At 33.8% G+C, this 57,328-nt stretch carries 62 protein-coding genes and 1 other annotated feature; of the genes, 52 read left to right on the forward strand and 10 right to left on the reverse strand.

Annotated elements, in window-relative coordinates; translation table 11 throughout:
• Positions 1–88 precede the first annotated feature (88 nt).
• Positions 89–307: a sulfurtransferase TusA family protein gene (locus I4N53_RS04455; RefSeq protein WP_013149586.1), complete on the reverse strand. Its 219-nt coding sequence runs from the start codon at positions 305–307 to the stop codon at positions 89–91.
• Positions 308–319: 12 nt separating this feature from the next.
• Complete coding sequence (locus I4N53_RS04460; protein WP_214495699.1) at positions 320–1,213, reverse strand: LysR family transcriptional regulator; 894 nt, start codon at positions 1,211–1,213, stop codon at positions 320–322.
• Between the two features lie 198 nt (positions 1,214–1,411).
• Between I4N53_RS04460 and I4N53_RS04465 the strand changes: the two genes are divergently transcribed.
• The 13 genes from I4N53_RS04465 (at position 1,412) to I4N53_RS04525 (ending at position 11,162) form a co-directional block, all read left to right on the forward strand.
• Positions 1,412–2,065: a YeeE/YedE thiosulfate transporter family protein gene (locus tag I4N53_RS04465; protein WP_214495700.1), complete on the forward strand. Its 654-nt coding sequence runs from the start codon at positions 1,412–1,414 to the stop codon at positions 2,063–2,065.
• Positions 2,066–2,085: 20 nt separating this feature from the next.
• Complete coding sequence (locus tag I4N53_RS04470; RefSeq protein WP_003867363.1) at positions 2,086–2,313, forward strand: sulfurtransferase TusA family protein; 228 nt, start codon at positions 2,086–2,088, stop codon at positions 2,311–2,313.
• A gap of 16 nt (positions 2,314–2,329) precedes the next feature.
• Positions 2,330–2,863: a YeeE/YedE thiosulfate transporter family protein gene (locus I4N53_RS04475; protein ID WP_012994254.1), complete on the forward strand. Its 534-nt coding sequence runs from the start codon at positions 2,330–2,332 to the stop codon at positions 2,861–2,863.
• 46 nt (positions 2,864–2,909) lie between these two features.
• Entirely contained in the window at positions 2,910–4,133 is a 1,224-nt protein-coding gene (locus I4N53_RS04480) for an NAD(P)/FAD-dependent oxidoreductase (RefSeq protein ID WP_028992548.1), read from the forward strand.
• Between the two features lie 382 nt (positions 4,134–4,515).
• Entirely contained in the window at positions 4,516–5,463 is a 948-nt protein-coding gene (locus I4N53_RS04485; RefSeq protein WP_028992547.1) for an ROK family protein, read from the forward strand.
• 10 nt (positions 5,464–5,473) lie between these two features.
• Positions 5,474–6,046, forward strand: coding sequence for a DNA-3-methyladenine glycosylase I (locus tag I4N53_RS04490; RefSeq protein ID WP_013149591.1), 573 nt, complete (start codon positions 5,474–5,476; stop codon positions 6,044–6,046).
• Between the two features lie 135 nt (positions 6,047–6,181).
• Positions 6,182–6,406: a sigma factor G inhibitor Gin gene (locus tag I4N53_RS04495; protein WP_013149592.1), complete on the forward strand. Its 225-nt coding sequence runs from the start codon at positions 6,182–6,184 to the stop codon at positions 6,404–6,406.
• 66 nt (positions 6,407–6,472) lie between these two features.
• Positions 6,473–7,897, forward strand: coding sequence for an aminotransferase class I/II-fold pyridoxal phosphate-dependent enzyme (locus tag I4N53_RS04500; protein ID WP_013149593.1), 1,425 nt, complete (start codon positions 6,473–6,475; stop codon positions 7,895–7,897).
• Entirely contained in the window at positions 7,894–8,508 is a 615-nt protein-coding gene (gene tmk / locus I4N53_RS04505; RefSeq protein WP_214495701.1) for a dTMP kinase, read from the forward strand. Before I4N53_RS04500 ends, tmk begins: the two co-directional genes overlap by 4 nt.
• A 12-nt stretch (positions 8,509–8,520) precedes the next feature.
• Positions 8,521–8,850 carry a cyclic-di-AMP receptor gene (locus I4N53_RS04510; RefSeq protein ID WP_012994262.1) on the forward strand — a complete coding sequence of 110 codons (330 nt, stop codon included), beginning with the start codon at positions 8,521–8,523 and terminating at the stop codon, positions 8,848–8,850.
• Between the two features lie 10 nt (positions 8,851–8,860).
• Positions 8,861–9,298, forward strand: a complete 438-nt coding sequence (locus I4N53_RS04515) for a YaaR family protein (RefSeq protein WP_012994263.1) — start codon at positions 8,861–8,863, stop codon at positions 9,296–9,298.
• A gap of 8 nt (positions 9,299–9,306) precedes the next feature.
• The gene (gene holB, locus I4N53_RS04520) at positions 9,307–10,281 is read left to right on the forward strand and encodes a DNA polymerase III subunit delta' (protein ID WP_214495702.1); all 975 of its coding nucleotides are present in this window, start codon (positions 9,307–9,309) and stop codon (positions 10,279–10,281) included.
• Positions 10,282–10,283: 2 nt separating this feature from the next.
• Complete coding sequence (locus I4N53_RS04525) at positions 10,284–11,162, forward strand: stage 0 sporulation family protein (RefSeq protein ID WP_013149596.1); 879 nt, start codon at positions 10,284–10,286, stop codon at positions 11,160–11,162.
• A 120-nt stretch (positions 11,163–11,282) separates the two neighbouring features.
• On the opposite strand, the gene arcA is transcribed toward I4N53_RS04525, so the two are convergent.
• Entirely contained in the window at positions 11,283–12,506 is a 1,224-nt protein-coding gene (arcA, locus tag I4N53_RS04530) for an arginine deiminase (protein WP_012994266.1), read from the reverse strand.
• A gap of 138 nt (positions 12,507–12,644) precedes the next feature.
• Here arcA and I4N53_RS04535 point away from each other — a divergent pair, with 138 nt between their 5' ends.
• From I4N53_RS04535 to I4N53_RS04545, 3 genes are all read left to right on the forward strand, one after another.
• Complete coding sequence (locus I4N53_RS04535) at positions 12,645–13,391, forward strand: tRNA1(Val) (adenine(37)-N6)-methyltransferase (protein ID WP_012994267.1); 747 nt, start codon at positions 12,645–12,647, stop codon at positions 13,389–13,391.
• Positions 13,392–13,393: 2 nt separating this feature from the next.
• Entirely contained in the window at positions 13,394–14,212 is an 819-nt protein-coding gene (gene rsmI, locus I4N53_RS04540; protein ID WP_214495703.1) for a 16S rRNA (cytidine(1402)-2'-O)-methyltransferase, read from the forward strand.
• A gap of 136 nt (positions 14,213–14,348) precedes the next feature.
• The gene (locus I4N53_RS04545) at positions 14,349–15,218 is read left to right on the forward strand and encodes a cation diffusion facilitator family transporter (RefSeq protein ID WP_012994269.1); all 870 of its coding nucleotides are present in this window, start codon (positions 14,349–14,351) and stop codon (positions 15,216–15,218) included.
• A gap of 35 nt (positions 15,219–15,253) precedes the next feature.
• Here I4N53_RS04545 and I4N53_RS04550 read toward each other — a convergent pair whose 3' ends face one another.
• On the reverse strand, positions 15,254–15,505 hold the full coding sequence (locus I4N53_RS04550; protein WP_012994270.1) for an AbrB/MazE/SpoVT family DNA-binding domain-containing protein: 252 nt from the start codon (positions 15,503–15,505) through the stop codon (positions 15,254–15,256).
• Between the two features lie 178 nt (positions 15,506–15,683).
• Between I4N53_RS04550 and I4N53_RS04555 the strand changes: the two genes are divergently transcribed.
• From I4N53_RS04555 to I4N53_RS04590, 8 genes are all read left to right on the forward strand, one after another.
• Complete coding sequence (locus I4N53_RS04555; protein ID WP_214495704.1) at positions 15,684–16,268, forward strand: nucleoside recognition domain-containing protein; 585 nt, start codon at positions 15,684–15,686, stop codon at positions 16,266–16,268.
• Between the two features lie 5 nt (positions 16,269–16,273).
• The gene (locus I4N53_RS04560) at positions 16,274–16,795 is read left to right on the forward strand and encodes a spore maturation protein (RefSeq protein WP_012994272.1); all 522 of its coding nucleotides are present in this window, start codon (positions 16,274–16,276) and stop codon (positions 16,793–16,795) included.
• 80 nt (positions 16,796–16,875) lie between these two features.
• Positions 16,876–18,279, forward strand: coding sequence for an HD domain-containing protein (locus tag I4N53_RS04565; protein ID WP_214495705.1), 1,404 nt, complete (start codon positions 16,876–16,878; stop codon positions 18,277–18,279).
• A gap of 60 nt (positions 18,280–18,339) precedes the next feature.
• Positions 18,340–18,571 (forward strand) — a binding site (T-box leader).
• 27 nt (positions 18,572–18,598) lie between these two features.
• On the forward strand, positions 18,599–20,512 hold the full coding sequence (gene metG / locus I4N53_RS04570) for a methionine--tRNA ligase (RefSeq protein WP_214495706.1): 1,914 nt from the start codon (positions 18,599–18,601) through the stop codon (positions 20,510–20,512).
• A 12-nt stretch (positions 20,513–20,524) separates the two neighbouring features.
• Positions 20,525–21,292, forward strand: coding sequence for a TatD family hydrolase (locus tag I4N53_RS04575; protein WP_013149604.1), 768 nt, complete (start codon positions 20,525–20,527; stop codon positions 21,290–21,292).
• A gap of 187 nt (positions 21,293–21,479) precedes the next feature.
• Positions 21,480–22,511 (forward strand): ubiquitin-like domain-containing protein, encoded by a 1,032-nt coding sequence (locus I4N53_RS04580; protein ID WP_214495707.1) that lies wholly within the window; start codon positions 21,480–21,482, stop codon positions 22,509–22,511.
• A 36-nt stretch (positions 22,512–22,547) separates the two neighbouring features.
• Positions 22,548–23,369, forward strand: a complete 822-nt coding sequence (rsmA, locus tag I4N53_RS04585; RefSeq protein WP_214495708.1) for a 16S rRNA (adenine(1518)-N(6)/adenine(1519)-N(6))-dimethyltransferase RsmA — start codon at positions 22,548–22,550, stop codon at positions 23,367–23,369.
• A 69-nt stretch (positions 23,370–23,438) separates the two neighbouring features.
• Positions 23,439–24,497 carry a hypothetical protein gene (locus I4N53_RS04590; RefSeq protein ID WP_013149607.1) on the forward strand — a complete coding sequence of 353 codons (1,059 nt, stop codon included), beginning with the start codon at positions 23,439–23,441 and terminating at the stop codon, positions 24,495–24,497.
• Positions 24,498–24,537: 40 nt separating this feature from the next.
• On the opposite strand, the gene I4N53_RS04595 is transcribed toward I4N53_RS04590, so the two are convergent.
• The 4 genes from I4N53_RS04595 to sigI all read right to left on the reverse strand — a co-directional run bounded on the left by I4N53_RS04595 (position 24,538) and on the right by sigI (position 27,985).
• The gene (locus I4N53_RS04595) at positions 24,538–24,774 is read right to left on the reverse strand and encodes an HPr family phosphocarrier protein (RefSeq protein ID WP_013149608.1); all 237 of its coding nucleotides are present in this window, start codon (positions 24,772–24,774) and stop codon (positions 24,538–24,540) included.
• A gap of 146 nt (positions 24,775–24,920) precedes the next feature.
• Positions 24,921–26,177 (reverse strand): S-layer homology domain-containing protein, encoded by a 1,257-nt coding sequence (locus tag I4N53_RS04600; protein ID WP_028991773.1) that lies wholly within the window; start codon positions 26,175–26,177, stop codon positions 24,921–24,923.
• Positions 26,178–27,332, reverse strand: coding sequence for an anti-sigma factor domain-containing protein (locus I4N53_RS04605; protein WP_214495709.1), 1,155 nt, complete (start codon positions 27,330–27,332; stop codon positions 26,178–26,180).
• The gene (sigI, locus tag I4N53_RS04610) at positions 27,329–27,985 is read right to left on the reverse strand and encodes an RNA polymerase sigma factor SigI (protein WP_012994282.1); all 657 of its coding nucleotides are present in this window, start codon (positions 27,983–27,985) and stop codon (positions 27,329–27,331) included. Before sigI ends, I4N53_RS04605 begins: the two co-directional genes overlap by 4 nt.
• A gap of 122 nt (positions 27,986–28,107) precedes the next feature.
• Here sigI and I4N53_RS04615 point away from each other — a divergent pair, with 122 nt between their 5' ends.
• Entirely contained in the window at positions 28,108–29,163 is a 1,056-nt protein-coding gene (locus I4N53_RS04615) for an Mrp/NBP35 family ATP-binding protein (RefSeq protein ID WP_214495710.1), read from the forward strand.
• 23 nt (positions 29,164–29,186) lie between these two features.
• Here I4N53_RS04615 and I4N53_RS04620 read toward each other — a convergent pair whose 3' ends face one another.
• Positions 29,187–29,543: a hypothetical protein gene (locus I4N53_RS04620; protein ID WP_012994284.1), complete on the reverse strand. Its 357-nt coding sequence runs from the start codon at positions 29,541–29,543 to the stop codon at positions 29,187–29,189.
• A 292-nt stretch (positions 29,544–29,835) separates the two neighbouring features.
• On the opposite strand from I4N53_RS04620, the gene I4N53_RS04625 reads away from it, so the two are divergent.
• The 23 genes from I4N53_RS04625 to wecB all read left to right on the forward strand — a co-directional run bounded on the left by I4N53_RS04625 (position 29,836) and on the right by wecB (position 51,009).
• Positions 29,836–30,354 carry a hypothetical protein gene (locus I4N53_RS04625; RefSeq protein WP_214495711.1) on the forward strand — a complete coding sequence of 173 codons (519 nt, stop codon included), beginning with the start codon at positions 29,836–29,838 and terminating at the stop codon, positions 30,352–30,354.
• A complete protein-coding gene (locus I4N53_RS04630) occupies positions 30,355–31,851 on the forward strand; it encodes an AAA family ATPase (RefSeq protein WP_214495712.1) in 1,497 nt (498 codons plus the stop codon).
• A gap of 440 nt (positions 31,852–32,291) precedes the next feature.
• Positions 32,292–33,626, forward strand: a complete 1,335-nt coding sequence (gene rsxC, locus I4N53_RS04635; protein ID WP_012994287.1) for an electron transport complex subunit RsxC — start codon at positions 32,292–32,294, stop codon at positions 33,624–33,626.
• 14 nt (positions 33,627–33,640) lie between these two features.
• On the forward strand, positions 33,641–34,600 hold the full coding sequence (locus I4N53_RS04640; RefSeq protein WP_013149612.1) for an RnfABCDGE type electron transport complex subunit D: 960 nt from the start codon (positions 33,641–33,643) through the stop codon (positions 34,598–34,600).
• The gene (locus I4N53_RS04645) at positions 34,601–35,182 is read left to right on the forward strand and encodes an RnfABCDGE type electron transport complex subunit G (RefSeq protein WP_013149613.1); all 582 of its coding nucleotides are present in this window, start codon (positions 34,601–34,603) and stop codon (positions 35,180–35,182) included.
• Between the two features lie 22 nt (positions 35,183–35,204).
• Positions 35,205–35,855: an electron transport complex subunit RsxE gene (gene rsxE, locus I4N53_RS04650; protein ID WP_214495713.1), complete on the forward strand. Its 651-nt coding sequence runs from the start codon at positions 35,205–35,207 to the stop codon at positions 35,853–35,855.
• A complete protein-coding gene (gene rsxA, locus I4N53_RS04655; RefSeq protein ID WP_013149614.1) occupies positions 35,830–36,402 on the forward strand; it encodes an electron transport complex subunit RsxA in 573 nt (190 codons plus the stop codon). The genes rsxE and rsxA overlap by 26 nt, the downstream gene beginning before the upstream one ends.
• Before the next feature lie 11 nt (positions 36,403–36,413).
• Positions 36,414–37,229 carry an RnfABCDGE type electron transport complex subunit B gene (locus I4N53_RS04660; protein ID WP_013149615.1) on the forward strand — a complete coding sequence of 272 codons (816 nt, stop codon included), beginning with the start codon at positions 36,414–36,416 and terminating at the stop codon, positions 37,227–37,229.
• A 317-nt stretch (positions 37,230–37,546) separates the two neighbouring features.
• Positions 37,547–37,897, forward strand: a complete 351-nt coding sequence (locus tag I4N53_RS04665; RefSeq protein ID WP_012994293.1) for a response regulator — start codon at positions 37,547–37,549, stop codon at positions 37,895–37,897.
• A gap of 136 nt (positions 37,898–38,033) precedes the next feature.
• A complete protein-coding gene (locus I4N53_RS04670; protein ID WP_012994295.1) occupies positions 38,034–38,885 on the forward strand; it encodes a class II fructose-1,6-bisphosphate aldolase in 852 nt (283 codons plus the stop codon).
• A 309-nt stretch (positions 38,886–39,194) separates the two neighbouring features.
• Positions 39,195–40,721, forward strand: a complete 1,527-nt coding sequence (gene rho / locus I4N53_RS04675; protein ID WP_013149616.1) for a transcription termination factor Rho — start codon at positions 39,195–39,197, stop codon at positions 40,719–40,721.
• Positions 40,722–40,783: 62 nt separating this feature from the next.
• Positions 40,784–40,993: a 50S ribosomal protein L31 gene (gene rpmE, locus I4N53_RS04680; protein WP_003867319.1), complete on the forward strand. Its 210-nt coding sequence runs from the start codon at positions 40,784–40,786 to the stop codon at positions 40,991–40,993.
• Between the two features lie 71 nt (positions 40,994–41,064).
• On the forward strand, positions 41,065–41,643 hold the full coding sequence (locus tag I4N53_RS04685; RefSeq protein WP_342897072.1) for a thymidine kinase: 579 nt from the start codon (positions 41,065–41,067) through the stop codon (positions 41,641–41,643).
• 15 nt (positions 41,644–41,658) lie between these two features.
• Entirely contained in the window at positions 41,659–42,585 is a 927-nt protein-coding gene (locus I4N53_RS04690; protein ID WP_214495714.1) for a DUF1385 domain-containing protein, read from the forward strand.
• On the forward strand, positions 42,572–43,411 hold the full coding sequence (prmC, locus tag I4N53_RS04695; protein ID WP_214495715.1) for a peptide chain release factor N(5)-glutamine methyltransferase: 840 nt from the start codon (positions 42,572–42,574) through the stop codon (positions 43,409–43,411). The genes I4N53_RS04690 and prmC overlap by 14 nt, the downstream gene beginning before the upstream one ends.
• A gap of 48 nt (positions 43,412–43,459) precedes the next feature.
• A complete protein-coding gene (gene prfA / locus I4N53_RS04700) occupies positions 43,460–44,530 on the forward strand; it encodes a peptide chain release factor 1 (protein WP_012994300.1) in 1,071 nt (356 codons plus the stop codon).
• A gap of 329 nt (positions 44,531–44,859) precedes the next feature.
• Complete coding sequence (locus I4N53_RS04705) at positions 44,860–45,579, forward strand: ZIP family metal transporter (RefSeq protein ID WP_013149622.1); 720 nt, start codon at positions 44,860–44,862, stop codon at positions 45,577–45,579.
• A 27-nt stretch (positions 45,580–45,606) separates the two neighbouring features.
• On the forward strand, positions 45,607–46,671 hold the full coding sequence (locus tag I4N53_RS04710) for an L-threonylcarbamoyladenylate synthase (RefSeq protein WP_013149623.1): 1,065 nt from the start codon (positions 45,607–45,609) through the stop codon (positions 46,669–46,671).
• A complete protein-coding gene (rpiB, locus tag I4N53_RS12540; protein WP_214495716.1) occupies positions 46,668–47,576 on the forward strand; it encodes a ribose 5-phosphate isomerase B in 909 nt (302 codons plus the stop codon). Before I4N53_RS04710 ends, rpiB begins: the two co-directional genes overlap by 4 nt.
• 48 nt (positions 47,577–47,624) lie before the next feature.
• Complete coding sequence (upp, locus tag I4N53_RS04720; RefSeq protein ID WP_012994304.1) at positions 47,625–48,257, forward strand: uracil phosphoribosyltransferase; 633 nt, start codon at positions 47,625–47,627, stop codon at positions 48,255–48,257.
• Positions 48,258–48,288: 31 nt separating this feature from the next.
• Entirely contained in the window at positions 48,289–48,732 is a 444-nt protein-coding gene (locus I4N53_RS04725; protein ID WP_012994305.1) for a dCMP deaminase family protein, read from the forward strand.
• Positions 48,733–48,789: 57 nt separating this feature from the next.
• Entirely contained in the window at positions 48,790–49,830 is a 1,041-nt protein-coding gene (locus I4N53_RS04730; protein WP_013149626.1) for a glycosyltransferase family 4 protein, read from the forward strand.
• A gap of 21 nt (positions 49,831–49,851) precedes the next feature.
• The gene (gene wecB / locus I4N53_RS04735) at positions 49,852–51,009 is read left to right on the forward strand and encodes a non-hydrolyzing UDP-N-acetylglucosamine 2-epimerase (RefSeq protein WP_028991759.1); all 1,158 of its coding nucleotides are present in this window, start codon (positions 49,852–49,854) and stop codon (positions 51,007–51,009) included.
• 18 nt (positions 51,010–51,027) lie between these two features.
• Here the strand turns inward: wecB and I4N53_RS04740 are convergent, their stop codons facing one another.
• Positions 51,028–51,324 (reverse strand): hypothetical protein, encoded by a 297-nt coding sequence (locus tag I4N53_RS04740; RefSeq protein WP_012994308.1) that lies wholly within the window; start codon positions 51,322–51,324, stop codon positions 51,028–51,030.
• A 360-nt stretch (positions 51,325–51,684) separates the two neighbouring features.
• On the opposite strand from I4N53_RS04740, the gene I4N53_RS04745 reads away from it, so the two are divergent.
• From I4N53_RS04745 to I4N53_RS04760, 4 genes are all read left to right on the forward strand, one after another.
• A complete protein-coding gene (locus tag I4N53_RS04745; RefSeq protein ID WP_013149628.1) occupies positions 51,685–52,434 on the forward strand; it encodes a YwmB family TATA-box binding protein in 750 nt (249 codons plus the stop codon).
• A gap of 6 nt (positions 52,435–52,440) precedes the next feature.
• Positions 52,441–53,691: a UDP-N-acetylglucosamine 1-carboxyvinyltransferase gene (gene murA / locus I4N53_RS04750; RefSeq protein ID WP_214495717.1), complete on the forward strand. Its 1,251-nt coding sequence runs from the start codon at positions 52,441–52,443 to the stop codon at positions 53,689–53,691.
• A 170-nt stretch (positions 53,692–53,861) separates the two neighbouring features.
• On the forward strand, positions 53,862–54,986 hold the full coding sequence (gene ald, locus I4N53_RS04755) for an alanine dehydrogenase (protein ID WP_214495718.1): 1,125 nt from the start codon (positions 53,862–53,864) through the stop codon (positions 54,984–54,986).
• Positions 54,987–55,171: 185 nt separating this feature from the next.
• Positions 55,172–56,875: a PEP/pyruvate-binding domain-containing protein gene (locus I4N53_RS04760; RefSeq protein WP_214495719.1), complete on the forward strand. Its 1,704-nt coding sequence runs from the start codon at positions 55,172–55,174 to the stop codon at positions 56,873–56,875.
• Positions 56,876–57,328 lie beyond the last annotated feature (453 nt).

The following is a 57,328-nucleotide window of genomic DNA, read 5'->3' on the forward strand; positions in this document are numbered from 1 at the left end:
AGCGCCGATGGTACTGCTTTCGCGGGAGAGTAGGTCGCTGCCGGTAAAATTTTACAAAAGCCCCCTTTATAAACTCCTGAAAAGGAGTTTATTTTTTTATATATATTTCCCATACTCCATTTAGAACTTCATCTATTTCCACTGAACAATTAAGCTTTAAAAAATATTCCTGTATGTTTTTTAAAGAACAGCTATGGTCCACCACGATTTTTAACATATCACCTTTTTCCATCTTTTTGTATTTTTCAATAGCCTTTAAAAGAGGTAATGGGCATATTTCTCCAAAAGTCATAAGTTCATGCATCATATTTTATCACCCTTAACAGAAGAAAGTTTTACCTGAGTTTTTGAAAAAATCAATAAAATCAGACTTAATTTTTTTATGAATTTTTTTGTCATAGATAAGTGAATAGGTGTAATTAAACTCGATGTTATCTACTTCTACAATAGTGAGGGTTTTTGTATACAACTCTTTTTTTATGGAAATATAAGGCAGAATAGATAGACCGTGCCCTGCAGCAATTGAAGATTTTATTGATTCGATAGAAGGTGATTCCATTTCAATTTTTAATTTGTTTATGTCAATACCATATTCAAGAAGTGTCTCTTCGATTATTTTTCGCGAGGCACAGTTTTTATGAATGATAAAGAAATTATAATAGAATAATTTATTTTTTGGCAAATTTTTCAATTCCCAATTGCCACTAGCGACAAAATGCATTTTAAATTCTCCTAGAGGAATGCAATTTATATTTTCATCAGAATAACAGCCTTCAATAAATCCTATATCAGTGCCTCCTTCTTTTATGTGATGGATTACTTCATTGCTAAAATTGTGCTCTACGTGGAGTGTAATGTTTTTATTTTTCTTTTTAAATTCATGAAGAGCGCAAGGCAAAGCGTATTGGCCGATGGTAGGACAGCAAGATATTGTTAGTCTGTTTATACGGTCATTTTCACAACATTGTAGGTCTTGTATCATATTGTCATATAAATTTAAAATCCGTTCTGCATAATGATAAACTAATTCTCCTGCCGGTGTTGGAATTACACCTCTATTGCTTCTCTTTAAAAGAGTAGTTTTTAAATCTTTTTCAAGGGCTTTTATTTGCTGACTTATGGCAGGCTGAGATAGATACAATTCTTTTGCAGAAGATGAAATGCTTTTATAATAAACTGTTTTATAGAAGGCTCTCAAATTATTGATATTCATATGTCTCCCCCTTTTTTGATAAAAACTTGTCGAATATTGTTAAAGACATGACTTAATACAACGTTTAATTTAATTATACTACAAGTTTGATATAAAGAAAACTTATATTGTATAAGATTTTTAAATGATAAAAGGACAAAAAGTTATAGTATAATACAATTGGAACGTTAAAATAATAACAAAGTGGGAGGGATATAAATGGAGGCGGTGAAAAAAAGTAAAAAGAAAAAGGCAAATCAGTTCCCTTATGGAGTTGCACTTTTAGTTGTAATTGTCATTATAGGCATAATTTTATCAAAGCAATCGCCTAAGTTAGGGCTCTATTGGGCTTTTGGAATTGCCTTTGGCTTCGTTCTTCAAAAAGCTAGATTTTGCTTTACTGCATCTTTGAGAGACCCGGTTTTAACGGGTAGTACTTCACTTACCAGAGCTGTGATTGTAGCATTTATGATTGCCACAATAGGATTTGCCGCAATTCAATACAATGCTTATTTAAGAGGAGAAGCCATTCCTGGTAATATTGCACCTGTTGGAATACACACAGTAATAGGAGCTACAATGTTTGGGATAGGAATGGTCATAGCTGGAGGTTGTGCTTCAGGAACTTTGATGAGAGTTGGAGAAGGGTTTATGATGCAGTGGTTGTCAATAATATTCTTTATCATAGGTTCTTTATGGGGTGCAAGGGACTTTGGATGGTGGACCAAAGTCTCTATAGCTAAATCACCTAAAGTGTTTTTACCAGATGTATTTGGCTGGGGAGTTGCATTCTTTGGACAACTAATATTGTTAGGTCTACTTTTCATACTTGCAGAATGGTATGAGTATAAAAGATTTAATGCAAAAAATTAATTTTTAAGGAGGAGATTTGTATGGCAGAATACAGACTTGATTGTTTAGGAGAGGCTTGCCCAGTACCACTTTTGAAAACTCAAAAGGAAATGGAGAAATTAAAAGTTGGAGATGTATTGATTGTAGAGATAGACCATAGTTGTGCTATGAAAAATGTGCCAGAATGGGCAAGAAACATGGGATACAATGTAGAAATTGAAGAAGTTGATGATGGCCAGTGGGAGGTTTATATTGAAAAAACTAAGTAAAGGGAGGTGAAAGTAAATGAATTTCCAGGAGCATCCCTTTTTTAAGAAAATAATAAAAGATGCATGGAGTTATTGGACAGGAGCAGTCCTTTTAGGACTTTTAAATATAGCTTTATTCGCATTTTCTGGGCATCCATGGGGTATTACGACGACTTTTTCCTACTGGGGTGCGTGGATATTTAGAGCTTTAGGAGGACATCCAGAGACTTGGACTTATTTCCAAAACCCATCTCATGCAAAAGCACTCACTCAAAGTGTTTTCACAAATACAGGTTCAGTTCAGGATATAGGGATTATTTTAGGAGCTTTTTTGGCTACTCTTTTAGCTTCGCAGTTTAAAATTAAAAAGATAAAATCTCATAAACAAGTTGTTGCGGCTATACTTGGAGGTCTTTTAATGGGATATGGTGCAAGAATAGCTTTTGGATGTAATATTGGAGCATTTTTCAGTGGCGTATCATCCATGTCTCTCCATGGTTGGGTATATACAGTATTTATACTAATTGGAGCGTGGATTGGCAGTAAACTGTTAGTCAAATATTTTATGTAAATAATTAGGTGGCTTATAGCCACCTAAATTTTAGGAGGGGGTTTATATGGAAAAGAAAAAAGAATATTATGATGTAGTAGTTATTGGCGGTGGACCTGCTGGAATGACAGCAGCTATATATTGTGGACGTGCGAGACTTAAAACTCTTTTAATTGAAAAGTCTCTCGTTGGTGGCCTTGCCACATATACCAGTGAAATTGAGAATTATCCGGGATTTCCTGAACCAATTGCTGGACTTGAGTTGATGAAATTATTTGAGCAACAGACTAAAAGGTTTGGTGTTCAAATAAAGCTTACCGATGTAAAAGGCTTGAGAATAGAAGAAGACTATAAAGTAGTTTCTACTTTCCGGGTTGATTATTATGCTAAGGCTGTTATTATTGCGACAGGAGGCAAGCCAAGGCTTACAGGTGCTAAAGGGGAAGAGAACTTTTTATACGATAAAGGAATATCTTTTTGTGCCACGTGTGATGCGGCTTACTATACAGATAAAAAGGTTATGATAATTGGAAGTGGAGATGCAGCTATTGAAGAGGGAATATTCTTGACCAAGTTTGCGAGAGAAGTACACGTCTCCGTTATCCACGATGAAGGCATAATGGATGCAAACAAGGTGGCTCAAGAAAAAGCACTAAAAAATGAAAAAATGATATTCCATTGGAATACAATGGTTGAAGCTTTTGAAGGGAATGAAAGATTAGAAAGAGTTGTTCTTAAGAATTTGAAGACAGGAGAATTAATTCCTGTAGATGTAGATGGTTGTTTTCTGTTTATAGGTTATGTTCCTAATACAGAGATATTCAAAGGTCTAATAAACATGACACCTAAAGGTTATATTATAACTAACGAGAATATGGAAACTAATATTGACGGAGTATATGCTGTTGGAGATGTAAGAGATAAGTTTTTAAGGCAAGTTGCTACAGCGGTAGGAGATGGTGCAATAGCGGGTGTTATGGCAGAAAAATATATTGAGGAAACGGATTACTTTACGAATGAAATTTTGAAAGCTAAAGAGACAGTATTAGCATATGTTTACAATGCTGTTGAGGCAAAAGACAGAGAATATCTTTTGAAGGTTGAGGAATTCCATAAAAAATATGCTGATAAACTGAAAATGTGTAGGATAGATATTTATAAGTCTGACAGACTTGCTAAGAGGCTGTATTGTGAAAAAGTACCTTGCATTGCTGTTGTAAAAGAAGGCAAGGTGGCAAAGCATATTTATGACTTAGAGGATTTTGAAAAAGAATTGCTTAGCTGTATATAAGAAAATGCCCTTTTGGGCATTTCAGCTTTGTTAACAAAGAACCAAAAATTATTTAAAGTAGATATTTTGCATCGTTGCTCCGAAGTTCCAAAGCGACAAAGCTAAAGCGCGACTTTCGGATTACGGCGGGGTACCGGGCACATTCGACGTCCTGTCTCAAGTGCCCGCCTCCGCCCTCCTTGGCTTCGGCCCCGCCTCCATCCTCAGTCTTGCTAAGTTTTGTTAGCGCTTTGTCACAAGTCGCAACTTATGTAAAATATCTACTTTGCGAAAGTTTGTCATCAGTCTGAAATGCCCTTTTGGGCATTTCTTTATTATATTGACTTTAATAGCAAAATGGAGGATACTATATTTAAAAACAGTGAAGAATGGAGGGATAAAAATGGGGAGAATCCTATGCGGTGTTGACTTAGGAGGGACAAAGATAAGTACAGGCCTTGTAGATGAGAAGGGCACTATTATAAAAAGCATAAAAATACCTACTATGGCTGAAAAAGGGCCAGAAGAAGTGATTAATCGAATAGAACGAAGTATCTATGATGTTTTAAAGGAAACAGGGTTGAAATTATCTGATTTAAAAGGGGTTGGTATTGGGTCTCCAGGGCCCCTTGATGCTAAAAGGGGGGTAGTTGTAAGTCCACCTAATCTTCCGGGTTGGGACAATGTTCCCATTGTGGATATTTTATCTCGTAAACTTGAACTTGAAGTAAAATTAGAAAATGATGCAAATGCTGCAGCTATTGGAGAACATTTGTTTGGCGCGGGAAGAGGTATAGACAATTTTGTGTACATCACTGTAAGCACTGGAATTGGTGGTGGCGTGATAATAGAAGGAAAACTTTATAGCGGAGAAAATTCAAATGCAGCTGAAATTGGGCATCATACTATAAATTTCAATGGACCTCGATGCAACTGTGGAAATTATGGCTGCTTTGAAGCCTTTGCTTCTGGCACAGCTATTGCAAGATTTGCACAACAAGGAATTCAAGACGGAGAGAATACAATGATAAAGGATTTAGCCAAAGATGGAGTGGTAAAATCAGAACATGTATTTGAAGCGGCAAAATTAGGAGACGAGTTTGCAAAAGTATTGGTAGACAAGGAAGCTTTTTATCTTGGAGTGGGAATATCAAATATCATGGCTTTTTATAATCCAAAAAGAGTTGCCATAGGTGGTGGCGTATCTACTCAATGGGAGATGCTTTATGATAAAATGATGGAAACAATAAAGGAAAAAGCTTTAAAGCCAAACGCTGCGGTGTGTGAAATAGTAAAAGCAGAGCTTGGAGAAAACGTGGGTGTTTTAGGAGCGGCAGCATTACTTTTATAAGAGGTGGAATATGAATAGGTGTCCTTGGTGTTTGGGTGATGACCTTTACATAAAATATCACGATGAAGAATGGGGAGTGCCTGTTCATGAGGATAAAAAACATTTTGAGTTTTTGGTTTTAGAATCGGCACAAGCAGGTCTTAGTTGGATTACTATTTTAAAAAAAAGAGAAAATTACAGAAAGGCCTATGCTGACTTTGACCCTATAAAAGTGTCACAATATGATGAAAAGAAAATAGAAGAGCTTATAAAAAATAGTGGAATTATAAAAAACAGAAAGAAAATAGAGGCTTCAGTGCACAATGCAAAAAGGTTTATAGAAATACAACAAGAATTTGGGAGTTTTGATAAGTACATTTGGAGCTTTGTAGATTATAAACCTATAATAAATAAATGGGAAAGAATTGAAGATATACCTTCTAAAACTGAATTGTCGGATAAAATAAGCCGAGAGCTTAAAAAAAGAGGATTTATTTTTATAGGTTCTACTATTATATATTCATATATGCAGGCGGTAGGTATAGTAAATGACCATTTAATTAGTTGTTTTAGATATAAGGAATTAATTGAGACTTTTAAATAATACAGGCAGAGCCTGGTGCAATTTGATTAAGACTTGCTTTTTTTCTTTTAACAAAAAATATAATGAAATTGAAATATAAAAAGGTGAATATATTTTTGCACAAAAGGGAATAATTACATTAGAAAATTTTGAAAGATGGTGTTGACTATGGAAAGCATAGCAACAAGAAAGAAATGCTTTATATGCGAACAGCAATCAGAAGATGGAATAGAAGTATTAGGGAAATTTCTCTGTACAAATTGCCAAGAAAAATTAATAGATTTATCTCCTTTTGATGAAAGTTATGATTTTTACAAGCAAAAAATGATAGACATATGGGAAGGTTATATGAAGGGTATAAGGTATGAAAACCGGATGTAGGTCCGGTTTTCATATTTTTATGGTATAATCAAAGTAACAAGAAATTATGATTATACGGAGGATTGTATGACAGCTCCATTATATGAAGCCCTTATGGATTATGTAAAAAAACAGATTATACCCTTTCACATGCCAGGTCATAAACAGGGAAGGATTTTTCCAGAAGAATATCTTGTCAATTTAACAAAGATTGATCTAACAGAGGTACCAGGACTTGACAACCTTCACAATCCCGAAGGTCCCATACTTGAGGCACAAAAACTTGCAGCAAGAGCTTTTGGGGCGAAAGAATCTTTTTTTCTTGTAAATGGGACGACCTCGGGGATATATGCAGCGATGTACGCAGTTTTAGATCCCGATGATAAAGTGCTTATAATGAGAAATTCTCATAAATCTGTATATAACGGCCTTGTACTAACAGGAGCAGTACCTTTCTACATAAACCCGGAAATTGATTACGAAAGTGGCATCCCAATGGGAGTTAATATAGACAAACTAGAAGAATGTTTAAAGAAAAATGAGTCTATAAAAGCAGTTGTGATAACTTATCCAAATTATTATGGATTTTGTAGTGATATCGAAAAAATTTCCGATATCGTTCATAAATACCATAAAATTTTAATTGTGGATGAGGCTCATGGAGCTCACTTTCCTTTTTCTGGTAATTTACCTCTTTCATCTTTACAGGTAGGTGCAGACATTGTAGTACAAAGTATCCATAAAACTTTGTCTTCTTTTACTCAAAGTTCTATACTTCATTTGAATTCGGACAGAGTAGATACAAATCGACTGAAATATTTTCTAAGCCTTTTTCAATCAACATCTCCTTCCTACCTTCTTATGTCTTCTCTTGACCTTGCAAGAGATTACATGGAGAAGGAAGGTAAAAACAGATTAGAAAAAGCGATTATTCTTGCTGATTATGCAAGACATGAGATAAACACTCTTGGGGGAGTAAGGTGTTTAGGGGAAGAAATATTAGGTAGCTTCGGCATTGTTGACTTTGACAAAACCAAACTTACTATAAGTGTAAAGAACTTAGGTATAACGGGGCCTGAAGCAGAAGGTTTTTTGAGGGAGAATTTTAATATACAAGTAGAGATGGCTGATACTTTTAATATACTTGCCATGATTACATTAGCAGATAATAAGGAAGAGGTTGAACTTTTAATAAAAGGGCTTGCAAATATGAAAAATCTAAAAAAAGATAAAAAATTAGAGGTAGAAATAGAAGATTATCCTGATGTTCCAGAAATGGTTTTAAAACCTGCTGAAGCGATAAGGCAAAAGACTAAATGGGTATCTTTGGAAGATGCGGAAGGCAGTATTTGTGCAGACTTTATTATTCCTTATCCTCCGGGAGTTCCGCTTGTGTGTCCAGGAGAGCGAATAAAAAAAGATATGGTAAAATATATAAATGTATTATATAATAAAGGTATTAAGATATTAGGTCTTAATAAAAATAACAGCCTATTGGTGTGTGAAATATGAAAGGGAAATTTATAAGTTTCGAAGGAATAGATGGATGTGGTAAGACTACTCAAATAAAGTTTCTGAAGGAGTATCTTTTAAAAAAGGGTTATAATATTTTGGTATTAAGGGAACCTGGAGGAACAAACGTAGGAGAAAAAGTGAGAGATATTTTATTGGATAAATATAATTTCATCTCTCCAGTCACAGAAATGCTTTTATACGCTTCTTCAAGAGCTCAGCTGGTGGAAGAGAAAATTTTGCCGGCTATTGAGGAAGGCAAAATTGTATTGTTAGACCGCTTTGTGGATAGTTCTTATGTGTATCAGGGTTATGCGAGGGGCTTAGGGATAGAAAAGGTTAAGATAGTTAATGAAATAGCTACAATGGGGATTTTGCCTGATGTAACAATTTATATAGACATTACTCCTGAAGAAGCGATGAAAAGGCGGGGCAAAAGAGAAGCAGATAGGTTAGAAAGAGAAAGTTGGGATTTTCATAAAAAAGTAAGAGAAGGGTATATTAAGCTTGTTAAAGAATATCCTAAAAGGTTTGTATTTATAGACGGAATGCAAGAGATTGTCAAAGTGCATCAAGACATAATTGATGCAGTAAAAAAATATTTGTTGTAAAGGAGGGTTAACATGAAGCTGGTGTTAGCTATTGTGCAGGACGAAGATGTGAGAAGACTTATGGATGGTTTGACTGAGGGAGGATTTAGCTTTACGAGAATAGCATCTACTGGAGGATTTTTAAGGTCTGGCAATACAACTTTGATAATAGGTGTAGAAGACGAAAAATTAGAAGATGTTATCAGCATAATAGAACAAAAATGTAAAACTCGCGATAGAATAATTACTTCTCCTACGCCTATGGGTGGTGCAACAGACATTTTCCTGCCTCAAGCTGTTGAAGTTACGATTGGTGGAGCTACAGTTTTCGTGTTAAATGTAGAAAAATTTCTCAGGATTTAGGGTGTTTGACATGAGGATTCAAGAAGTGAAATCTCCTAAAATTTCTTCTGATATAAAAAGTGAGTATAATAAGTCTAGAGTTACTAAAAAATTTATTGATACTTTTGATGAAGAATTAGATCAATTTCATCAAGACAAATTAAGTGAGATTTTATCAGAGATAGACAGTGCAGCACAAAAATTAAAAGAGAGTCTGACTTTGCAGGACTTAATTAATTACAAAAAACTTGTAAAGAAGTTTTTGCAAGAAGCGACAAATGGTATGTTAAAATACACAAAAAAAGAATATCTCGACGGAAGAGGAAGGAAGAAAATTTATTCTCTAGTAGAAAAAGTAAATGGCAAACTAGAAAAGCTTACAGAAGAATTTTTAAAGGATTCCAAACACTTAGAACTTTTAAAAATGATAGATGATATAAGAGGATTATTAATAGACATATATTCATAGGTGATAACGTGTATAGAATTTATGGGCATGAAACAGTATTAAATATTTTTAAAAATGTAATATCTCAAAATAAAATTTCAAATGCTTATTTGCTTGTAGGAGAAAAAGGCTTAGGGAAAAGATTTATGGCAGAGTATTTTGCCATAATGGTAAATTGCAAAAAGGAAACTGAAAAGCCTTGCTTTAAATGTAGCTCTTGCCTAAAGCTAATGGGTAAAAATCATCCAGACGTATTTTTTATAGAGCCAGAGGAGAATTCTATAAAAGTTGATACCATAAGATATATAACTAACGAAATTAATATAAGACCTTATGAAGCTAACAAAAAGATTTTTATTATAGACCAAGCTGATAAAATGACTGTATCAGCACAAAATGCTTTTTTAAAAACTTTAGAAGAACCTCCCTTATATGGCCTTTTTATATTGATTGCATCGCAACAACAGAAGCTTCTCCCTACCATCATCTCTCGTTGTAATATAGTTCGCTTTGGTAAGGAAAGTAAAAATACCATAAAGAACTATTTAATATGTGAACAAAATATTCCCGAAAAAGAGGCAGAAGTGTTAGCTCATATTGCTGATGGAAATTTTGATCAAGCTAATAAATTAACTGATAACGAATATTTAAATTTTAGAAAAGAAACGATACAAGAAATAGAAAAAATTCTTACAATTAGGGGATTTGAAGTTATAGAAGAATTTGAATTTTTTGATAAAAATAAAGACAATATAGAAGAAATTTTGAAAATTATGCTTTATTATGTGAGAGATTTGTTAATTTATAAGGTTACAAAAGATGCCTCTTTTATTAAAAATATAGATTTTTTAAATAAAATACAACAAATGGAATCTCAATTGACTATTAATAAGCTCAATAATATAATTAATAAAATAGAACAGTTTAATTCGCAGATTAATTCAAATGTAAACTATCAATTAGCGGTAGAAAATCTACTTTTGGATATGGCAGGAGGTTTATAATTTTGGTTACTGTTGTAGGTGTAAGATTTAAAAAAGCGGGGAAGATATACTATTTTGACCCAGGAGATTTGCCAATAGAAATAGGGGACAAGGTTATAGTGGAAACAATAAGAGGAATAGAATTTGGCGAAGTAGTTGTCGGCATAAAAGAAGTAGCTGAAGAAGAGATTGTGGCTCCTCTAAAAAAAGTAATAAGGATTGCGACGCCAGAGGATGTGGAACATTATTATGAAAACAAGAAAAAAGAAGCTAAGGCTTTTGAGATATGTCTTGAGAAAATACAACAACATGGTTTGGAGATGAATTTAATCGATGTAGAATACACTTTTGATAACACCAAAGTCATATTTTATTTTACTGCTGAAGGCAGAGTAGACTTTAGAGAGTTAGTGAAGGATTTGGCTGCTGTTTTTAGGATGAGAATAGAACTGAGACAAATAGGAGTAAGGGATGAAGCAAAAATCATAGGAGGTTTAGGACCTTGTGGAAGGCCTCTGTGTTGTACCACCTTTTTAGGGGAATTTGAACCTGTTTCTATCAAAATGGCGAAAGACCAAAATTTGTCTTTAAATCCTACTAAAATCTCTGGCATTTGTGGTCGATTAATGTGTTGTTTAAAATATGAACAGGAGATGTATGATAAAATTAAAGCAGAACTTCCAAAAGTTGGTAGCATAATAAGAGTTGGAGATAAAGAAATGAAAATTGCAGAGGTAGATGTGATTAGACGAAAACTCAAAGTGAAAGTGAAAAATGCAGAAGGAATAGAGATAATAAAAGAATATGATCCTGAAGAAGTAGAAGTTATAGAGGAAAGGGAAGAAGAAATTGAAGAAAATTATGAAGGGGAACTAGAAAAAATAGAGGAAATAGAGGAATAAATTTCCTCTATTTTTTATTCTGTTTTTTTAAATAGAAAATACCACTTCCATAAAATATCCCGTGGGTTTATAATGATGTAAGAATACTATTAACTGGTTTTATCATATAAAAACTAAAAATTATTCTCTTAAAAGGGGCATAGTCATACAGCGAGGACCACCTCTTCCCCTTGAAAGTTCTGATCCTTCAATAGGGATTACCTTTATTCCTTCTTTTTCCATTATTTTATTAGATATTTCATTTCTGGAGTAGGCCACAATAACTCCCGGAGCAATAGCTAAAGTATTTGTGCTGTCATTCCATTGTTCTCTTGCAGAAGTTATTGCATTGAGACCTCCTGTAGGTATTATATCTATTGTGTAAAGATTCAGAGCATTTTTTAATGCAGTTTGCAAATCTTTTTCTTGATTTATAGAGAAACCTTTTTCTTCTTTTATGATGCTAAATACTCTCAAATCGTTTTTTATTCCTGGATAAAACACAAATCTGTTTGTGTCAACCATTGTAAAAACTGTATCTAAATGCATATATGAGCGGTTTATAGGGATTTGCACTACTAATATTTTTTCAACAGAGGAACCTTTTTCAAATAAATTGTGGGCTAGTTGTTCTATTGCCTGAGGGGTTGTTCTTTCACTACATCCTACTGCAATAACTTTTTCGCTTAATATCAGTACATCTCCTCCTTCTATGGAGTGAGGGTAGCTATCATCATACCACCAAGGAACATTATTTTTTCTAAAAATTTCATGATATTTATAAATATATTTTAATATCAAAGTCTCTGGCCTTCTAACTGCTGTTTTCATAGAACTTATCATTAAGCCACCATCTATCATTGCTCCGGGGTCTCTTGTAAAATAAAGGTTGGGCAGAGGCTTTATATAAAAATAATTGTCTTGGTATATGTATTCTGCTAAACCCATCATAGATTTTTTTATCTTTATTTCATTTAAAGCCAGACCTGCAATTGCTATTTCGGCAACATTGTTTGGAGATTTTTCTTTAAGGAATTCTTTTAAATAGTTATTGATTTTTGGAGAGGTTACTCCGTTTACTTGAAGTAATTCATCAATAAATTTTTCTTTTACATTTTCTTCTTTTAATATTTCTTCTAAAAGGTTTTGCAAATAAAGCACTTGGACGTTATTTTGTTGCAATACTTTTACAAAGTTGTCGTGTTCTTCTTGGATTCTTCTAACCCACGGGATATCATCGAAAAGAAGTTCGGATAAATTTTGTGGGGTCAATCTTTCCAATTCTTTCCCTGGCCTGTGCAAAATGGCCATTTTTAATTTATTTATTTCTGAAGATACGCGGGGAGCGGTAACTACTTTTGTCAACTTTTCCTCCTCCTAATGTTTAAACTCTTTATATAGTATACTGTGCACTACTTTAATTTTCAATACGTATTTAAAAAGTTAATAAAAACTTTTGATATTTGTGATAAAATAAATCGAGAATATTGTAGAGGTGATAGAATGTTGAAAGATGGAGAAAGATTAGACGAATTAAATTTAAAAAATTTAGTTATAATTCAACACAAGGATAAATTTAAATTTGGAATGGATGCGGTATTGCTTGCTAATTTTGTTACTGCTAAAAAAGGAGATAAAATTGTAGATTTAGGGTGTGGAACTGGCATAATACCTATATTAATTGCTGCTAAAACTTATGATACATTTATTTATGGTGTTGAAATACAAGAAGATATGGCAGATATGGCTACAAGAAGTGTAGTTATTAATAATATGGAAAAAAGAATAAAAATAATACAAGGTGATGTAAGAGGGATAGAAAAAACACTAGGATATGAAAAATTTGATATAGTTACTTCAAATCCTCCCTATATGCCAGTAAAAGCAGGGTTTGATAAAAAACGAAAATCAGAAAATATTGCGAGATACGAAATATATGGAGGACTTGAGGAATTTATAAAGGCTGCTTCAAAACTTCTAAAATTTGGGGGAAAATTCTTTATGGTTCATAGAGCAGAAAGATTAGTTGACATATTGTATTTTTTAAGAAAATACAATTTAGAACCTAAAAAATTAAGATTTGTATATCCTTATGTAGATAGTAAGCCCAATCTTCTTCTAATAGAATCTAAAAAAGGTTCTCAACCAGGTTTAAATATATTGCCTTCCCTTTATGTGTATGAAAAAAACGGGGAGTATACAAAAGAAATTGTAGAAATATACTCGAAAGAGAAATTAGAGGAGGGGTAGAAATGGATTATGGTATATTATATCTATGCCCTACTCCTATTGGTAATTTAGAAGATATAACCTTAAGAGTTTTAAAAATTTTAAAAGAAGTTGATATTATAGCTGCGGAAGACACGAGACAAACTCTTAAACTTTTAAATCATTTTGATATAAAAAAACCTCTTACCAGTTACCATGAACATAACAAAAAGACAAAAGGGGCAAAACTTATAGAGGAATTGAAAAAAGGAAAGTCAATTGCTTTGGTTACAGATGCGGGTACACCGGCAATCTCAGATCCTGGGGAAGACCTTGTGAAACTTTGCATAGAAGAAGATATAAAAGTTGTACCATTACCGGGTCCAACTGCTGCAATTACTGCTTTGGTTGCTTCAGGATTAGATACTTCTTCTTTTGTCTTTGAAGGTTTTTTACCAACAAAAAGCAAAGAAAGAAAAATAATACTAAACCGTATTTTAAAGGAAGAAAGAACTATTATACTTTATGAAGCTCCTCACCGTCTTAAGGAAACTCTTCATGAATTGAAATCTTATGTAGCTGATAGAAGGGTTGTTATAGCAAGAGAGCTTACTAAAATCCATGAAGAGTTCATAAGAGGGACAGTAGATGAGGTTTTGGTAAAATTGGGAGATGAAATAAAAGGAGAAATTGTACTAATTATTGAAGGAGCGCAAAAACAACAAGTTGAAGAAAAACCAGAAATATTAGTTCAAAAATACCTTGAGGGAGGAATGGATAAAAAAGAGGCGATTAAAAGAGCTGCTAAAGAATTGGGAATACCAAAAAGTCAAGTGTATAAACTTATTATAGGAAAAAAATAGAGAGTTGGGGATAATTACCATTTTCAATTGAATTTGATTTTCAATACTTTACGTTAATAATATTTGACTATTTTTTAGGAATCAAATATAATGTATATCAATAGGTTAAATTTCAATTGATAATTTGGAGGATGCCATGGATAAACAGAAAGCAGCGTTATTATCTATGATTTCTAATAGCGCATTAATAATTATGAAACTGGTTGCGGGAGTGTTAATGCATTCAATGGTGGTAATTTCGGCAGCTGTAGATTCTTCAATAGATTTAATAGCCAGTATAATTGCTTTTTTTTCGATAAGAGTATCAGTAAAACCAGCAGACGAAGACCATCCTTACGGACACAATAAATATGAGAACATTTCTGGTTTTATAGAGGCTATTTTAATATTCTTTGCTGCTGTACTTATTATATATGAAGCTGTTGGAAGAATAATTGCTGGCACGTATGTAGAGAAATTAGAAATGGGAATTGCAGTTATGTTGTTTGTATCTTTTGTAAAAGGAATTGTTTCATACACTTTGTTTAAAGTATCTAAAAAAGAGAATTCTATTGCTTTAAAGGCAGATGCAACGAATTTATTGACGGATGTATTTACTTCGTTAGGAGTTACTACAGGGCTTGTAATTATAAAAGTTACTAAATTAGCCATTTTAGACCCCATTATATCCATTTTTGTTGCGTTGATTATTATAAAAACTTCATTTGATTTGACAAAGGAAGTTTTAAAAGATTTGACAGATAGCAGTCTACCTGATGAGGAGGTCAAAGAAATAGAGAACATAATAAAAGCTAATCCTGAAGTTACCAGTTTCCATAAACTAAGGACGAGGAAATCCGGCACTAAGAGAGAGGTAGATGTTCATGTGAGAGTAGACAGAAATTACAACATAGTAGAAGCCCATGAGTTATCCCATAAAGTTTCAAAACAAATAATGGATAAATTCCCTGATTCACACGTGATAATCCATATAGAACCGGAAGGAAAAAAAGAAGAGGAAAAATAATAGGAGGATGGACCCTCCTATTATTTTTCCTGCTATTAGTCTACAGATTTCTTTAACTCTGCAAGGCAATTTTTGCATATATTTTTGCCTTTGTAGTTTATTACATTTTCAGCATTGCCACAGAAAATGCAAGCAGGCTCGTACTTTTTGAGGACTATTTGTTCTCCATCAACATAAATTTCAAGAGCGTCTCTCTCTGCTATGTTGAGTGTCCTCCTGAGCTCAATTGGTATTACTACCCTTCCCAATTCGTCTACTTTTCTTACAATACCTGTGGATTTCAACATTTTTCTCCCCTCCTGAGTTACAAAATTCGACAACTTAACTTCACTTATAATAATACCAAGTTTTGAAAAATAAGTCAACACCTTTTTTGGAATTTTTTAAGGTTAATAACATAAATTTTATTACATAAGAGAAAAGTTTAAAAATGAGGTTTTTTTGGTAATATTGGAGGGATATAATATGATAAATTACATATGGTTTTTTATGATAGCAATAGGAATTTTAATAGGAATAATAAATGACAGAATGGCAGAAGTATCCAAAGCTATAGTTGATTCAGCCCAGAGTGCAGTTACTATTTCGATAGGACTAGTCGGTGTAATGGCTTTGTGGCTTGGGATAATGAAAATTGCAGATAAGTCAGGTCTTACAGATATTATTGCAAAATTGCTAAAACCTATAATCATAAAGCTTTTTTCAGATGTTCCAGAAAACCATCCTGCTATTTTGGCAATAATAATGAATATATCGGCAAATATGTTAGGATTAGGTAATGCAGCGACTCCTTTTGGAATAAAAGCTATGGAATACCTTCAAGAGCTTAATAAAAAAGACAGTGCTTCAAATGCAATGTGCCGTTTTTTAGTGATAAACACATCTTCAGTACAGCTTATACCTGCAGTAATGATTGGAATAAGGGCTTCCTTAGGAGCACAAAATCCTGCGGATTTTGTGATTGTCAGCGTACTTTCAACTAGTACTGCACTTATGGCAGGCCTTATTTTAAATAAACATCTTGAAAAAATGCCTATATTTAAGGAGTGAAAATAATGATAAAAATTATATCTGAATGGATTATTCCCATACTTGTTTTTGTTATTCCTTTTTATGGAATCATAAAAAATGTCAAAGTGTATGAAGTGTTTGTCGATGGGGCAAAAGAAGGAATTTCTGTAGTTATAAAAATATTTCCAGCTCTTGTAGCAATGCTTGTGGCAATAGGTGTATTAAGAGCGTCAGGCGCCCTTGACTTATTGGGGGAATTTTTAATGCCTTTTACAAATAAGATAGGCATGCCACAGGAGCTTGTGCCTCTTGCTTTAATAAGGCCTCTTTCGGGAAGTGGTGCTTTGGGGATTGCAGCTGAGATTATGAAAACTCATGGTGTCGATTCTCTAATTGGAAAAATGGCTTCTGCTATGTACGGATCTACCGAGACTACTTTTTATGTTCTTGCCGTTTACTATGGGGCAGTGGGAATAAAAAAGATGAGACATTCTGTTATTTCTGGAATTTTTGCAGATATTATCGCAATACTTTCTTGTGTATTTTATAGCAGATTATTTTTTTAATACTTGTACACTTTTTCACTTTTGTTATACTATATAATGTAATGTTGTTTTGTCTTTTAACATGAAAGGAATGATTTTTTGTGGCAACAATACCAAAATTAATAAGAAAATTGGGAAAAGAAGCACATAATTTGTATATTGTTGGGGGATACATAAGGGACAGGATTTTAAATAGAGAAGCTAAAGATTATGATTTTGTAGTTCAGGAAAATGCAGAGAAAATTGCCAAATTAGCGGCAGAAAAATTGGGGGGTACTTTTGTGCCTTTTATGGCGGAAAAAGGCACATATAGGGTTGTGGTAGGAGATGAAATATTAGATTTTACTAATTTAAAAGGTGAAGACATATACATCGATTTGGCTCATAGAGACTTTACAATGAATGCTATGGCTATAAAACTGACAGATTATTTTGAATTTGAATATATTATTGACCCTTTTGGTGGCGTGACGGACATAAAAAACAGGAAAATAAAGCATGTTGGTGTGATGACTTTTAAAGAAGACCCTTTAAGGGCTTTAAGAGCTGTGAGATTTGCTGCGACTTATAAATTTGATATTGATGAGGCTACAAAGGCTAAAATAAGAGAAGAAGCAGAGCTTATAAAACAAGTAGCGCCAGAGAGAATAATGAATGAAATTTTTATAATTTTAAAAGAGAAGAATTCTCACAAATATTTAAGAATGATGGAAGATTTAAAACTTATGGAAAATATATTTGAAGAAGTTGCTAAAATGAAAGAAGTAGGGAAGTGCTATTATCACCTTACAAATGCTTGGATACATTCACTAAAGACCGTAGAAGAATACGAAAATATAATAAATTCTATGAGATTTCCCAAAGGCGTATATGATGTAGTGGCGGAATATTTAAATAGAAAACTTTCTTCTGATAACAAAGTAAAAGACATAATAAAGCTTGGTGCTCTTTTTCATGACATAGGTAAACCAGAAGCTTTATACATTGATACTGAAAATAGAGTTCATTTTTATAATCACGAAATAAAAGGTGCTGAAATTGTAAAAAAAATGGCTTCAAGAATGAAAATGCCTAAAAAAGAATCGTCTCTTTTGAAGAAACTTGTTCTTTATCACATGAAGCCTTTGATGTACTATGTAAATGGCGGACCAACCAATAAATCTCTTTTTAGATTTTTTTCTGAACTAAAAGATGATTCGATAGCTATCTTACTTTTATCTCAGGCTGATTTTACTGCTACAAGGCTTAATTTAGGCAAAGAGGAAGAGATACCAAAGTTTACAGATTTTATCACCAGACTTTTAAAAAGGTATGTAGAATTTAAAGAAACAGAAAAACCATTACTTTCACCGCTGGATATAATAATAAATTTTGATGTAAAGGATGGGGAAAAATTAGGACAAATCTTGTATGAAATAAGGAAAAATAGATTTTACGGAGAAATCCAAGATAAAAACGATGCGATTGAATTTGTAAAGGAGAGAATGAAAATAGAAAAGGTATAACAGAAAAAGTAGTTGACAATACTTTTTATAAAGGGTATATTAAAGAATAAATAGATATAGTAAAAGGCAATGAAGGAAAGAGTAAAAAGCTTGAACTTTTACAGAGAGTCGGGCGAGGTGCGAACCGATAAAGTTTGGGCTTTTGAAGATGGCTCCGGAGCCGTACTGCCGAAGGCTAGTAGGCTTTACCGGGAACTCCCGTTATAGGGTAAGAGTGTGTTAGCACTCTATGAGGCATGTGCTGTGAGGTGCATGTGAAGAAGGGTGGTACCGCGATAATCTCGCCCCTTATGTGGAGGCGAGTTTTTTATTTACAAAAATGAGGAGGGTGGATATGAAGAAGACTTTTTACATTACAACGCCTATCTATTATCCCAGTGATAAATTACATATTGGTCATTCATATACTACTGTTGCTGCAGATGCGATGGCAAGATTTAAAAGGCTTACCGGATATGATGTCAAATTTTTGACTGGTACTGATGAACATGGGCAAAAAATTCAAAGAATAGCCAAAGAAAAAGGGATGTCTCCTAAAGAATATGTAGACGGGATAGTTGAATGGATAAAAGATTTATGGAAAATAATGGATATAAGTTATGACCAATTTATTCGCACAACTGATAAATATCATGAGGAAATAGTACAAAAAATATTCACGAAATTGTATGAAAAAGGAGATATATACAAAAGTGAATATGAAGGATGGTACTGTACTCCTTGCGAATCTTTCTGGACGGAGTCCCAGCTTGTAGACGGGAAATGCCCAGACTGTGGTAGACCAGTAGAAAGGGTAAAAGAAGAAGGGTATTTTTTTAAATTGTCTAAATATGGGGATAGGCTGTTGCAATATTATGATGAACATCCTGATTTTATACAGCCGGAGTCAAGGCGCAATGAAATGATAAACTTTATAAAATCAGGTTTGGAGGATTTGTTTGTCTCAAGGAGTTCGTTTGACTGGGGTATAAAGGTACCCTTTGACCCAAAGCATGTGATTTATGTTTGGATAGATGCTTTGTCCAATTACATAACTGCCTTAGGATATTCTACAGATAATGACGATGATTTTAAAAAATACTGGCCAGCAGATGTGCATTTGGTAGGAAAAGAGATAATGAGGTTCCACACAATAATATGGCCAGCAATGCTTATGGCTTTAGATTTACCTCTTCCTAAAAAAGTGTTTGGACACGGCTGGCTTATACTGGAAGGAGGCAAGATGTCAAAATCTAAAGGTAATGTAGTAGACCCTAAAGAGCTGGTTAGTAAATATGGTGTAGATGCTGTAAGATATTTTCTTTTGAGAGAAGTTCCTTTTGGGGCAGATGGAGTGTTTTCTAATGAAGCTTTGATAAATAGAATAAATTCAGACCTTGCCAATGACCTTGGAAATTTGCTGAGTAGGACTGTTACAATGATTGAAAAATACTTTGGAGGCATTCTGCCAAAACCTTCACAAAAAGAAGAGGTAGATGATGACCTTATAACTACTGCACAGAATCTGCCGAAAACCGTTGAGGAGTATATGGATAAACTTCAGTTTTCCAACGCTTTAATTGAAATATGGAAATTGGTAAGACGAGCGAATAAATATATCGATGAAACGATGCCTTGGGTTTTAGCTAAAGATGAAAGCAAAAAGGAAAGATTAGGTACAGTTTTATATAATTTGACGGAAGCTTTGAGGTTTATTGCAGTACTTATATCTCCTTTTATGCCCAATACTCCAAAAAAAATCTTCGAGCAGTTAGGGGTAGAAGAGAATTTAACTACTTGGGAAAGCTTAAAATTTGGCCTGCTAAAAGAAGGCACAAAAGTGAAAAGGGGAGAAATTATATTCCCAAGGATAGATGTAAAGAAGGAATTGGTTGCTATAGAAGAAAAAGCAAAGGAAGAGAAAAAGATAGATTACATCACTATTGAAGATTTTGCAAAAATTCAATTGAGAGTAGCTGAAATTTTAGAAGCAGAAAGAGTGGAAGGTTCTGACAAACTTATAAAGATGAAGCTTAAAGTGGGAGAAGAAATAAGACAAATTGTGGGAGGAATTGGTCGCCATTATGCTCCTGAAGAGCTTGTAGGAAAGAAAATAATTATTGTATATAACTTAGAGCCAAAGAAACTAATGGGTATAGAGTCTCAAGGAATGCTTTTAGCAGCATCTATCGAAGGAAAAATGTCTCTTCTTACGGTGGACAGGGATATAGAAAGTGGGGCAAAGATAAGCTAAGGAGTGATAAAATTGTTGGTGGATTCTCACGCTCATCTTGAAGATGAGAAATACGACAAAGATAGGGAAGAAATTATTGAAGAATGTAAAAAAGACCTCACATTTTTAATAAATGTGGGGTCTAATCTCTTAACTTCAAAACAGTCCATTGAGCTAGCTCACAACTATGATTTTATATACGCTTCTGTTGGAATTCATCCTCATGATGCACAAAAGGAATTTGACAAAGTGGAAGAAATAGAGAAGCTAGCTTTACAGCAAAAAGTTGTAGCAATAGGAGAAATAGGTTTAGATTATTATTACGATGAACCCTCTAAAGAGTTTCAAAAAGAGGTGTTCACAAAGCAAATAAGGCTTGCAAAAAAGCTTAATCTTCCAATAATAATACACGATAGGGATGCTCATGAAGATATATTAGATATACTAAAAAAGGAGTGGACGAAAGATTTAAGAGGAGTTTTTCACAGTTATTCAGGGAGTGTTGAAATGGCTTTTCAAGTAATTGAAATGAACTTCTACATTTCTTTAGGGGGACCTGTGACATTTAAAAATGCAAAAAAGCCAAAAGAAGTAGCAAAAGCTGTCCCCATCGAAAAACTTTTAATTGAGACAGATAGCCCTTATCTTACTCCTGAGCCTTATAGAGGAAAAAGGAATACACCGGTGTATGTGAAATTTGTAGCAGGAAAAATAGCAGAATTAAGAGGAATACCTTATGAGGAGGCTTCTAGGATTACTGCGGAAAATGCCATAAAACTTTTTAATATCCCTATCAAATAAAAATTTTAAAAAAACAACCTCTTGGTTTTTAGGGGAGGTATTAAAATCCAAAAAGATGCGTATAATATCATTAAGTTTAATTTCACCATAAAAGAAAAATTGTGTATAAAAGTTTGACAAATCAATCTAATTAGATTAAAATTACTTACGACTCCCCTAAATTAAATTTTTAACAGGAGGTTGTTGGATGGATACAGACGATTTTAGAAAGCGACTTGGTGAAATATTTAAAAAACCAGTTGCTCTTCTAACGTTGACTGTCGTACTCCTATTAGTTGTCGGAGCTATAACATACGCAAGCTTAAAAAAGGAAATAACCCTTCAGGATGAAGATAAAAAAATAGTTGTTACAACATTTAAATCAACAGTTAAAGATTTGTTAGAAGAGAAAGGAATCAAACTAAAAAAAGAAGATGTAGTAACACCTTCTTTAGACACTGCTTTAAAAAACGGTATGAAGGTGACTGTCAAAAGAGCAGTTCCTATTACTATCTGTGTGGGTGGAAAAGCAAAAAATATTTACACTGCTGCATCTAATGTAAAAGAAGTACTTCAACAAAATAGTATAACTTTAGGCCCCCAAGACAAGGTAAATATGAGTTTAGATACGCCTGTTTTTAGGTACATGTACATCGACGTTACAAAAGTTACAGAGAAAATTGTTACTCAAGAAGTAGATATACCATATCAAACAGAGACAGTGAAAAATGACAATATGGAAAGAGGGCAAGTAAGAGTAGTTCAACAAGGAGAAGTTGGGAAAAAGCAGATTGTGATGAAAGTTATTTATAAGAATGGCAAAGAGGTAGCAAAAAATATAATAAAAGAGAAGATAATAAAAAATCCAGTTAATCAAATTGTGCATATAGGAACATTAGGAATTTTTACCACTTCAAGAGGGGAGACTTTTAGGTATAGAGAAGTTAGAACTATGGTAGCTACAGCTTATGACAGCAGTGAAGATAGCACTGGTAAAAAACCTGGTGATCCAAATTATGGAATAACAGCTACTGGTATAAAAGCTACAAGGGGAGTAATAGCTGTAGACCCCAGAGTTATACCTTTGGGAACGAAGTTGTACGTAGAAGGGTATGGTTTTGGAATTGCTGCAGATACAGGTGGAGCTATAAAAGGTAATAAAATTGACGTCTATTTTCCAACCCGTGAAGAAGTAATGAGATGGGGAAGACGATATGTTAAAGTTTATATTTTAAAGTAGACAGGGTTTACCTGTCTTATTTTTTGAGGTGGGGCTATGAAAATAAAAGGGGTTAATGTAAAGAAAAAATGGGGACAAAATTTCATGTTTGACAAAAATATTTTAACAAAAATTGTGACTGCTTCGGGAGTTATTCCTGAAGATTTTGTACTAGAAATTGGAACAGGATTAGGGACTTTGACAGAAGAGTTGGCTAAAAGGGTTAAAAAAGTAATTTCTTTTGAAATTGACAGAGAACTTTATGCCGTAGCAAAAGAAAAACTTAACATTTACGATAATGTAATTATAATAAATGAGGATATAATGAAAGCAGATTTAAATAAAATAGCTAATGAATATTTTGAAGGGAAACCTTTTAAAGTAGTTGCTAATCTTCCTTATTACATAACTTCTCCTATAATAATGATGCTTTTAGATTGTAAATTTGTAAAAGAAATAACTGTGTTAGTACAAAAAGAAGTTGCTGAAAGGATTTGCGCTCTGCCAGGTACTAAGGACTATGGGATACTCACAGTTTTTGCAAATTTTAAAGCAAAACCTAAAATGCTTTTTAACTTACCCCCTACTGTTTTTGTTCCTCCACCTAAAGTAGATTCTTCTTTAGTTAAATTAGAGATACTTGACGACCCTTTAGTTGAGGTAAAGGACGAAGAGTTATTTTCCAACGTGGTAAAAGCTGCTTTTGGGCAACGGAGAAAAGTCTTGTCCAATGCTTTAAAAACTTTAGGGTTTCCAAAAGAAATTATAGATAAAGCTTTTACTCTTGCAAATTTATCCCCTCAAAGGAGAGGAGAAACTCTTAGCATAGAGGAGTTTGCTGTTTTGGCAAATGTTATTTATGATTTGACAAAGCAGTAATAATAATCCCCCTCTTTTCATAATATATATTGCAAAGTTATATTTGAGATAAATGAGGGGGAAGAATAAATGCCAATAAACATATATAAAAGGTTTTATGTTGTCTTCAATCAAGAAGATAGAGGATGTTCTATTGAGGGAAAGGAAGTTTCAGGTTATTTAAAAGTGGAATTTAGAGGGAACAGAGGAAGAATAACAGCGGCTTTGCAAAATCTCAATCCTGCTTATTCCTATAATGTAAAATTATTGAAAAGTAATGGAGAAGTTACTGTTGTAGATTTTGGAGCAATAAAAGTAGATGATAAAGGGCGTGGTGGAGGAGAATGGACTTTCAATGGAGATGACGTAAAAGATTCGGGAATTAGTTGGGAGGAATTTTCTGTAGCATTTATAGAAGCCCATGATGGCATAAAAACTTTAGTACCTTTGGCATCTGTTATAAACAAAAAAACCACAAACTGGAAGGTTGTTTATAAAAAATATTTATCAAAGGTAAAAGAAGAAGAAACACCAGCAGAGAAGAGTGATAAGAATGATAGAGAAATTAAGCAGGAGGAAACTGAAACTGCGACACCCCAGGGGTATGAAAGTACGGAGAATGAAACTGAAAAAGGTGAAACTTCACAAAATGTTTTGGAAGAGGTTCAATCTGAGACTCCTGCATTTGAAGAAACTTCTGAAGCATTGACAGATTCTTCTGATACACAACAACCTGAAACTTCTTTTAATTTTGAGGAGGAAGTAGAGGAAGGATATATAAAATATTTAAGAGAATATGTTAACAATATAGTGAGTTTTTTGGAGGAAGTAGAGCCTTTTGAAAAAAATTTTGAAGGCTATAGATGGTGGAAAGTTAAGACGGGTTATAGGGAGGGAGGTTTTGACCATTATCTTGTGGGATTTGTAAATGATGAAAAGGGTGAATTAAAATATATTGTATATGGAATGCCAGGATTTTTTACTCTTGCAGACCAGCCTTTTGGTGGTATGACGGGATTTGTGGTTTGGAAGCCAGTTAAAGAAAATTTAAGAGGCGCGAGGGATGAGGGATATTGGATTTTGCATATTGATGCGAAGACAGGACAGATTGCAGTGCCTATAGAACCAACTCCACCGCCTCTTATCTAAAAATAAAAGCGTAGTCTCTACGCTTTTATTTTTATACTACTTATACTATGAATTCTTTTAAATCTTCTTCTAATTTTTTCAAACTTTCTTCGTCAGTTGTGTGAGGTATTACTGTAAGGACATTTTCTAAATTAAGGCTAAAAAGGCCCATTATTGATTTTGCATCTATTACATAGCGGCCAGAAGTCACGTCTATGTCGAAAGGATATTTTGAAGTTTTTTCTACAAAATTTTTGACACTTTCGATGGAAGTCAACTTAATTTTTATTTCTTTCACGGATAATTCCCCCCTTCTGGATTTAACTTTATCGTATATGATTTGTTGACTTTTATCAATTGGCTTTTTTCACAAAAATTTCATGCTTAATTTAGTAATTGTTTTCAAAAATAAGAATCCCTCAAATGAGGGATTTTATTTAGCATTCACTCTAAGTTCATATCAACAAAAACATTTATATTTTTATCTGTTTTAACACTTATTTGTGTAATTTTACCATCATACGTAAAACTTTTTATGTCATAAGGATAAGTTATAGCTTGTATTACAATTGTATCAGGAGAAGGGTCTATATATTTTACTTCAACTTCCAATATGGCCTCCTCTGATGCCTTTGTTATTTGAGCCTTTTGTATATTTACAATATATCCGCCTGTTCGCATCATACCACGCGTTGCAATTATATAAAATATCCCATTTTCTTTTACTAATTTAACAACAGGCTTATCTTTAATAGATTCTACAGCTGATAATACTTTTTCAGGAGGGTTTGTGACTTTTTTAAGTTCTATAGGAATCACTTCCTCAATTTTATTGTTTAACACTTCCACAAATATTATATTATTTTTGGAATCTAATATTAATCTTATTTGATAGCCGGGCTTTAGATAATCTATTCCTACATACTCATTTCCGTTGTAAACTGGCGCATTTTTTAATACATTAAAGGTTTTTAGCCCATCATCAACCTTTACAGTTATGGTATTGCTATCTATCGCATAAATAGAACCAACTACGTCACGGCCATTGAGGTCATTTTGTACACTTTTGTCAAGTCTTTCAAGTAAGACAGCCATTTCTATTCTTTTGATGGATTCGTTTGGCTTGAGTTTTTCTCCATCTCCTTTGATGAGACCATTTTCTACTGCTACGTACATATAACCTATGGAGTCTTTAGGAATTTTATCCCAATCTTTGTAGTTCAAAACTGCATTCATATTTTGCTGAGCTTGGTCTTCCAAGCCTAAAGCGCGAACTAAATATTTTGCTATTTCGTATCTTTTTGCCTTATCATTTGGATTAAACCTTTTTAACTCGTCATAAGTTAATATGCCCTTTTGGTATGCCAGCGTAATAAAGCCTTGTCCCCAACTAAGTTTTGGGCCTTTATACTCTTTAGGTAGTTCACTTATTTTATTAGCTTGTTCTTCATAACCTATTGTCCGTAAAATCATTACTAATGCTTCTAAGTGAGTGACAGGCTTTGAAGGGTTGAATTTTTTGTTTCCAACTCCTTTTATAAAACCTTTTGCATACATTTTTTCAATTGCTTTTAGAGCCCATGTAAATTGCTTAATGTCATCAAAAGAGTATTTTGGCTGGAGTTTAGCATATGCTGTTGTGTAAAACAACAGTGAAAAGATTATAATTATTGAAACAAAAAGTCGAGATTTGCTTAACATTTACTCTTTCACCTCCCTAATTTCTTCATTATATTCTTCGTCTTTTTTGTCATCTTTTGGAGGGTAGTTTTTTGTGTCTTTAACATTTTTGTAAGTATTTTCATTAATGGCTTTATCTGAAGTATCTAATTCCTTATCATCAGAAGCTGGTTTTACTTCATTTTTTTCTTTTTGAATAAGAACGTTATTAGTGTTATCGCTTTTTGATCGTGCATTTTTTTCGGTTCCCTTACCTTGCTGGTTAGACTTATTATCGCTATTTTCATCTTTTTTTACTTCATTGTTTTGGCTTTTTACTTCTTTGTCTTTTACATTTTTTATAGTTTGAGTAGTTTTTTCCTTAGAAAGATCTTTTTCAATTGTTTTAAGGATTTTATCTGTAATAACTTTGGATTTAGATGGACTTGGAGAAGGTTGAGGCATAGTCGTTGCTTTTGTTTGTTCATCTTTTTCTTTTATTTTTGCGTAAGCTTGTTTTAATTCTTTAAAAAATTCAGGGCTATTTAATTTATCTTTTGGTATGTTTATTCCTTCACTTTTAGCTTTTTTCCAGAGGATAAGCCTGCCAGGAGAAGTTTTTTCTTTTTTAGCTTCTTCTCTTTGTGCTTCATTGGATTTTAAAGTTTCTATTTGAATATTTGTGTTTATTTTTTTAATATTTTTAACAGCTTTTTCTATTTGTTCATTTATAAATGGCGAATTTTTAATAGGAACAGTAGTAATTATTACTGTATCATCATCTTTTAAAAAGCCTAATTTTTGTGATTCTTCAACCGTTTGATTTATAAAAGTTGTGATGTCAAGCCCTTTATAAGGAAGCTTCTCTAAAATTTTTTTGCCATCTTCATTTAGAGGAAGGGCATTTATTATTTTTCCATTTTTGTCTATTGAAATTTCAATACTTGGATTTATATCTACATACACATAAGCGTAAACTTCTGCTGATTTAAAATTGATAATAGTAAATATTAGTACGAGAAGAATAGAAGCGGCTATTAAAATTTTAGCAGTAGGCTTAAAAGCTACAAAATTCTCGTTAAGTTCGATAGTTTCGCCTACAACTACGTTTTGCAAATTTTTAAAACATTTAAATTCTCCTTTTTCAGTCATTACGTAAGTTTTATTTTTTTCTTTTTGAACTACAACGGCTTTCATATTTTCTCCACCTCACTTTCGGGGCTTATGTATTGTTTTAGAAGAGGTAAATCTTCAGAAATAATTATTACTAGCGCTATTATGTATTTCCTATGCTTTTCTATAGTTTTACGACTTACTTTTAAAATGCTTATTAAATCTTTTATAGGGAGATTCTTTTTGTTTTTTAAATATTCTAGCAATTTGTTATTTTTACAAATTGTATAAGCAATTTTTGTAGTTATTTTTCTGGTGTCTGAGTGTTTAGGAGATTGTTTAACTAAATCATCTAAAGTTATATTGTAAATACTTAGCAAATTTACAAAAGAAATCATTTCTAACTTTCTATTTTCTGCCTCATAGTCAGTGACTTTTTCTACATATAGTTCTAAAGGAATGGTATTTTGCCGATTTTGTCGTAAAAAATCTATAAGTCGCCTTCTAATGAGCATACTTGAGAAGCTTAAGAATGAACCTTTTGTGTTATCGAAACTGTCTATAGCTTCGTTAAAAGCTATAAGGCCTATGCTTAATTCGTCGCTATTTCTTTCATCTATATATCTATTTGTAAATGAAGACAATTGTTTTATGATAAAGGGGGTATATTCTTGAATTAATTTTTCTCTTTCAGAGGGGTCTTTTTTAGCTGCGTATACTCTAGCGTGTATATCCAATTTAACCACCCCACTATATTATTCGCAGTGACAGAATTTTTTTAAGGGTATTCTATTAATTAATGATTATATATTATAATATAATATAAATGTCAACAAAAATACCAATGGGAGGTATAGAGTTGCTTACAAAAGAACAAGTATTAAACGCTCTAAGAAAAGTATATGACCCAGAAATAGGAAGAAGTATAGTTGACCTTGATATGGTGAAAAATATTCAAATAGAAGGGGATAAAGTTACAATTGACATAAACCTTACTGTGAAAGGCTGTCCCCTTCAAGATACTATTAAAAAAGATACTATCGAGGAAGTATCCAAACTTGGAGGAGTTTCAGAAGTAATAGTAAATTTAGGTAGCATGACAGAAGAAGAAAGACAAAATTTAGCAAGAAAGCTTAGCGGTGGCAGGAAACCTATATTTGAAAATACGAGAGTAATAGTAGTAGGTAGTGGAAAAGGTGGAGTAGGCAAGTCCACTGTTGCAGTTAATTTAGCGGTAGCTCTTGCCAGATTAGGCTTTAAAGTAGGGCTTTTGGATGCGGATGTGTTAGGATTTAGTGTTCCAAGACTTTTGGGGATTGTGAATGAAAGGCCTTACGCGTTGGATGAGCACACTATTTTGCCATTAGAAAGATTCGGGATAAAAGTGATTTCAATGGGCAATTTTATTGACGAAGATACACCTTTAATATGGAGAGGTCCACTTTTGTCAGGAGTGCTTGATCAGTTTTTCAATGATGTATATTGGGGAGAATTAGATTATTTAGTATTAGATTTACCGCCAGGTACAGGAGACATACCTCTTACAGTAATGCAAAAATTGCCTGAGTCAAAATTTGTGCTTGTGACAACTCCACAAGCTTCAGCTTCTCACGTAGCAGGAAGAATTGGTTATATGGCTAAGAAAGTTAATTTAGAAGTTATAGGTATTGTGGAAAACATGTCGTATTTTGAATGTCCTAACTGCCACCAAAGATATAATATTTTTGGTGAAGGGGAAACAGAAAAATTAGCGCAAGATTTAGGAACAGAAATACTTGTAAAGATTCCAATAATGGTTAAGGTCAGAGAGTTAAGCGATGTAGGTATACCACCTGCTCTTGATGATGGACCTGAGGGAGTGCCCTATATTGAGCTGGCGGAAAAAGTTGTGGAGAAAGTAAGGCCTATCAAATAAAAAAGCCTCTTTGTGAGGCTTTTTTATTTTGCAAGTTCCTCTTCGGGAATTGTATCAGTTAAGTTTTCAACATATTTTGAGAGGTTTTTTATAACTTCTTCATAAGGCAAACTTTTCTCAAGACGTATAAATTTTAGTCCTTTTTGTTTTGCCTTTCCATAAGAAATACTGCAAAAAGCTTCAGGTACAGTTACTACTACATCGGTTTTTTTGTCAAGGAGGAAATCTACAATAGCCCTTCTTCTTCCTTCTTTTAAAAAGTATCCAGGATTCTCATACTTTTCAATATTTTCTTTTTGTGTATCAAAAATAATTATATATGGCCCATCGGGAAGTTTTTCAACATAGTCCTCCTTTGTTATTGTAGCAGCTATTCTCATACAATTTGCCTCCTTATTTTAAATAAATTCTTCCTTAAAAAATTATACTTCTTTTCATAAGAGAAACAAAATTTGCTCTTTCTTTCGGCCCAGCTTCTTCGGTTTTACAAACTTTTATCTGCTCGGTCCAGGCCGTTGCTTTGTGCAAAACAGCCAATCTTTACATCTTCTACATTATGTTAAGTCTCTCATGACCATCTACTGAAATTTATGATGTACAAAATTTTAGATATTGTACCTAGTATATATTCTATGATATAATACAGTATATCATAAGCGAGGAGTGAGAGTTTTGTTCAAAGGAATAAAGTGGCAGATTGTTTTGGTAACTTTTGTAGTAGTTTTTGGGTTTTTATTTGCTAGTTTTCAATTGTATCAAAATAAAATTTTGCCTGATAAAATTTCAAAAGATGTAAGTACGGTTAAATTTGTTAAAATGGTAACAATTTCAACTGATAGTAATGGGTATATTATGAAAGTTAGACTAGGAGAAGTAGAAAATTTAATGGAAACTTATAAAGAGATAGAAAATAAGGTAAATAAATATCCTGTTAAGATAAATATTTTACTTATTGACAATCCTAATGAAAAATTAAATAATGTTTATTATAACTCTCAGTTTTCAATTTACGAAGGTATACAAAAAGGCGATTATATGAAAATGTATGATACAATAAGAGAAGTTTCAAGTAAAAATGGTGTAAAGGCTTTTGTATATATTGATAAGCAAAATATTTATTTAAATTTAAGAGATGGTTCTCATTATTTATATAAAATAATACCGCGTGAGGCTTACAAGGGGGAAAGCTAAATGGTTAAAGAAATTTTACTGGGAATAACTATTGCGTTTACGATATTTGCAGCTTTTCTTGGTATAAATGTTACTCCTTTACTGCTTCTAGCAGGTATTTTTTTACTTTTTGATTATATAATAGAAAACAAAGGAATAATATCTGGAAGCAAGAATATTATTAAACCTGAATCGGAGGTTTCTTTTGAAGACATCGGGGGACAAAGCACTGCTATCGCAGAACTAAAAGAGGCACTGGATTTTGTAATAAATAGAGAGAAAATATCTAAAATGGGTATACGACCTATCAAAGGGATATTACTTACAGGACCTCCTGGAACCGGTAAAACTTTATTAGCAAAAGCAGCTGCAAAATATACAAATTCGAGCTTTATAGCTACTTCGGGTAGTGAATTTATAGAAATGTATGCAGGGGTTGGTGCTCAAAGAGTTAGAAACCTATTTAAAACGGCAAAAAATATTGCTCGAAAAGAAGGAAAAAACAGTGCAATAATCTTTATTGATGAAATTGATATATTAGGAGTTAAAAGAGGAACTAACGAAAGCCATCATGAATACGACCAGACCCTTAATCAATTGTTGGTGGAAATGGATGGAATTAAAAGCGATGGAGAGGTAAATATTTTAGTGATTGCTGCAACAAACAGGCCAGATTTATTAGATCCTGCCCTTTTGAGACCTGGCAGATTTGACAGGGAAGTGGTTGTGGATTTACCAGATAAAAGTGGAAGGCTGCAAATTCTCAAAATTCACACTAAAAACAAGCCTTTAGGAGAAGATGTTAATCTTGAGGCTATAGCTGAAAACACCTTTGGATTTTCAGGAGCACATTTGGAGAGCCTGTGCAACGAAGCAGCGATTCTTGCTATGAGAGACAACTCTGATGTTATTTTGCAAAAACATTTTGTAGAAGCGGTGGACAAGGTTATACTAGGAGAAAAAAGTGACCGTAAACCTACGGAAGAAGAAATATTTAGAGTTTCTGTACACGAAGCTGGGCATGCAATAATAAGCGAAATGGTAAATCCAGGCTCTGTTGCAACAGTTACTATTGTTCCAAGAGGAAAAGCTCTTGGATTTGTAAGACATTTTGATAAAGAGGATTCCCTTATTTATACTAAAGAACAATTAGAGAAAGACATAATGATAGCCCTTGGAGGGACAGTAGCGGAACTTTTGATTTTAGGTAGTAGAAGTACAGGCTCTGCCAATGATTTTGAACAAGCAGTTGATATTGCAAAAAAGATGGTATATACTGGTTTGTCTGATTTGGGTATAGTCAGCAGAGAGGATGTTCCTAAAGATAAAGTCAATGAGGAAGTAAACAAAATCATTAAAGAGCAGGAAAAAAAGGTTCAAAAAATGTTGGAGGAAAAACTTGAGTATTTAGAAAAAATTGCAAATATTTTAAGAAAAGAAGAAACTATGTCAGGTGAGAAATTGAGGGAGCTCATAGGTCATTCTAACTTCTGCAAAAATTATACATTTAGCTTTTAGAAGCTTTGCGATATAATTGGTAATATTTATTAGAGCAACAGAATAACCAAGCTATTTTTTTGTAAAGAATTTTCTCCATATAGTTTATTTCAGTTTGTTAACAAAATATTATCATTGTTGGCATTTTGCATCGTTTGCTCCGGCGATATCGCAGACTAAACTAGCACTCGCCCTCGGGCTCAAGCGGGGTTTCGGGCACATTCGTCATCCTTGACTTAGTGCCTGCTTCTGGTTTTGTAAAATTTAAATTTTCTTGTTATGTGAAATAAAATATTATAAAATATTCTTTAGGGCCAATAAAATACTTAAAAATTTAAGTATATATAATTGTGTAAAAATGCAGGCTTAAATGGATAAGGGATTGATGGAGGTGTTAGAAGAAAGATAAATAAGCTGGGAAGGACTTTACAAGAGAATAATAAAAAGAGGTGAAGAAAAGAATGAAGTTAGAAAATCTCACATTTAAGGGTGGGGTAACCGTACCACATCATAAGGATTTAACTGAAGGCCTTCCTATAGAAAGAGCAAGGGAACCCGAAGTAGTTTATATTCCATTGCATCAACATGCGGGAGCACCTTGTGAACCTTTAGTGAAAGTAGGAGATACTGTAAAAGTAGGTCAAAAGATTGGGCAATCTGATGCATTTGTATCTGCTCCGGTACATTCATCTGTCTCGGGCATAGTTAAAGACATTACGACTATGTTTATACCTACTGGTCAAAGGGTTAAATGTGTAATTATAGAATCAGATGGAAAGAATGAGCTAGACGAGTCTGTAAAACCAAAAGGAAGCCTGGAAGATTTATCTCCTAAAGAAATTATTGAGATAATTAGAGAGGCTGGTATTACAGGAATGGGAGGAGCTGGATTCCCAACTCATGTCAAATTATCACCTCCTTCTGACAAAAAAATCGATACTATTCTTGTAAATGGGGCAGAGTGTGAACCTTATTTAACAACTGACCATAGATTAATGGTTGAATATCCTGAAAAAATAGTATTTGGTTTAAAAGCAATTATGAAAGCAGTAGGAGTAGAAAGAGGAATCATTGGAGTAGAGAAAAATAAACCCGATGCCATATTGGCTTTAAGAGAGGCAAGTAAAAATGAGAAAAACATTCGAATAGCAACTTTAAAGGTGAAATATCCTCAAGGGGATGAGAAAAGATTAATTAATGCTATATTAAGGCGAATTGTCCCGTCTGGCGGATTGCCAATGGACGTAGGAGTTATAGTAGTCAATGCCGCTACTACTAAAGCAGTAGCTGATGCGATATTAGAAGGGAAACCTTTATATGAAAGAGTGACTACGATTACAGGCCGTGGAATTAAAGAACCAAAAAATCTTCTTGTTAAAATAGGAACGCCTCTTAAAGATTTGATAGAACAATGTGGAGGGTTTACTGAAGGATCTCCAGGCAAGATTATCAGTGGCGGACCTATGATGGGAATAGCTCAACATTCTCTAGATGTACCGATTATAAAGGGGACTGGTGGAATATTGATATTGACAAAAGAGGAGGCAAGACCACAGCAAGTACTACCATGTATTAAATGTGGTAAATGTGTTGAGGTATGTCCTGTAAACTTACTACCATTGTATATAAGTAGCTATTCTCTCAAGAAAAATTTTGAAAAGGCAGAAGAATACAATGCACTTGATTGTGTTGAATGTGGATCATGTTCTTATATATGTCCTGCTAAAAGACCTTTGGCAGAATCTATAAGACTAGCAAAAAGAGAGATAATTGCTAGAAAAAGAAATCTTAAATAGGTAGGAGGATTGAAATGCTAGCTAAAGTAGAAGAAGTCGTTTTACAAGATAAATTGATAGTTTCTTCATCTCCTCATATAAGATCTAATGAATCGGTAAAGAGGATAATGTTAGATGTGGTAATAGCTCTTACACCGGCTATTATAGGAAGTGTATATTTATTTGGTTTGAATGCTTTAAAATTAATATTAATTTCAGTAGTTTCATCTGTCTTATCCGAAGCATTAATTCAAAAATTATTTAAAAGACCTATTACTATAACAGATTTTTCTGCTGCAATAACTGGTATATTAATCGCGTTTAATTTACCGGCGAGTGCTCCTTGGTGGCTACCAGTAATAGGTTCTGCTTTTGCCATCATAGTTGTAAAACAACTTTTTGGTGGTTTAGGTGCGAATTTTATGAATCCAGCGTTAGCAGCGAGAGCAATGTTGATGACTTCATGGCCAGTTCATATGACAAACTATACTGGCACTAGACCAGACGTAGTCACATCAGCCACACCATTATCCATAATGAAATATGGTACAGGTGCTGAACTTCCAACATTGAGGGATATGTTTATAGGTAATATTCCAGGAGTTATTGGAGAAACTTCTGCTTTGTTATTGTTAATAGGTGCTGCATATTTGATAATAAGGAAAGTTATAGATTGGAAAATACCAGTATTTTATATAGGAACAACCTTTATCATGTTACTGTTATTAGGAGTTGAACCTAAATTATTACCATATCATATATTAGGCGGTGGATTAATACTTGGTGCTTTTTATATGGCTACAGATTATTCTTCCTCGCCAGTAACTCCCTTAGGTAGAATTATATTTGCAGTTGGGGCAGGTGTATTAACAGCAATAATTAGAATTAAAGGAGCTTATCCAGAAGGGGTGTCTTATTCAATACTACTAATGAACGTTGCAACTCCATTAATTGAGAAATTTACTAAACCTAGAGTATTTGGGAAGGTGAAATAGATGAAGGAGATAGCAAAAATAGGTTTAATTTTACTTTTAATAACTGCTGCTGCTGGAGTAATATTAGGAGTTTCAAATGCAATTACTTCAAAAAAGATAGCAGAAATAGAGAAAATTGCCAATAATGCAGCAAAACAAGAGGTATTGCAAGAAGCGGAAAGTTTTGTTACCTTAGATGAAAAGCGATTAAAGGAGATTGCTGGTTCTAATCAAAATGTGTTAGAAGTTAGTGAAGGTTATGACGGAAATTCGTCTCTTGTTGGATATGTATTTAAAATTACTTCTAATGGTTATGGTGGAGAAATTCAATTTATGGTTGGTATCTCTAAAAAAGGATATATTACGGGCATCAAAATCTTAAATCACAAAGAAACTCCAGGGCTTGGAGCAAATGCAACTAAGAGCTTCTTCACCGATGCCTTTAAAGGCAAATCTGTAGCTGACAAATTAGTTGTTGTTAAGCATCCTCCTAAAGCTGATAATGAAATACAAGCCCTTACTGGTGCAACTATAACGAGTAATGCAATAGTCAATGGTGTAAATATGGTGCGGGAAATATATAATTCAAAATTGGCTAATTAGTTAAATCGTGGAGGGATTAAGAATGAAATTATCCAAAATCTTTAGTAATGGCTTGGTTAAGGAAAATCCTATATATGTCCAAGCACTAGGTATGTGTTCAGTTTTAGCTGTAACTACTTCAGCAATTAATGGCTTGGCTATGGGATTAGCTGTAACAGCTGTATTAGTTGGTTCAAATTCAGTTGTTTCTTTATTAAGAAAAGTTATACCAGATAAAATTCGTATTCCAGCTTTTATTGTAGTTATTGCGACTTTTGTTACTGTAGTGGAAATGTTTATGAAAGCTTATACTCCTGCTCTTTACAATGCATTGGGAATTTTTATTCCTTTAATAGTTGTTAACTGCATAATTTTAGGAAGAGCGGAAGCTTTTGCTTCTAAAAATAATTTATTGACTTCCGTAATCGATGGTTTAGGCATGGGAGCAGGATACACTTTAGCAGTATTAATATTGGGAAGCATAAGAGAGATATTAGGATCTGGTAGTTTGTTTGGAATACAGCTATTTGGGGCAAGTTTTGAACCAGCACTAATTTTTATAATGCCACCAGGAGCGTTTATTGTACTTGGGATATTGATTGGGCTTTTTAATCATGCTAGAAGGAGAAAAGAAGTGTCTGAGACTGGGACAAAGGAGGAAGTTTTAGATGAATATATTTATAATATTGATTAATACAATATTTGTAAACAATTATGTTTTTGCCCGTTTTTTAGGGATATGTCCCTTCTTAGGTGTATCTAATAAAACAGAAACAGCTACTGGCATGGGTATGGCTGTAACTTTTGTAATTACGCTGTCATCAGTTATAACTTATATAATACATCACGCGATATTAGTTCCACTAAATTTAGAATATTTGCAAACTATCGTTTTTATACTTGTAATAGCTTCTTTAGTACAATTTGTTGAAATATTTCTTAAAAAAACTAGTCCTAATCTCTATGGTGCATTAGGTATATATCTTCCATTGATAACCACTAACTGTATAGTACTAGGAGTTGCCCTATTAAATATTCAAGAAGGCTATACATTGATTGAAACGATTTTTAATGCCTTAGGAGCATCTATTGGTTTTGCTATAGCATTGTTGCTTATGGCCGGAATAAGAGAGAAGCTTGAAATAATAGATGTTCCAAAGGTTTTGGAGGGCGTGCCAATCGCATTAATAACTGCGGGCCTTATATCCATAGCATTTTTGGGATTTAATGGGCTTGTTTAGGAGGTAATAAAATGAGTGGTATATTGTATGCAATAGTAGTATTAGGTGGATTAGGATTTTTATTTGGGTCAAGTCTTTCTTTAGCATCTAAAATTTTTGCTTTGGAAACAAATCCAAAAGTAAAAAAGATAAGAGAAGTTTTACCAGGTGCAAACTGCGGAGCTTGCGGATATCCGGGCTGCGATGCCTATGCTAATGCAATTGTAGAGGGGAAAGCTCCAGTAAATGCTTGTAGTGTTGGGGGAAATTCTGTAGCAAAAAAAATTGCGGAGATAATGGGAGTCGACGATGTAGAAGTGGAAAGAAAAGTAGCCACTGTATTATGCCAAGGAGATCGTAGTAAAGCAAAAGATAAATATCTATATAATGGTATAAGGGACTGTAGAGCCCAGAATATATTGGCTGGAGGATGCAAATCCTGCCCATACGGTTGTTTGGGTTGTGGTACCTGCGTAGATGTTTGTGATTATGGTGCAATTCAAATCATTAATGGAGTTGCTGTTATAGATAAAGAAAAATGCGTAGCTTGCAAAGCATGTATAGAGGTTTGCCCAAAAGGAATAATTGAGCTTGTCCCCTATAACCAAGAAGTGATAATAAAATGTAAGAGTAATGATCCGGGTAAGGTAGTTAGAGGCTATTGTAGCGTTGGATGTATTGGATGTCAAATATGTGTTAGAAGTTGCCCCGAAAAAGCAATCACTTTTGAAAATTATTTAGCAAAGATAAATTATGAAAAATGTACCAATTGTGGGATTTGTGCCGAAAAATGTCCTACAGGCTCCATATTTTCCAGTCTAAAGCAGGTCAACGAGAAAGCGCAATAATTTAGAGCCTATAACTAGGCTCTTTTTTATTTTTCTACAATTATTTTGCTTTTGTAAAAAGAAAATGTAAGCAGAAATAAAGACTATCAGCTATTAGAGGAGAATATAAATTAATAACATTGAATGAGAACTAAAGAAAATTTAGATTTATTAGAATAGAGATTGATGACAAAATTATAGATAAAGCAATAGAAATTGCCAATTCGTAAATTTTTTAATAAAATTTTGATTTTAAGAGAGGAATATTTATTTTTTTGTAGAATATTATTTATTGTGTGTTAAAACAAACATTTATAGGTGTAAAAGGTGGCAATAAAATGAGTAGGATTTTAGTTTTAGACGATAATAAGGGAATCTGTAGTTTAATAGAAGAAATTTTCACAATGGATGGACATGAAGTAAGGTCCTATAGTGATATTAGCCTTTTTGACAGAGAGATAGAGAAATTTAGACCCGATATAGGACTATTTGATTTACACATGGCAAAGGATATGTTAAAAATTATTAAAAAAGTTAAGAGTATCTATCCAAACATGAAAGGTATTATAATGTCAGCTGATGAGCCACAAGAACCTTTTACGGAATTTCCTTTTATATCTAAACCTTTTGACATAATAGCACTAAGGAATTTAGTTTATGAGAACTTAAAGCAGGAAATGATTGTATAATGTTTGTAAAAGGTACGTTTGTACCTTTTTATATTTTTCTTGTGCTAGCTTTAAACAAATGCTATAATGAAAAAGTAATGTTATATAATATTTGGGCAGCATTTTAAAATCAGTTGTAGTAAAGGAGTTGTTGCTAATGTTAGTAACAGGTATAGAGATATTAAAAAAAGCCCATAAAGAAGGATATGCAGTTGGAGCTTTTAACACCAGTAATTTAGAAATTACTCAAGCTATTGTGGAAGCAGCAGAAGAGACTAAATCACCAGTTATAATACAAGTCAGTGAAGGTGGGCTTAAATATGCTGGTATTGAGACGATTTCGTCTATTGTTAGAACAATGGCTGAAAAAGCTTCAGTTCCAGTTGCTCTTCACCTTGACCACGGTACAGATTTCAATACGGTCATGAAATGCTTAAGAAATGGTTGGACTTCTGTAATGATGGATGCCTCAAAATTGCCCCTCGAAGAAAATATAAAAGTGACGAAAACTGTAGTAGAAATTGCTCACGGAATGGGGGTTTCTGTTGAAGCTGAAATCGGGAAAATTGGTGGTACAGAGGATAACATAACAGTAGATGAAAGAGAAGCGGCTATGACAGACCCAGAAGAAGCTTTAAAATTTGCAAAAGAAACGGGAATAGATTATTTAGCTATAGCTATCGGGACAGCTCATGGGCCTTACAAAGGAGAACCTAAGCTTGATTTTGACAGACTTAAAAAGATAAAAGAAATGCTTAATATTCCTTTAGTTTTACACGGGGCTTCAGGAGTTCCTGAAGAGGCTATAAAAAAAGCAGTGAGTCTGGGCATAAATAAGATAAATATAGATACTGATATAAGACAAGCATTTGCAAGAAGATTGAGAGAACTTATAGAAAAAGATAGTGAAGTGTATGACCCCAGAAAAATTTTAGGTCCTTGCAAAGATGCGATGAAAGAAGTAATTAAGCAAAAAATGATTTTGTTTGGCGCAGCAGGAAAAGCATAATCTAAAGCAGGCTTTCACCTGCTTTTTGTTTTTTATGTATAAATTTTCTACAAATTGTCAATTATAAATTTGGAACTGAAAATAACTACTTGACATTCCAAAAAAATATAAATAAAATAGAATAAGATTATACGTATTCATTTCTTTTAGCATTTTCTTTTTGTGTTTTTAATAATAAGTATCTTTTGCGAAAAGTATGTTTGCTTAAAGCCACATTTTTATCTTCTAAGTAACTTCCCTGTTGCACTTTTTTAAAATGAGGTAGTGAAGACTTGATTTGTTAAAATTATTATTTTGGGAGGTGTACTTTTGGATTTTGATATTAATACTTTGGAAAATTTAAGTTTGATGGAACTAAGAGAGATAGCAAAGGAGTTAGGTATTAAAAGTATTACGAAATACAGAAAACAAGAGCTAAAAGAAAAAATTTTAGAAAAAGCTAATCAAGCAAATGAAAAAAATTTAATTCAAAAGGATAACAAAAAAGAAGAAGGTTTAAATGAAAGGCAAACTCAAAAGTCACACGAAAGTGCAGCAGAGAAAAATACAGATGGCACTTTAAATTACGATTCTAATGTATCGAGAAATGGCCATGTAAAATCTATTAGTGCTGAAAATGCCGCAAATAGCTTACAAGCTCAAACAATTTCTGCAAAAGATATTTTGCCAATTGTTAAAGAACTTTCTGACCCTTTAAAAGAACTTATACAGACGCAAGGTGATGTAGTGGCAGAAGGCATTCTTGATATTTTGCCAGATGGTTACGGATTTTTAAGAGTTGAAAACTTTGTTCAGGGACCTAAAGATATATATATTTCTCAATCCCAAATAAGACGCTTTGGCTTAAAAGTTGGCGACAAAGTACGAGGGATCACAAGGATTCCTCGAGAAGGGGAAAAGTATTCTGCGATTCTTTATGTGGAATCTATAAATGGTGAAGATCCCGAAAATGCCAAGAAAAGGATTCCTTTTGATGAATTGACTCCTATTTTTCCTAATGAAAAACTGAGATTAGAAACATCCCCTACAGAATTTTCTATGAGATTGGTAGATATTATTGCTCCTATAGGTAAAGGGCAAAGAGGTATGATTGTTGCACCGCCAAAAGCAGGAAAAACAACTTTACTTAAGCAAATTGCCAATAGCATTTCACATAACCATCCAGAAGTTATTCTCATAGTGCTTTTAATTGATGAACGACCTGAAGAAGTGACTGACATGAAACGCTCTATAAAAGGAGAAGTAGTGTATTCTACTTTTGATGAACCGCCAGAACATCATATCAAAGTGGCTGAAATGGTATTAGAACATGCTAAAAGACTTGTAGAGTATAAAAAGGATGTGGTGATTCTTTTAGATAGTATTACTAGGTTGGCGAGAGCTTATAATCTTGTTACACCTCCTTCAGGAAGAACTCTTTCTGGTGGTATTGACCCTTCTGCATTACATCCTCCGAAAAGATTTTTCGGAGCAGCCAGGAATATAGAAGAAGGTGGGAGTTTAACTATCCTTGCTACTGCTTTGATTGAAACGGGAAGTCGTATGGATGATGTTATATTTGAAGAATTTAAAGGAACAGGTAATATGGAACTTCATCTTGACAGAAAATTACAGGAAAGAAGAATATTCCCTGCTATTGATATATACAAATCGGGTACAAGAAAGGAAGAATTGCTGCTTACTAAAGAAGAATTGGAGGCCATGTGGATATTAAGAAAAGCTATGTCGAATTTACCTGCTACAGAGGTTACAGAGATGTTAATTGAAAAATTAATACGAACTAAATCTAATGCAGAATTTATAAATATGATAAGAGCACAATTATATAAATCTTGATATTGTGCATAACTTGTGTTATAATTTCTCCGTATGAGTTTTGGGCGAAAGAGGTGAAAGCTGTGAAACCGAATATACATCCTACCTATTATCATGATGCGGTTGTAAGGTGTGCATGTGGAAATACTTTTATAACAGGCTCTACAAAGAAAGAAATTAGAGTGGAAATATGTTCCAAATGCCATCCTTTCTTTACAGGCCAGCAGAAGATTGTGGATACTGGTGGAAGAGTTGAAAGATTTAGGAAGAGATTTAATTTAGAAGAAAAATAATCTGGGGGTTAGAGTGGAGAAGGCTCTAACCTTTTGTTTTTAATTTGACATTAAGAAAGGTGGTTTTTATGATATACGGTTCATTAGATCATGGCTTTATAGAAGTTATAGTTGGTCCTATGTTTAGCGGTAAAAGTGAAGAACTAATAAGAAGGATTAAAAGGGCACAAATTGCCAAACAAAAAGTACAAGTCTTTAAACCGGCCATTGATAATAGATATTCTATTGACAAAGTGGTATCCCACAATGGCACTAATATAAATGCTATTAGTGTAGTAAAGGCATCTGAAATAATTGAGCATTTAGAAGAAGACACAGATGTTATCGCAATTGATGAAATTCAGTTTTTTGATCATTTACTTGTGGATGTTGTAAGGGAAATTGCAGATTTAGGTAAAAGAGTCATTTGTGCTGGGTTGGATATGGATTTTAGGGGAGAACCTTTTGGCCCTACTCCTGATGTAATGGCAATTGCGGAGTCCGTGGATAAGTTGACAGCTATATGTGTGAAATGTGGCAATCCTGCTACTCGCACTCAAAGGCTTATCAATGGAAAACCTGCAAGGTATGATGACCCAATCATTTTAGTAGGGGCGTACGAAACATATGAGGCAAGGTGTCGAAAATGCCATGAAGTTCCCCGTACCTAGAAAAGAGGTGTGAAGATGAAGAAAACTGATATAGGTGGTCAAGCAGTAATTGAAGGAGTTATGATGAGAGGACACAACAGCGTAGCGACAGCTGTAAGAAAAGGAGATGAAATAATTATAAAGAAAGAGTATGTAAAACCTTTGACTAAAAGGAATAAATTTTTTTCATTGCCTTTTATAAGAGGTACTTTTGCTCTTTTTGATTCTCTTATTGTAGGTGTTAAAAGCCTTACTTATTCTGCAGAACTTTTTGAAGAAAAAGATGAAGAAAATATTTCAAAATTTGACTTATTTTTACAAAAAGTTTTTGGAGATAAGTTAGAGGATATTTTGATGTATTTTTCTGTCGTTATATCTTTAATTTTATCAATTATCATATTTTTTATTGGGCCGACATATGTAGCCGATTATATCAAATTGTTTACAAAAAATACTGTAGTTATAAATTTTGTCGAAGGATTGTTAAGAGTTGCTATTTTTATTTTGTATCTTGTATTAATATCACAGATGAAAGATATAAAAAGAATATTCGAGTATCATGGGGCAGAGCATAAAGCTATTCATTGCCTTGAGCATGAGGAGGAATTGACAGTGGAAAATGCCCGCAAATATACTACTTTACACCCACGTTGTGGGACAAATTTCCTCTTCATAGTCATGATAGTCTCTATAATAGTTTTTTCTTTTTTAGAATGGCCTACTCTTTATATAAGGATACTTAGTAGAATTCTTTTGCTTCCTGTAGTTGCTGGTATATCTTATGAAATAATAAAATTAGCAGGGCGAAGTGACAATAAAATAATAAGGGTTTTTATTTATCCTGGCTTGCTGTTACAAAAGCTTACTACAAGAGAGCCAGATGACAGCCAATTAGAAGTTGCTATTGCATCGCTTAAAAGTGTTTTAGAAGATGAGGGAGGACAAGAATTTGAAAGTATATGAGGCAATAAATTGTGGGGCAAAAGAGTTAAAAGGGGTATGCGATAATCCTAGGCTTGAAGCTGAATTGCTTTTAGCCCACTGTTTTAAAATTAATAGAACTGCTCTTTTTCTTAGAAGAGAAGAGGAAATATCTAAGGAACAATTGGAACGCTTTTTAGAATTTGTAAATATGAGAAAATCTCATATACCTTATCAATATATTGTAAAAAAACAATATTTTATGGGGTTAGAATTTTTTGTGGATGAAAATGTGTTAATACCCCGACCAGAAACAGAAATTCTTGTAGAAGAAGCATTAAAAAGGTTAAAAAGGGGAGATGTAGTTTTAGATATTGGCACGGGAAGTGGTGCCATAGCTGTAAGCATAGCTAAATATTTTCCGGATTGTACTGTGTATGCGGTTGATATCAGTAAAAAAGCTATTGAAATTGCAAAGCATAATGCAAAAAAGCAAGGGGTTTTAGATAGAATATTCTTTATAGAAAGTGACCTTTTTTGTAATCTTCCGCCAAATTTAAAATTTGACTTTATTGTGTCAAATCCTCCCTATATTAAAAAAAGAGAAATTGAGCTATTGCAGGAAGAAGTAAAAAAAGAACCTATTGTGGCGTTAGATGGAGGAGAAGACGGACTTTTTTTCTACAAAAAGATTATAAGAGAAGCTCCTTTTTATATAAAATCGGGTGGAAAAATTGGTTTTGAGATAGGATATAGTCAGAAAGAGGAAGTAACTACTCTTTTAGAAGAAAGTGGATTTAAAGATGTTGAAATAATTAAAGATTTAGCGGGTATTGATAGGGTGATAATAGCGGAGCATAAGCTATAGTTTTCACAAAAGATAATATGTGGTATAATCAATCTTTGAGGTGAGATGATGATTGATAAATTACAAGCAATAGAAGATAGATATGTAGAATTAAGTCAGAAGATAAGTGATCCTAATATTATTTCAAATGTAGGCGAGTGGAGAAAATATGTGAAAGAGCATGCGGCTATTGAGGAGATTGTGTTAAAATATAGGGAATACAAAAAAGTTGTCGAAGATATAAATTCTACAAAAGAATTATTATCTTCTGATGAAAAAGAACTTAGGGAAATGGCGGAGGAAGAGCTTTCTCATTTAGAAGAAAAAAAAGAAGAATTATTAGAGGAGATAAAAATTCTATTAATACCAAAAGATCCAAATGATGAGAAAAACGTCATAATGGAGATTAGGGCAGGAGCAGGAGGAGAAGAGGCAGCTCTTTTTGCCCATGACCTTTTTAGGATGTATTCCATGTATGCGGAGAAAAAAGGGTGGAAAGTGGAAATAATGAGCTCAAATGAAACAGATATTGGAGGATTTAAGGAAGTAATTTTGAATATTTCTGGCAAAGGAGCATACAGCAGGTTGAAGTACGAAAGTGGTGTTCACAGGGTTCAAAGGGTTCCAACCACTGAAGCAGGAGGAAGAATTCACACTTCTACTGCTACAGTGGCAGTTTTGCCTGAGGTTGAGGAAGTTGATGTAGAGATAAATCCAAATGATATAAGGATAGATGTATTCAGATCTGGTGGCCATGGAGGACAGAGTGTAAATACAACAGATTCTGCAGTTAGAGTTACACATATTCCGACAGGAATTGTGGTAACTTGCCAGGATGAAAGGTCACAACTTCAAAATAGAGAAAGAGCTCTTAAAATTTTGCGAGCAAAGCTTTATGAAATGGCTCTACAAGAGCAACAAAAAGAAATTGCTGAGGCGCGGAAGTCTCAAGTAGGTACGGGAGAAAGGAGCGAGAGGATAAGGACTTATAATTTTCCTCAAGGCAGAGTTACTGACCACAGAATAGGTTTGACTTTATATAGATTACAAGAAGTTCTTGATGGGGATTTGGACGAAATTATAGATGCTTTAATTTTAAATGACCAGGCAGAAAAACTCAAGAATGTGAATCTAAATTAAAGGAACAGGAAAACCTGTTCTTTTTATATTTCTTAAAAAAATATGAATTTATATTATCAAAAAATAAAGGTATAATTAAAATTTTTGTACTTGACTAAATAATCGTTATAAATTATAATTATTAAGAACGCTTTATCAAGTTAAACTAATAAATAGCAATATATGACAAAATGCGTACAATTAACATTGCCCCCCAGCTGTCCTCTATAGAGGACGCTTTGTTCGCTCGATGGTCCTCCTACCTTCGGGCGAATTTTTTTGTGATAAGCATAAGTTCAATAATGGTTTAATACATTTGAAATAGATTTAAAAATTGAGGAGATGTTTTTATGTACGCGTTCAATGGGATGATAATAGGCTCTTTGGTTGGAATAATTGGTACGGGAATGGGGGGAGCTGTGACATATTTTTTAAAAAACCCTTCTAATAGATTTTTTAGTGGCATTATGGGTACTGCTGCAGGTTTAATGCTTTCTATTGTTGCTTTTGACCTTTTGCCTCATGCTTTTGATATAGCAAGTATTCCATTGGGGACAATTGGGATATTAGTAGGAGCTATTTTGATTTCTTTTTTTGACATGATAATAGAGAATATGGACATTGCCGGAAGTTTCATAAAAGAAGGAGTACTATTAGCAATTGCAATTGCTTTACATAATTTTCCTGAGGGACTTGCTGTAGGTTCTGGCTTTATGGTGTCTCAGTCATTAGGTGTTGACATCGCATTGGTTATTGCTTTGCACGATTTTCCTGAAGGTTTAGCAATGGCAACGCCATTTTCTGCTGGTGGAATACCTCCTTACAAAAATGTAATATACACCATATTGGCTGGGATTCCTACAGGAATAGGTGCTTTAATCGGAATTGTAACAGGTGGCATATCCCCTTATTTTATTGGTTTAAATCTAAGTATAGCAGGAGGAGCTATGTTGTATGTGACTTGTGGTGATGTAATTCCTGAGGCCAGAAATGTTTACAAAGGGAAAATTTCGGTTTTGGGGATGATATTAGGCTTTATAGGTGGTATAATAATAACAAAGTATTTGTAAATTTTGTTTATGCAGGGAGTGCCTTAAATGACAAAAATAATACGCGTTGATAGAAATAATCCAGAAATTGAGCTTATTGATCTTGCAGCAAAAGTGATAAGGGAAGGAGGTCTTGTGGCTTTTCCAACAGAGACAGTTTATGGAATTGGGGCTAATTCTTTTGATGAAGAGGCTGTAAAGAAAATATTTATGGTAAAGGGAAGACCTCAAGATAACCCTCTTATTGTTCATATTGCAGAATTAGAGCAGATTTATGACCTTGTGGAAGACATACCTCAAAAAGCTAAAATTCTCATGGAGAAATTTTGGCCAGGCCCTTTAACACTTATTTTTAAAAAATCGCAAAAAGTGCCTTATGTTAATACGGCTGGAATGGATACTGTAGCTATAAGGATGCCGTCAGACACAATTGCTCATCTTTTAATCAAAAGGGCAAAAGTTCCTATATCTGCTCCTAGCGCTAATGTTTCGGGCAAGCCTAGTCCTACCGACGCTTCCCACGTTGTCGAAGATTTGGATGGAAAAGTAGATATAATAATAGACGGGGGAAAATGCGATTTTGGCGTAGAATCTACTGTTTTGGATTTAACAGAAAAGATGCCAGTTGTTTTAAGACCGGGAGCGGTTACTTTGGAGATGCTTAAAGAAGTGATAGGAAATGTTGAAGTGGATCCTTCACTTTTAAAAAAACCAAAGGGGAATTTAAAGCCTAAATCTCCAGGAATGAAGTACAAACATTACTCGCCTAACGCGGAGGTTTATATAGTAAAAGGAGACCTTGAGAAAGTTGTAAAAAAAATTCAAGAATTGACAGAAGAACAATTGAAATATGGTAAAAAAGTTGGTATAATGGCAACGGTACAAACTTCGACACAATATAAAAAAGGAGAAATTATTGTCGTAGGAGATAGAAAGAGACCAGAGACGATAGCGAAGAATCTTTTTGCAGTTTTACGACAATTTGACAAAAAGGGAGTAGATGTAATTTTTGCTGAAAGTTTTGAATATAACAATATTGGACTTGCTATTATGAACAGATTAGAAAAAGCTGCTGGTTATAAAGAAATAAGTGCTGAAGGAGAATTGATATGAAAGTATTATTTGTGTGTACGGGGAATACCTGTAGAAGTCCTATGGCGGAAGGGCTTTTTAATGCAAAAGCAAAAACTTTAGGTAAGGATTTTGAAGCACAATCTGCAGGAGTTTTTGCATCGGAAGGTTTTCCTGCTTCACAACAAGCGATAGAAGTGCTAAAACGAGATTACAATATAGATATTTCAAAACATAGGTCAAAAAATTTAAGACGTCAAGATTTAGAAGAGGCGAATTTAATTTTAACTATGTCGAATTCTCATAAACAAAGCATACTTGTGCAATATCCAGAATATTCCTATAAAGTTTTTACCTTAAAGGAATATGTAGGATTAGAGGGTGAAGTAGAAGACCCTTATGGCATGCCGATAGAAGTATATAGGCAAACGGCACGCGAGTTAGAGGATTTAATTTCAAAGGTTATAACTAAAATTTCAGAAGAAAGGAAGGGTAAAAAAGTGATTGCATTAGGTGCGGACCATGGTGGCTACGACCTTAAAGAAGCTATAAAAAAATATTTAGATGAAAAGGGGATAGCCTATAAAGATTTTGGCACTGTTAGTACAGATTCTGTCGATTATACAGATTATGCTCTCAAAGTAGCAGAGGCTGTTGCATCTGGTGAGTACAGTGAAGGAATTTTGGTTTGTGGGACGGGCATTGGTATGTGCATAGCGGCAAATAAAGTTCCAGGAATTAGAGCTGCTCATGTGGAAGATGTTTTTTCAGCAAAAGCCGCTAAGGAACACAATAATGCTAATATTTTGTGCTTAGGAGGACGCATTACAGGACCAGGTCTTGCTGTGATGATGGTGGATGAATGGTTAAAGGCAACTTTTCAAGGAGGACGCCATCAGAGAAGAATAGACAAAATAGCGGAAATTGAGAAAAAGTATAGCAAATGATATTGATTTTTAATAGGAAAGAAACTTTAAATTTACAGGAGGTAAAAAATGTATAAAAATGTATTTGTCATTGACCATCCACTTATACAACATAAAATAAGCCTAATACGGGATGAAAATACTGGCTCTAAAGAATTTAGAGAATTAGTAGAAGAAATTGCAATGCTTATGGCATATGAAGTCACGAGAGATTTACCTCTTGAAGAGATAGAGGTAAAAACTCCAGTGGCAATGGCAAAAACAAAAGTGATTGCAGGAAAAAAATTAGGAATAATCCCTATATTAAGAGCAGGACTTGGCATGGTAGACGGTATGTTAAAACTCATACCTGCTGCTAAAGTGGGACATATAGGGATTTACAGGGACCCTAAGACTTTAAAACCTGTAGAATATTATTGCAAACTGCCTCCCGACATAGCAGAAAGAGACCTTATTGTAGTAGATCCAATGCTTGCGACAGGAGGATCAGCTTGTGCTGCTATACACTTTCTCAAAGAAAGAGGCGCGCAAAATATAAAATTGGTGAATTTAATAGCTGCTCCAGAAGGAATTGAGGCAGTTCACAAAGAACATCCAGAGATTCCTATTTATGTAGCCAGCATAGATCAAGGCTTAAATGAACATGGTTATATTGTACCAGGCTTGGGAGATGCGGGGGATAGATTGTTTGGAACTAAATAATCCACTTCCTTATTGAAAGGAATGTAGACAGATGAGACCTTCATGGGATGAATATTTTATGCAAATTGTAGATGTGGTAAAAACTCGCTCTACTTGCCTTAGGAGGCAAGTTGGAGCTATTTTAGTAGTTGATAAACACATAATTTCAACAGGGTATAATGGTCCTCCTACAGGACTTGCCCACTGTGAAGAAACAGGTTGTTTGAGAGATCAATTAGGGATACCGTCAGGGGAAAGGCCAGAACTTTGTAGAGGTGTACATGCAGAGCAAAATGCGATTATACAGGCAGCACTGCATGGGGTAAGTACTAAAGGGGCTACACTTTACGTAAATGCTAGTCCTTGTGTTATGTGTGCTAAAATGTTAATTAATGCGGGAGTTAAGCGAATTGTATATGAAGAAGAGTATCCCGATGAATTGGCTTTTAGGCTTTTAAAGGAAGCAAATGTTGACTTAGTAAAGATTGAGAGATAAAATAATATTGATGTCAATCAAAGGAAGGTATGGTGAACTTAAAAGGAGTGTTAAAAAATGAAGGTATACCTCTTATCTTTTGTTATGGCATTTGTGGTGTCACTTATTGCTACTCCAATGGCGAAGAAATTGGCTTTTGTAATTGGAGCCATTGATATACCTAATGAGGAAAGACGAATACATACAAAACCTGTTCCTAGATTAGGCGGAGTGGCTATATTTTTAGGAACGATAACAAGTATATTGCTTTTTTTGCCAAAAACCCATGAAACCATTGGCATAGTTACAGGAGCAACCATAATTGCAGCATTGGGATTGTTTGACGACAAGTACAGTCTTAGTGCAAAAGTTAAACTTTTAGGACAGTTGGTAGCAGCCATGGTACTAATAATAAGTGGTGTGAGAATAGATTGGCTTTCTAATCCTTTTGGGGATGGAATGATATATCTAAAAAGTTGGTTGGCTATTCCTCTTACGCTTTTTTGGGTGGTAGGGATTACAAATACTATGAATCTCATCGATGGCCTTGATGGACTGGCAGCAGGAATAGCAGTTATATCATCGGGTTCTTTATTCATAGTTTCCCTTTTAAATGGCAGATTTGCAACTGCTGTTATTTCAATCGCTATTGCGGGTGCTGCTTTAGGCTTTTTGCCTTATAATTTTAATCCTGCAAAAATTTTTATGGGAGATACAGGGGCTATGTTTTTAGGATTTGTACTAGCGGCTATATCGATACAGGGAGCAGTAAAATCGGCAGCGGCAATTGCTATAGCAGTCCCAATCCTTGCATTAGGTGTGCCTATATTTGATACTACGTTTGCAATTGTAAGGAGACTGATAAACGGTAAACCAATTATGGAAGCAGATAAAGGGCATTTGCACCACAGGCTTTTAGAAAAAGGCCTTACACAAAGACAGGTTGTGCTTATAATGTACGGCGTAAGTTTGCTGCTGGGAATAAGTGCTATATTGATATCCTCCAGTAATGAAACAAAAGGTTTGATTATTTTTATACTATCAATTTTGTTTGTAATGTGGGGTGCAGATAAACTTGGGCTTTTAGAAAAGCAAAAAAAGGGTACTCAGGTCCGTTGACCACGTATTAAGGAGTGTAAAATGATGACATTAAAAATCGTATCTGTTTTTGGAACAAGGCCTGAAGCTATTAAAATGGCACCTCTTATTAAAGCTTTGGAAAGAGAAAAGGATTTTGAATCAAAAGTATGCGTTACAGCCCAGCACCGTGAAATGCTTGATCAGGTGCTGAGGCTTTTTAATATTACTCCCGATTACGATTTAAACATCATGAAAGAAAAACAAACATTATCTGAAATTACTACTTCTGCTCTTATAGGGCTTGAAAAGGTCTTTAATAGAGAAAAACCTGATCTTGTGTTGGTACACGGCGATACTACGACAACTTTTGTTTCTGCACTTGCATCTTTTTACCACAAAATTAAAGTAGGACATGTAGAAGCAGGGCTGAGGTCTTTTAACAAATGGTTTCCATATCCAGAAGAGATAAATAGAAGGCTTACGGGAGTATTGACAGACTTGCACTTTGCTCCTACAATTACAGCAAAATCTAATCTTTTAAAAGAAGGAGTAGATGAAGAAAGTATTTTTGTTACGGGTAATACCGTCATAGATGCAATGGTATATACTGTAAAAAGAGATTATATTTTTAGGGATGAACGGCTCAACCAAATTGATTACAATAATAAAAAAGTCATTGTTGTTACAGCCCATAGAAGGGAAAATTGGGGTAAACCCCTTGAAAATATATGTAATGCTCTTAAAAATATTGCTCAAAATTACGAGGATGTTTATATAGTATATCCTGTGCATAAAAACCCTGTAGTAAGAGAAACGGTATTTAGAATATTAGGAGAGCTCACCAATGTACTTCTTTTAGACCCCCTTGATACAGATGAAATGCACAATCTCATGGCAAAATGTTATATGGTGATGACTGATTCGGGAGGGCTACAGGAAGAAGTACCTTCTCTTGGTAAACCTGTGCTTGTTTTGAGAGATGTCACCGAAAGACCGGAGGCTGTTAAAGCGGGTACTGTAAGAGTGATCGGTACAGAAGAGCAGGTTGTGTACAACGAAGGGACATTGCTTCTTGAAAATAAGGAAGAATATGATAAAATGGCTAATGCTGTAAATCCCTATGGTGATGGTAAAGCCTCTTTGAGAATAATTCAGGCGATAAAATATGCGTTTAACTTGACTGACAAAAGACCAGAAGAATATAAAAGCGGGGAGTGACCCCGCTTTTATAAATTTTTATTTATTAGCTTCTGATTTTGTTTGACTTTTAGCGATTAGGTACCAAAGATAACCAATTACTATTGCTCCAATGAATCCGCCTATTACATTGTAATCAGCGACTATCCAGCCCCATTTGCCAAGATAAGCACCGCCAACCCATGCACCGATTAAATGCGCAACTAGTGCTGCCCAATATGTTCCGTAAATTTTATTTAACTTTTCGCCATAAGATTCTCCTGCTTTGTAGTTAAACAAAGGATGAAATACAAGACTAGATATGAGTCCTACTACAATAAGTGCTACCCAAAACATATACTACACCTCCTTTTTGAGATATTTTTCCTTTCATTTATAATTTTACTCTAACAGGATTATAAAACAAATTTGATTTTTGACCTTTTTTGACTAAAAAAGTTCACGAGGATAATTTATCTACATATATCTGACCTTTTCTGACTTATTCTCTTTTTATCTAATTATTTCTAATAGATGTCCGTTTTTCCTATTATGTCAATAATGAAATATTTGAGATTGATGAATAAATTTTTTTATTTCCGTTAATAATTAAAAATAGAAGGGCGGTAAAAATCGGTGGATCCATTTTCCCCCTTGTGGATTCGCTGATATTTTACCGCCTTTTCTTTTAAAAAAGTATATATGGAGGTATGGCATATGGATAAAAGGATAATTATAGGAATAATGATTTTTGCGGTTTTATTTTCGCTGGGGGTTCAAAGACAAGCTTTTCTTTCCTTTGATGATGACGTAGAACTTGTAAAGAGGTCTTTTTTAAGTACAGGTGCGAAATATGAATATGCAAATATAAACGCATGGTCAAAGGTCAATGATGATTTTACATCTTTTGACAAAATAAATGAATATGTCGAAGTAACAATAAAAAACATGAATTTAGACAAACAAAAAATCAAGGTATCTCGCATCGAAGAAAACAAATTTAGACAACTAGTAGTAGAATATGCAGAAAACACGAGACATATAAACATAGCAGTGCAAAGTTTAAAAAATGGTGCCCAAAGCGAAACATATATGTTAATAGACGAATATCTCATTAAGGGTTATGACAATGTTTTAAAAGAAAGGTCCCTTATAAATAATTCTTTTAAATTGTTAGAGCTAAAACCTAAGGTAACAGTATGCTTTGTTGGAACTTTTAAAGGGAAGTTGAATAAAGAAAAAAACAGTAGTATAGTTAAATTAGTGCTTGACAAATTAGATGCACAAAAAATAGAAGGAATGGAAGAGGAAAATATAATAAGTGTCTCTGCTTATTCAAGCAAATTAAAAGAATATATTAAATTAGGAAGTGAAAAAATAAATTTAAACGTAGCAATAAGATATAGTTCTTTTGATGATAAAACTTATTTGTGGGTTGCAACGCCTATTATAGCAATAGAGTATTAAAAGAGGGTGATAAGAACGAAATTTATTGTTGAAAAAAGCCCACCACTTAAAGGAAGTGTAAAAATAAGTGGTGCTAAAAATTCTGTGTTGCCTATAATTGCCGCTTCTTTATTATCATCAGGGGAAATAGTGCTAGATGACATACCTACTTTAAAAGATGTCAATGTTATGATCGAGTTAATTAAACATTTTGGTGCTATATGTGAGTTTGAGAATGAAAGATTAAAAATAAAGATAGATATTAAAGATGTAGAAGCCCCATATGAGTTGGTAAAAAAAATGAGAGCATCATTTTTGGTGATGGGGCCTATACTTGCAAGATTAGGACACGCTAAAATTTCCATGCCAGGTGGTTGTGCTATTGGCTCTCGGCCAATAGATTTGCATTTGAAGGGATTTCAAACATTGGGAGCAGACATCACTATAGGACATGGCTATGTAGAAGCACGAGCTCAGAAGTTAATAGGCAAAAAAATTTATTTGGATTTTCCAAGTGTTGGGGCCACAGAAAACATTATGATGGCGGCAGTTTTTGCAGATGGAATTACTATAATAGAAAATGCTGCCGAAGAGCCAGAAATTGTTGATCTTGCCAATTTTCTCAACAAGATGGGTGCAAAAATCAAGGGTGCTGGTACAGATACAATAAGAATTGAAGGAGTAAAAGAGCTAAAAGGAGCTGAGCATACTGTCATACCGGATAGAATTGAAGCAGGAACTTTTATGGTAGCAGCTGCAATGACTGGAGGAAATGTTCTTATAGAAAATGTCATAGTGGATCATGTAAGGCCTATAATTGCGAAATTAACAGAATGTGGGATTGAAATAATAGAAGAGCCTAAAGGACTGCGAGTAAAAGGAACTAAAAATTATAAAGCATTGGACATAAAAACTCTTCCTTATCCAGGCTTTCCAACAGATATGCAGGCTCAAATGATGGCTATGATGACAGTGGCAAAAGGGACAAGCGTTATAATAGAAACAGTTTTTGAAAATAGGTTTATGCATGTGGATGAGCTAAAGCGTATGGGAGCAAATATAAAGATAGAAGGAAGAAGTGCTGTTGTTACAGGAGTTGATCATTTAACAGGGGCAGAAGTTAAAGCAACGGATTTAAGGGCGGGAGCAGCCTTAGTATTGGCGGGACTTATTGCAGAAGGTAAGACTGAAATAAACGATATTTATCATATTGACAGAGGCTATGTAAAAATGGAAGAAAAGTTAAAAAATCTTGGTGCAATCATATATAGAATATAGTATAAAGGCGTCATGTGCGCCTTTTTAAATTTGCGGGAAAATTTAAAGAAAGTATGTTGTTTACTTAAAAATTTTTATAGTTTCTATTTTTTGTTGAAGGATTTTTAATATCTTTGTAGAATTAATATATTGAAAATGTTTAGCAAAAATTGATAAAGGGGTGATAGAGTATGAAAATTGGTGTTCCAAAAGAGATAAAAACTGCAGAGTCCCGTGTGGCAATTACTCCTGCGGGAGTAGAGGCATTTGTCAAAAATGGCAATGAAGTATACATTGAAAAAGATGCGGGAATAGGAAGTGGTATAGCAAATGAAGAATATGTAAAAGCTGGTGCTAAAATACTTTCTACTGCAAAAGAAGTGTATGATGTAGCAGATATGATTATGAAGGTAAAAGAACCACAACCAAGTGAATACGATTATTTAAAAGAAGGGCAGGTTCTTTTTACATATCTTCATTTAGCTCCTGATAAGCAACAAACAGAAGCCTTATTAAAGAAAAAAGTAATAGGAATTGCTTATGAGACGGTACAACTAGATAATGGAGCTCTTCCTCTTTTGACTCCCATGAGTGAAGTAGCTGGAAGAATGTCGGTGACAATAGGAGCTTATCTTCTTACAAACCTAAATGAAGGAAGAGGAATTGTAATGGGGGGAGTACCAGGAGTAGAGCCAGCAGAAGTAGTAATAATAGGTGGAGGAACGGTAGGTACAAATGCAGCAAAAGTAGCTGTGGGGATGGGGGCAAGAGTTACAATATTGGATGTAAATCCTGTAAGACTTGCATATCTTGATGACATATTTGGAGGACGAGTTACAACTTTGATGTCAAATAGTTTTAATATTGCTCAGAGTGTGAAGAAAGCAGATTTGTTAATAGGAGCAGTTTTGATACCTGGAGCAAAAGCGCCAAAACTTGTGACAGAAGAAATGGTAAAGACGATGAAGAAGGGAGCAGTAATAGTAGATGTTGCAATAGACCAAGGAGGTTGTATAGAGACCTGTGATAGAACGACTTCTCACAAAGACCCGTACTTTATAAAACATGGAGTAGTACATTACTCTGTGCCCAACATTCCTGGGGTTGTTTCAAGGACTTCTACTTTTGCACTGACTAATGTAACTTTGCCTTATGCCTTGGAGATAGCAAGTAAAGGATATAAGAAAGCTTTACTTGAAAATAAAGCGCTACTGAAAGGACTCAATGTCTACAAAGGAATGGTAACATACAAACCTGTTGCAGATGCGCAAGGTTTAGAATATGTTGATCCTATTGATGCTTTAAATATAGAATAGGTTGTTTAATGGTAATGTCCACCTCCTACGAAGAGAATTTGTGGGAGGTTTTTGTTGTTTACTAAATAATCTCGTGCTATAATTTTTTATAAAGTTAAAACATTAAGTATGTGCGAAACAATAGGAGTGATTATGAATAAAATACCTTGCTGATATGAGTAAAGTTCTCAATAGGCGGTGGAAAAATGTCTGAGACTTTATCATATAAAAATTACAACCCTCGCTTAAGTAAAAAAAACGAAGATAGAATTTTTGGAAAAGGCCATATTGGAGGAAAAGCTTCAGGACTTTGCTTTGCAGAAGAGGTAGTAGAAAAGTATAGCGACGTTTTTAAGCAATGTGTAAAAATACCTGAAAGCTTTTTTATAGCTACTGACTATTATCAAATGTTTTTAGATTACAACGATTTAAATGATATAACAGAAGATACTCCTTATGATGAAGCAGAAATAAGATTTAGGGAGACTAAATTTCCCCCAGAATATGAAAAGATATTGTATGAAATTTTAAGTAAGATGCACTATCCTTTAGCTATAAGGTCTTCCTCTTTATTAGAGGACAATATAAAATATTCTTTTGCTGGCAAATATTATACTACGTTTATTCCCAATAGAGGCTCAGATAGAGAAAGAGTTAAGCAACTAGAAAAAGCTATTAAAGAAATTTATTTAAGCGTATACAGGCCTGATGCTGTTGCTTACAGAAGAAAGCATGCACCGGGCCAGAAGGATCTAATGGGGGTAATTGTGCAACAACTAATAGGTTCCCAAAAAGGAGTATATTTTTATCCAGAAGTTTCTGGAGTAGGATTTTCTCGAAATTATAGGCGGTGGACCGATAGAATTAAAATAGAGGACGGAGTTGTGAGATTAGTTTTTGGCTTGGGTACAAAGTGTACTGGTAGAGGATATGCGAGAATTTTTTCCCTTACTAATCTGAGATTAAGACCGGAAGGCAATAATCCAAAAGAAATAGCTAAAAATTCTCAGGAAGCTTTTGATGTGCTAAATTTAATTACAGGGGAAGTGGAGACCTATAACATAAATGAAGTGCCGCAATTTTTAACGTATCATGATAAAATAGGTGATATTGCACAGACATACTCTGAAAGAGAGAATGCTATTTTGGATATTAATATACTTAATAGAAGCGATGAGGTTTTTGATAAATATATTTTTACCTTTGAAAACTTTCCGAGGAGGCATAAAGGGTTTTTCAGCATAATCTCTAATTTATTTAAATATCTTGAGAAAGAAATGGAAATGGCAGTTGACATTGAATTTGCTTATGACTTAAAAAAAGACGAGTTTTATCTTCTTCAAACACGACCATTAAGTTCTTATGAGAGTTTCAGAAAAGTCCACATTCCTAAAGATATTGAAAAAAAATGTGTCTTGTTGAAAGGGGATAGGATGCTTACAAATGGCATCTTGAAAAACATAAGATATATAGTATACGTAGATCATAAAGTTTATAGCCAATATAAAGATAAACATGAAATTGCGCGAATAATAGGTAGACTCAATAAAAGTATAGGAGACAAATACATTCTTGTAGGTCCGGGAAGGTGGGGGTCTTCCAATCCATATTTGGGGGTACCTGTTATATACAACGAAATATCTAATGCTGCTATGATTGTAGAGCTTGGAATAAAAAATGGCGATTTTATGCCAGAACTTTCTTATGGAACTCACTTTTTTGCTGATTTAGATATTGACAATATTTTATACATGCCAGTATTTGATGGTTATAAAGATAATATTTTCAATGAAGAATGGTTTAAGAAAGGGACATATATCGACACGGCTGTCAAAATATTTGAAGGACGATTTGATGCTTATTTAGATGGAGACAAAATGATAGGGTATGTAATTTCCCATGAGAAGTAAGTCGATATATGTATAAAAAAATATAAAAATAACAAAAAATGAGACTTAAGTCCTATTTAAAGTAGCAAAAGTATATAATATAATTTAAAATGTAAGAATGATTCCCCTTTTCCCCATAAAATTTAATATATTCTGCACCCCCAACCCAATGTAGGCTGCTTTAAAGCAGCTATTTTTTTGTTTTTACTAACGTTTAGTCTTTTTTAAATTTATTTCACAAAGCGGTTCTGTGCTTGTTACAATTATTCCTCAAGGTATTACCATAACCCATACAACTTTATACACTTATTAATGTCACAATATATACCGTGGGCGATCTAATACGATACAAACAAAGTAAAATTTAGCAAAGTTGTGACAAGAAGTGTACAAAGTGTCAGTTTGGCTGGCCTTAAAGAAAACCAGTGGGCTATACAAGTTACTACGTTTCCTTACAGTAAGTACTGGTCCTGT

The organism is Thermoanaerobacter sp. CM-CNRG TB177 (genome assembly GCF_018588165.1).
GTDB lineage: Bacteria > Bacillota > Thermoanaerobacteria > Thermoanaerobacterales > Thermoanaerobacteraceae > Thermoanaerobacter > Thermoanaerobacter thermocopriae.

What these genes read in the sequence shown, in the direction of transcription:
- I4N53_RS04640 (WP_013149612.1), top strand. Translation starts at nt 33,641, where the DNA reads ATGCTAGCTAAAGTAGAAGAAGTCGTTTTACAAGATAAATTGATAGTT.
- I4N53_RS04465 (WP_214495700.1), top strand. Translation starts at nt 1,412, where the DNA reads ATGGAGGCGGTGAAAAAAAGTAAAAAGAAAAAGGCAAATCAGTTCCCT.
- I4N53_RS04745 (WP_013149628.1), top strand. Translation starts at nt 51,685, where the DNA reads ATGGATAAAAGGATAATTATAGGAATAATGATTTTTGCGGTTTTATTT.
- I4N53_RS04555 (WP_214495704.1), top strand. Translation starts at nt 15,684, where the DNA reads ATGATAAATTACATATGGTTTTTTATGATAGCAATAGGAATTTTAATA.
- I4N53_RS04455 (WP_013149586.1), bottom strand. Translation starts at nt 307, where the DNA reads ATGATGCATGAACTTATGACTTTTGGAGAAATATGCCCATTACCTCTT.
- I4N53_RS04630 (WP_214495712.1), top strand. Translation starts at nt 30,355, where the DNA reads ATGGTTAAAGAAATTTTACTGGGAATAACTATTGCGTTTACGATATTT.
- I4N53_RS04475 (WP_012994254.1), top strand. Translation starts at nt 2,330, where the DNA reads ATGAATTTCCAGGAGCATCCCTTTTTTAAGAAAATAATAAAAGATGCA.
- rsxA (WP_013149614.1), top strand. Translation starts at nt 35,830, where the DNA reads ATGAATATATTTATAATATTGATTAATACAATATTTGTAAACAATTAT.
- I4N53_RS04665 (WP_012994293.1), top strand. Translation starts at nt 37,547, where the DNA reads ATGAGTAGGATTTTAGTTTTAGACGATAATAAGGGAATCTGTAGTTTA.
- I4N53_RS04510 (WP_012994262.1), top strand. Translation starts at nt 8,521, where the DNA reads ATGAAGCTGGTGTTAGCTATTGTGCAGGACGAAGATGTGAGAAGACTT.
- I4N53_RS04545 (WP_012994269.1), top strand. Translation starts at nt 14,349, where the DNA reads ATGGATAAACAGAAAGCAGCGTTATTATCTATGATTTCTAATAGCGCA.
- rsmA (WP_214495708.1), top strand. Translation starts at nt 22,548, where the DNA reads ATGAAAATAAAAGGGGTTAATGTAAAGAAAAAATGGGGACAAAATTTC.
- I4N53_RS04495 (WP_013149592.1), top strand. Translation starts at nt 6,182, where the DNA reads ATGGTGTTGACTATGGAAAGCATAGCAACAAGAAAGAAATGCTTTATA.
- ald (WP_214495718.1), top strand. Translation starts at nt 53,862, where the DNA reads ATGAAAATTGGTGTTCCAAAAGAGATAAAAACTGCAGAGTCCCGTGTG.
- rsxC (WP_012994287.1), top strand. Translation starts at nt 32,292, where the DNA reads ATGAAGTTAGAAAATCTCACATTTAAGGGTGGGGTAACCGTACCACAT.
- I4N53_RS04605 (WP_214495709.1), bottom strand. Translation starts at nt 27,332, where the DNA reads ATGAAAGCCGTTGTAGTTCAAAAAGAAAAAAATAAAACTTACGTAATG.
- I4N53_RS04460 (WP_214495699.1), bottom strand. Translation starts at nt 1,213, where the DNA reads ATGAATATCAATAATTTGAGAGCCTTCTATAAAACAGTTTATTATAAA.
- I4N53_RS04710 (WP_013149623.1), top strand. Translation starts at nt 45,607, where the DNA reads ATGACAAAAATAATACGCGTTGATAGAAATAATCCAGAAATTGAGCTT.
- I4N53_RS04620 (WP_012994284.1), bottom strand. Translation starts at nt 29,543, where the DNA reads ATGAGAATAGCTGCTACAATAACAAAGGAGGACTATGTTGAAAAACTT.
- I4N53_RS04760 (WP_214495719.1), top strand. Translation starts at nt 55,172, where the DNA reads ATGTCTGAGACTTTATCATATAAAAATTACAACCCTCGCTTAAGTAAA.
- I4N53_RS04550 (WP_012994270.1), bottom strand. Translation starts at nt 15,505, where the DNA reads ATGTTGAAATCCACAGGTATTGTAAGAAAAGTAGACGAATTGGGAAGG.
- wecB (WP_028991759.1), top strand. Translation starts at nt 49,852, where the DNA reads ATGATGACATTAAAAATCGTATCTGTTTTTGGAACAAGGCCTGAAGCT.
- I4N53_RS04470 (WP_003867363.1), top strand. Translation starts at nt 2,086, where the DNA reads ATGGCAGAATACAGACTTGATTGTTTAGGAGAGGCTTGCCCAGTACCA.
- upp (WP_012994304.1), top strand. Translation starts at nt 47,625, where the DNA reads ATGTATAAAAATGTATTTGTCATTGACCATCCACTTATACAACATAAA.
- I4N53_RS04485 (WP_028992547.1), top strand. Translation starts at nt 4,516, where the DNA reads ATGGGGAGAATCCTATGCGGTGTTGACTTAGGAGGGACAAAGATAAGT.
- tmk (WP_214495701.1), top strand. Translation starts at nt 7,894, where the DNA reads ATGAAAGGGAAATTTATAAGTTTCGAAGGAATAGATGGATGTGGTAAG.
- prfA (WP_012994300.1), top strand. Translation starts at nt 43,460, where the DNA reads ATGATTGATAAATTACAAGCAATAGAAGATAGATATGTAGAATTAAGT.
- I4N53_RS04515 (WP_012994263.1), top strand. Translation starts at nt 8,861, where the DNA reads ATGAGGATTCAAGAAGTGAAATCTCCTAAAATTTCTTCTGATATAAAA.
- I4N53_RS04730 (WP_013149626.1), top strand. Translation starts at nt 48,790, where the DNA reads ATGAAGGTATACCTCTTATCTTTTGTTATGGCATTTGTGGTGTCACTT.
- I4N53_RS04500 (WP_013149593.1), top strand. Translation starts at nt 6,473, where the DNA reads ATGACAGCTCCATTATATGAAGCCCTTATGGATTATGTAAAAAAACAG.
- I4N53_RS04535 (WP_012994267.1), top strand. Translation starts at nt 12,645, where the DNA reads ATGTTGAAAGATGGAGAAAGATTAGACGAATTAAATTTAAAAAATTTA.
- I4N53_RS04580 (WP_214495707.1), top strand. Translation starts at nt 21,480, where the DNA reads ATGGATACAGACGATTTTAGAAAGCGACTTGGTGAAATATTTAAAAAA.
- I4N53_RS04670 (WP_012994295.1), top strand. Translation starts at nt 38,034, where the DNA reads ATGTTAGTAACAGGTATAGAGATATTAAAAAAAGCCCATAAAGAAGGA.
- I4N53_RS04480 (WP_028992548.1), top strand. Translation starts at nt 2,910, where the DNA reads ATGGAAAAGAAAAAAGAATATTATGATGTAGTAGTTATTGGCGGTGGA.
- rsmI (WP_214495703.1), top strand. Translation starts at nt 13,394, where the DNA reads ATGGATTATGGTATATTATATCTATGCCCTACTCCTATTGGTAATTTA.
- I4N53_RS04490 (WP_013149591.1), top strand. Translation starts at nt 5,474, where the DNA reads ATGAATAGGTGTCCTTGGTGTTTGGGTGATGACCTTTACATAAAATAT.
- I4N53_RS04740 (WP_012994308.1), bottom strand. Translation starts at nt 51,324, where the DNA reads ATGTTTTGGGTAGCACTTATTGTAGTAGGACTCATATCTAGTCTTGTA.
- I4N53_RS04645 (WP_013149613.1), top strand. Translation starts at nt 34,601, where the DNA reads ATGAAGGAGATAGCAAAAATAGGTTTAATTTTACTTTTAATAACTGCT.
- I4N53_RS04590 (WP_013149607.1), top strand. Translation starts at nt 23,439, where the DNA reads ATGCCAATAAACATATATAAAAGGTTTTATGTTGTCTTCAATCAAGAA.
- I4N53_RS04560 (WP_012994272.1), top strand. Translation starts at nt 16,274, where the DNA reads ATGATAAAAATTATATCTGAATGGATTATTCCCATACTTGTTTTTGTT.
- I4N53_RS04600 (WP_028991773.1), bottom strand. Translation starts at nt 26,177, where the DNA reads ATGTTAAGCAAATCTCGACTTTTTGTTTCAATAATTATAATCTTTTCA.
- I4N53_RS04725 (WP_012994305.1), top strand. Translation starts at nt 48,289, where the DNA reads ATGAGACCTTCATGGGATGAATATTTTATGCAAATTGTAGATGTGGTA.
- rpiB (WP_214495716.1), top strand. Translation starts at nt 46,668, where the DNA reads ATGAAAGTATTATTTGTGTGTACGGGGAATACCTGTAGAAGTCCTATG.
- I4N53_RS04705 (WP_013149622.1), top strand. Translation starts at nt 44,860, where the DNA reads ATGTACGCGTTCAATGGGATGATAATAGGCTCTTTGGTTGGAATAATT.
- rsxE (WP_214495713.1), top strand. Translation starts at nt 35,205, where the DNA reads ATGAAATTATCCAAAATCTTTAGTAATGGCTTGGTTAAGGAAAATCCT.
- I4N53_RS04660 (WP_013149615.1), top strand. Translation starts at nt 36,414, where the DNA reads ATGAGTGGTATATTGTATGCAATAGTAGTATTAGGTGGATTAGGATTT.
- metG (WP_214495706.1), top strand. Translation starts at nt 18,599, where the DNA reads ATGAGGAGGGTGGATATGAAGAAGACTTTTTACATTACAACGCCTATC.
- I4N53_RS04690 (WP_214495714.1), top strand. Translation starts at nt 41,659, where the DNA reads ATGAAGAAAACTGATATAGGTGGTCAAGCAGTAATTGAAGGAGTTATG.